Annotated in this window: 51 protein-coding genes and 2 pseudogenes (1 of these 53 running past the window's edge); 41 read left to right on the forward strand and 12 right to left on the reverse strand. The window is 43.9% G+C overall.

Annotated elements, in window-relative coordinates; genetic code table 11:
- Nucleotides 1-309 precede the first annotated feature (309 nt).
- The 6 genes from AC58UU_RS34075 (at nucleotide 310) to AC58UU_RS34100 (ending at nucleotide 5,193) form a co-directional block, all read left to right on the forward strand.
- On the forward strand, nucleotides 310-792 hold the full coding sequence (locus AC58UU_RS34075) for an NUDIX hydrolase (RefSeq protein WP_497321962.1): 483 nt from the start codon (nucleotides 310-312) through the stop codon (nucleotides 790-792).
- Between the two features lie 148 nt (nucleotides 793-940).
- The gene (locus tag AC58UU_RS34080) at nucleotides 941-1,573 is read left to right on the forward strand and encodes a hypothetical protein (protein WP_497321963.1); all 633 of its coding nucleotides are present in this window, start codon (nucleotides 941-943) and stop codon (nucleotides 1,571-1,573) included.
- A gap of 83 nt (nucleotides 1,574-1,656) precedes the next feature.
- Nucleotides 1,657-2,643 (forward strand): hypothetical protein, encoded by a 987-nt coding sequence (locus AC58UU_RS34085; protein WP_497321964.1) that lies wholly within the window; start codon nucleotides 1,657-1,659, stop codon nucleotides 2,641-2,643.
- A 496-nt stretch (nucleotides 2,644-3,139) separates the two neighbouring features.
- Complete coding sequence (locus AC58UU_RS34090) at nucleotides 3,140-3,286, forward strand: ATP-binding protein (protein WP_497321965.1); 147 nt, start codon at nucleotides 3,140-3,142, stop codon at nucleotides 3,284-3,286.
- 66 nt (nucleotides 3,287-3,352) lie between these two features.
- A complete protein-coding gene (locus AC58UU_RS34095) occupies nucleotides 3,353-4,480 on the forward strand; it encodes an ABC transporter permease (RefSeq protein WP_497321966.1) in 1,128 nt (375 codons plus the stop codon).
- Nucleotides 4,477-5,193: an ABC transporter ATP-binding protein gene (locus AC58UU_RS34100; RefSeq protein ID WP_497321967.1), complete on the forward strand. Its 717-nt coding sequence runs from the start codon at nucleotides 4,477-4,479 to the stop codon at nucleotides 5,191-5,193. The genes AC58UU_RS34095 and AC58UU_RS34100 overlap by 4 nt, the downstream gene beginning before the upstream one ends.
- A 147-nt stretch (nucleotides 5,194-5,340) precedes the next feature.
- On the opposite strand, the gene AC58UU_RS34105 is transcribed toward AC58UU_RS34100, so the two are convergent.
- Complete coding sequence (locus AC58UU_RS34105) at nucleotides 5,341-5,775, reverse strand: hypothetical protein (protein WP_497321968.1); 435 nt, start codon at nucleotides 5,773-5,775, stop codon at nucleotides 5,341-5,343.
- Entirely contained in the window at nucleotides 5,756-6,229 is a 474-nt protein-coding gene (locus AC58UU_RS34110; RefSeq protein WP_497321969.1) for a MerR family transcriptional regulator, read from the reverse strand. The genes AC58UU_RS34105 and AC58UU_RS34110 overlap by 20 nt, the downstream gene beginning before the upstream one ends.
- Before the next feature lie 298 nt (nucleotides 6,230-6,527).
- Between AC58UU_RS34110 and AC58UU_RS34115 the strand changes: the two genes are divergently transcribed.
- The 4 genes from AC58UU_RS34115 to AC58UU_RS34130 all read left to right on the forward strand — a co-directional run bounded on the left by AC58UU_RS34115 (nucleotide 6,528) and on the right by AC58UU_RS34130 (nucleotide 15,190).
- A complete protein-coding gene (locus tag AC58UU_RS34115; RefSeq protein WP_497321970.1) occupies nucleotides 6,528-6,941 on the forward strand; it encodes a GNAT family N-acetyltransferase in 414 nt (137 codons plus the stop codon).
- Between the two features lie 1,453 nt (nucleotides 6,942-8,394).
- A complete protein-coding gene (locus AC58UU_RS34120) occupies nucleotides 8,395-12,018 on the forward strand; it encodes a DUF4855 domain-containing protein (RefSeq protein ID WP_497321971.1) in 3,624 nt (1,207 codons plus the stop codon).
- Between the two features lie 394 nt (nucleotides 12,019-12,412).
- Nucleotides 12,413-13,735 carry a PASTA domain-containing protein gene (locus tag AC58UU_RS34125; RefSeq protein ID WP_497321972.1) on the forward strand — a complete coding sequence of 441 codons (1,323 nt, stop codon included), beginning with the start codon at nucleotides 12,413-12,415 and terminating at the stop codon, nucleotides 13,733-13,735.
- 381 nt (nucleotides 13,736-14,116) lie between these two features.
- Nucleotides 14,117-15,190 carry a YncE family protein gene (locus AC58UU_RS34130; RefSeq protein ID WP_497321973.1) on the forward strand — a complete coding sequence of 358 codons (1,074 nt, stop codon included), beginning with the start codon at nucleotides 14,117-14,119 and terminating at the stop codon, nucleotides 15,188-15,190.
- Nucleotides 15,191-15,415: 225 nt separating this feature from the next.
- Here AC58UU_RS34130 and AC58UU_RS34135 read toward each other — a convergent pair whose 3' ends face one another.
- Together AC58UU_RS34135 and AC58UU_RS34140 are read right to left on the reverse strand one after the other, a co-directional pair.
- On the reverse strand, nucleotides 15,416-15,775 hold the full coding sequence (locus tag AC58UU_RS34135) for a lamin tail domain-containing protein (RefSeq protein ID WP_497322030.1): 360 nt from the start codon (nucleotides 15,773-15,775) through the stop codon (nucleotides 15,416-15,418).
- Nucleotides 15,770-16,432, reverse strand: a pseudogene (locus tag AC58UU_RS34140) (DUF2278 family protein); the annotation flags it as partial. The gene AC58UU_RS34135 and the pseudogene AC58UU_RS34140, both read right to left, overlap by 6 nt.
- 414 nt (nucleotides 16,433-16,846) lie before the next feature.
- Between AC58UU_RS34140 and AC58UU_RS34145 the strand changes: the two are divergent.
- The 3 genes from AC58UU_RS34145 to AC58UU_RS34155 all read left to right on the forward strand — a co-directional run bounded on the left by AC58UU_RS34145 (nucleotide 16,847) and on the right by AC58UU_RS34155 (nucleotide 18,818).
- The gene (locus tag AC58UU_RS34145) at nucleotides 16,847-17,278 is read left to right on the forward strand and encodes a hypothetical protein (RefSeq protein WP_497321974.1); all 432 of its coding nucleotides are present in this window, start codon (nucleotides 16,847-16,849) and stop codon (nucleotides 17,276-17,278) included.
- 164 nt (nucleotides 17,279-17,442) lie between these two features.
- Entirely contained in the window at nucleotides 17,443-17,922 is a 480-nt protein-coding gene (locus AC58UU_RS34150) for a MerR family transcriptional regulator (RefSeq protein ID WP_497321975.1), read from the forward strand.
- 23 nt (nucleotides 17,923-17,945) lie between these two features.
- On the forward strand, nucleotides 17,946-18,818 hold the full coding sequence (locus AC58UU_RS34155) for an SRPBCC family protein (RefSeq protein ID WP_497321976.1): 873 nt from the start codon (nucleotides 17,946-17,948) through the stop codon (nucleotides 18,816-18,818).
- A gap of 891 nt (nucleotides 18,819-19,709) precedes the next feature.
- On the opposite strand, the gene AC58UU_RS34160 is transcribed toward AC58UU_RS34155, so the two are convergent.
- On the reverse strand, nucleotides 19,710-20,249 hold the full coding sequence (locus tag AC58UU_RS34160; protein ID WP_497321977.1) for a hypothetical protein: 540 nt from the start codon (nucleotides 20,247-20,249) through the stop codon (nucleotides 19,710-19,712).
- Nucleotides 20,250-20,387: 138 nt separating this feature from the next.
- Here AC58UU_RS34160 and AC58UU_RS34165 point away from each other — a divergent pair, with 138 nt between their 5' ends.
- Together AC58UU_RS34165 and AC58UU_RS34170 are read left to right on the forward strand one after the other, a co-directional pair.
- On the forward strand, nucleotides 20,388-20,897 hold the full coding sequence (locus AC58UU_RS34165; RefSeq protein WP_497321978.1) for a MarR family winged helix-turn-helix transcriptional regulator: 510 nt from the start codon (nucleotides 20,388-20,390) through the stop codon (nucleotides 20,895-20,897).
- Nucleotides 20,898-20,951: 54 nt separating this feature from the next.
- Complete coding sequence (locus tag AC58UU_RS34170; RefSeq protein ID WP_497321979.1) at nucleotides 20,952-21,773, forward strand: alpha/beta fold hydrolase; 822 nt, start codon at nucleotides 20,952-20,954, stop codon at nucleotides 21,771-21,773.
- Nucleotides 21,774-21,940: 167 nt separating this feature from the next.
- Here the strand turns inward: AC58UU_RS34170 and AC58UU_RS34175 are convergent, their stop codons facing one another.
- Together AC58UU_RS34175 and AC58UU_RS34180 are read right to left on the reverse strand one after the other, a co-directional pair.
- Entirely contained in the window at nucleotides 21,941-22,849 is a 909-nt protein-coding gene (locus AC58UU_RS34175; protein ID WP_497321980.1) for a DMT family transporter, read from the reverse strand.
- 104 nt (nucleotides 22,850-22,953) lie between these two features.
- Complete coding sequence (locus AC58UU_RS34180; protein WP_497321981.1) at nucleotides 22,954-24,411, reverse strand: aminotransferase-like domain-containing protein; 1,458 nt, start codon at nucleotides 24,409-24,411, stop codon at nucleotides 22,954-22,956.
- 535 nt (nucleotides 24,412-24,946) lie between these two features.
- On the opposite strand from AC58UU_RS34180, the gene AC58UU_RS34185 reads away from it, so the two are divergent.
- The 17 genes from AC58UU_RS34185 (at nucleotide 24,947) to murQ (ending at nucleotide 44,905) form a co-directional block, all read left to right on the forward strand.
- The gene (locus AC58UU_RS34185) at nucleotides 24,947-25,585 is read left to right on the forward strand and encodes a cell wall hydrolase (protein WP_497321982.1); all 639 of its coding nucleotides are present in this window, start codon (nucleotides 24,947-24,949) and stop codon (nucleotides 25,583-25,585) included.
- A 170-nt stretch (nucleotides 25,586-25,755) separates the two neighbouring features.
- The gene (locus tag AC58UU_RS34190; protein ID WP_497321983.1) at nucleotides 25,756-25,911 is read left to right on the forward strand and encodes a hypothetical protein; all 156 of its coding nucleotides are present in this window, start codon (nucleotides 25,756-25,758) and stop codon (nucleotides 25,909-25,911) included.
- Nucleotides 25,912-25,949: 38 nt separating this feature from the next.
- Complete coding sequence (locus AC58UU_RS34195; RefSeq protein WP_497321984.1) at nucleotides 25,950-28,199, forward strand: cache domain-containing protein; 2,250 nt, start codon at nucleotides 25,950-25,952, stop codon at nucleotides 28,197-28,199.
- Nucleotides 28,200-28,373: 174 nt separating this feature from the next.
- Nucleotides 28,374-29,306 (forward strand): ABC transporter permease, encoded by a 933-nt coding sequence (locus AC58UU_RS34200; protein ID WP_497322031.1) that lies wholly within the window; start codon nucleotides 28,374-28,376, stop codon nucleotides 29,304-29,306.
- A gap of 7 nt (nucleotides 29,307-29,313) precedes the next feature.
- Nucleotides 29,314-30,174, forward strand: coding sequence for a carbohydrate ABC transporter permease (locus tag AC58UU_RS34205; protein WP_497321985.1), 861 nt, complete (start codon nucleotides 29,314-29,316; stop codon nucleotides 30,172-30,174).
- A 38-nt stretch (nucleotides 30,175-30,212) separates the two neighbouring features.
- The gene (locus AC58UU_RS34210; RefSeq protein WP_497321986.1) at nucleotides 30,213-31,757 is read left to right on the forward strand and encodes a type 2 periplasmic-binding domain-containing protein; all 1,545 of its coding nucleotides are present in this window, start codon (nucleotides 30,213-30,215) and stop codon (nucleotides 31,755-31,757) included.
- Between the two features lie 84 nt (nucleotides 31,758-31,841).
- On the forward strand, nucleotides 31,842-33,299 hold the full coding sequence (locus AC58UU_RS34215) for an arylsulfatase (protein ID WP_497321987.1): 1,458 nt from the start codon (nucleotides 31,842-31,844) through the stop codon (nucleotides 33,297-33,299).
- A 901-nt stretch (nucleotides 33,300-34,200) separates the two neighbouring features.
- Nucleotides 34,201-35,382 carry an MFS transporter gene (locus tag AC58UU_RS34220; protein WP_497321988.1) on the forward strand — a complete coding sequence of 394 codons (1,182 nt, stop codon included), beginning with the start codon at nucleotides 34,201-34,203 and terminating at the stop codon, nucleotides 35,380-35,382.
- Complete coding sequence (locus tag AC58UU_RS34225) at nucleotides 35,372-36,601, forward strand: anhydro-N-acetylmuramic acid kinase (RefSeq protein WP_497321989.1); 1,230 nt, start codon at nucleotides 35,372-35,374, stop codon at nucleotides 36,599-36,601. The genes AC58UU_RS34220 and AC58UU_RS34225 overlap by 11 nt, the downstream gene beginning before the upstream one ends.
- Nucleotides 36,602-36,619: 18 nt before the next feature.
- Complete coding sequence (locus tag AC58UU_RS34230) at nucleotides 36,620-38,185, forward strand: ABC transporter substrate-binding protein (protein WP_497321990.1); 1,566 nt, start codon at nucleotides 36,620-36,622, stop codon at nucleotides 38,183-38,185.
- Between the two features lie 56 nt (nucleotides 38,186-38,241).
- The gene (locus AC58UU_RS34235) at nucleotides 38,242-39,183 is read left to right on the forward strand and encodes an ABC transporter permease (RefSeq protein WP_497321991.1); all 942 of its coding nucleotides are present in this window, start codon (nucleotides 38,242-38,244) and stop codon (nucleotides 39,181-39,183) included.
- A 15-nt stretch (nucleotides 39,184-39,198) separates the two neighbouring features.
- The gene (locus tag AC58UU_RS34240; RefSeq protein ID WP_497321992.1) at nucleotides 39,199-40,032 is read left to right on the forward strand and encodes an ABC transporter permease; all 834 of its coding nucleotides are present in this window, start codon (nucleotides 39,199-39,201) and stop codon (nucleotides 40,030-40,032) included.
- Nucleotides 40,033-40,063: 31 nt separating this feature from the next.
- Nucleotides 40,064-41,176, forward strand: a complete 1,113-nt coding sequence (locus tag AC58UU_RS34245) for a serine hydrolase domain-containing protein (RefSeq protein WP_497321993.1) — start codon at nucleotides 40,064-40,066, stop codon at nucleotides 41,174-41,176.
- A 16-nt stretch (nucleotides 41,177-41,192) separates the two neighbouring features.
- On the forward strand, nucleotides 41,193-42,164 hold the full coding sequence (locus AC58UU_RS34250) for an ABC transporter ATP-binding protein (protein ID WP_497321994.1): 972 nt from the start codon (nucleotides 41,193-41,195) through the stop codon (nucleotides 42,162-42,164).
- A complete protein-coding gene (locus tag AC58UU_RS34255; protein ID WP_497321995.1) occupies nucleotides 42,161-43,159 on the forward strand; it encodes an ABC transporter ATP-binding protein in 999 nt (332 codons plus the stop codon). Before AC58UU_RS34250 ends, AC58UU_RS34255 begins: the two co-directional genes overlap by 4 nt.
- A complete protein-coding gene (locus AC58UU_RS34260; RefSeq protein WP_497321996.1) occupies nucleotides 43,113-43,985 on the forward strand; it encodes a MurR/RpiR family transcriptional regulator in 873 nt (290 codons plus the stop codon). Before AC58UU_RS34255 ends, AC58UU_RS34260 begins: the two co-directional genes overlap by 47 nt.
- 26 nt (nucleotides 43,986-44,011) lie before the next feature.
- The gene (gene murQ / locus AC58UU_RS34265; RefSeq protein WP_497321997.1) at nucleotides 44,012-44,905 is read left to right on the forward strand and encodes an N-acetylmuramic acid 6-phosphate etherase; all 894 of its coding nucleotides are present in this window, start codon (nucleotides 44,012-44,014) and stop codon (nucleotides 44,903-44,905) included.
- A 65-nt stretch (nucleotides 44,906-44,970) separates the two neighbouring features.
- Here murQ and AC58UU_RS34270 read toward each other — a convergent pair whose 3' ends face one another.
- Nucleotides 44,971-46,059 (reverse strand): Gfo/Idh/MocA family protein, encoded by a 1,089-nt coding sequence (locus AC58UU_RS34270; protein ID WP_497321998.1) that lies wholly within the window; start codon nucleotides 46,057-46,059, stop codon nucleotides 44,971-44,973.
- A 203-nt stretch (nucleotides 46,060-46,262) separates the two neighbouring features.
- On the opposite strand from AC58UU_RS34270, the gene AC58UU_RS34275 reads away from it, so the two are divergent.
- Nucleotides 46,263-46,838 carry a DUF4871 domain-containing protein gene (locus AC58UU_RS34275; protein ID WP_497321999.1) on the forward strand — a complete coding sequence of 192 codons (576 nt, stop codon included), beginning with the start codon at nucleotides 46,263-46,265 and terminating at the stop codon, nucleotides 46,836-46,838.
- A 593-nt stretch (nucleotides 46,839-47,431) separates the two neighbouring features.
- Nucleotides 47,432-48,337: a hypothetical protein gene (locus AC58UU_RS34280; protein ID WP_497322000.1), complete on the forward strand. Its 906-nt coding sequence runs from the start codon at nucleotides 47,432-47,434 to the stop codon at nucleotides 48,335-48,337.
- 832 nt (nucleotides 48,338-49,169) lie between these two features.
- On the opposite strand, the gene AC58UU_RS34285 is transcribed toward AC58UU_RS34280, so the two are convergent.
- Nucleotides 49,170-50,234, reverse strand: coding sequence for an LLM class flavin-dependent oxidoreductase (locus tag AC58UU_RS34285; RefSeq protein WP_497322001.1), 1,065 nt, complete (start codon nucleotides 50,232-50,234; stop codon nucleotides 49,170-49,172).
- Between the two features lie 201 nt (nucleotides 50,235-50,435).
- A pseudogene (locus AC58UU_RS34290) lies at nucleotides 50,436-50,514 on the reverse strand (NucA/NucB deoxyribonuclease domain-containing protein); the annotation flags it as partial.
- A gap of 115 nt (nucleotides 50,515-50,629) precedes the next feature.
- On the opposite strand from AC58UU_RS34290, the gene AC58UU_RS34295 reads away from it, so the two are divergent.
- From AC58UU_RS34295 to AC58UU_RS34320, 6 genes are all read left to right on the forward strand, one after another.
- On the forward strand, nucleotides 50,630-51,226 hold the full coding sequence (locus AC58UU_RS34295) for a TetR/AcrR family transcriptional regulator (protein WP_497322002.1): 597 nt from the start codon (nucleotides 50,630-50,632) through the stop codon (nucleotides 51,224-51,226).
- A 219-nt stretch (nucleotides 51,227-51,445) separates the two neighbouring features.
- Complete coding sequence (locus tag AC58UU_RS34300; RefSeq protein ID WP_497322003.1) at nucleotides 51,446-51,787, forward strand: hypothetical protein; 342 nt, start codon at nucleotides 51,446-51,448, stop codon at nucleotides 51,785-51,787.
- A gap of 180 nt (nucleotides 51,788-51,967) precedes the next feature.
- On the forward strand, nucleotides 51,968-53,221 hold the full coding sequence (locus AC58UU_RS34305; RefSeq protein ID WP_497322004.1) for a serpin family protein: 1,254 nt from the start codon (nucleotides 51,968-51,970) through the stop codon (nucleotides 53,219-53,221).
- 127 nt (nucleotides 53,222-53,348) lie between these two features.
- Nucleotides 53,349-53,948: an NUDIX hydrolase gene (locus tag AC58UU_RS34310; RefSeq protein WP_497322005.1), complete on the forward strand. Its 600-nt coding sequence runs from the start codon at nucleotides 53,349-53,351 to the stop codon at nucleotides 53,946-53,948.
- Nucleotides 53,949-55,358: 1,410 nt separating this feature from the next.
- Nucleotides 55,359-55,529 (forward strand): hypothetical protein, encoded by a 171-nt coding sequence (locus AC58UU_RS34315; protein WP_497322006.1) that lies wholly within the window; start codon nucleotides 55,359-55,361, stop codon nucleotides 55,527-55,529.
- Nucleotides 55,530-55,787: 258 nt separating this feature from the next.
- Nucleotides 55,788-55,976 (forward strand): hypothetical protein, encoded by a 189-nt coding sequence (locus AC58UU_RS34320; RefSeq protein ID WP_497322007.1) that lies wholly within the window; start codon nucleotides 55,788-55,790, stop codon nucleotides 55,974-55,976.
- Between the two features lie 118 nt (nucleotides 55,977-56,094).
- Here the strand turns inward: AC58UU_RS34320 and AC58UU_RS34325 are convergent, their stop codons facing one another.
- Together AC58UU_RS34325 and AC58UU_RS34330 are read right to left on the reverse strand one after the other, a co-directional pair.
- On the reverse strand, nucleotides 56,095-56,304 hold the full coding sequence (locus AC58UU_RS34325) for an alpha/beta-type small acid-soluble spore protein (RefSeq protein WP_497322008.1): 210 nt from the start codon (nucleotides 56,302-56,304) through the stop codon (nucleotides 56,095-56,097).
- Nucleotides 56,305-56,852: 548 nt separating this feature from the next.
- On the reverse strand, nucleotides 56,853-57,431 hold the full coding sequence (locus AC58UU_RS34330; protein ID WP_497322009.1) for a TetR/AcrR family transcriptional regulator: 579 nt from the start codon (nucleotides 57,429-57,431) through the stop codon (nucleotides 56,853-56,855).
- A gap of 239 nt (nucleotides 57,432-57,670) precedes the next feature.
- On the opposite strand from AC58UU_RS34330, the gene AC58UU_RS34335 reads away from it, so the two are divergent.
- Nucleotide 57,671, forward strand: partial view of an MFS transporter gene (locus AC58UU_RS34335; RefSeq protein WP_497322010.1) — a 1-nt sliver only. Its footprint extends 1,175 nt past the window's final position; only 1 of the gene's 1,176 nt is visible here; the start codon is cut by the window's right edge — 1 of its three bases falls inside, at nucleotide 57,671; its stop codon lies off the right edge, out of view.

Consider the following 57,671-nt stretch of genomic DNA (forward strand, 5'->3'; position numbering starts at 1 on the left):
GGGATGGTGAACCCCAAGGTAAGTGTGGAGTGTTACGTGCAGAAGAATATCCCTTGGAGAAATGTTCCAACACTTCTTCTGTTCCCGCATGCCCAAAATGGGAATAGCTACATCTGATGAGCGCTCTCCTGAACAACATCTGCAAACCAAGGTGTCAAAATCCTGCGAATGAGTGAGTATATGTGAGATAAACCCTTAAAACCGAGGGACGGGCAGTAGAGTTCACATGAAAAAGGCTTTCGTGATACAATTTGAAGTGGAATAATTATCCAAAATACGGTGCTATATTAAAATTTGGAGGTCATGAACATGGCAATGCCAACCCATATTGTAGCTGTAGGCGGTATCGTAGAAAATGAACTAGGACATGTTCTTTTAGTGAAGACACAGCATGGTGGGTGGGTATTTCCTGGTGGGCAAGTGGAAGTAGGTGAAAACCTAATGGATGCTTTGATAAGAGAAATAAAAGAGGAAAGTGGAATAGACGTGATTGTTTCTAACTTAATAGGAGTTTACTCAAATACAGGAATTTATAAATGGCATGACGGTGTAACTGATGTTCCAACTAAAGTTATGCTAGACTTTATATGCAAGCCCGTTGGTGGAGAATTGCGTACATCCGAGGAAACATCAGAAGTTCTATGGTTCGAGAAAGATAAAGTGCTCGATGTAGTCATAGCTCCAGCTATACGTACTCGCTATCAAGCCTTCTTGGATTTTGGCGGGAGTTCGTGTTATATGGAATATGTAACCAAACCTAATTTTGAAATAAAATTAAAACAGATTGTATAGTTTATTTAACATTCCATGTACCTACCGGAAAACATTATTGTAGTAGCTTGCATTGAAACAGCTCCTTTTTTTGATTTCATTGAACCAACGGGCAGGGTAGTTATAACTTAAATTGCGTGGTGAAAAACGCGAAACAAGGAGGGGGTTTATGGGTTCTCGGTTAATGCATTTAATAATTGGTGAGATGGTCGCTTCTAGCCTTGATGTAAAAAACAAGAGAGATTTTTTTATTGGTTCAATTGCTCCTGATGCTGCTTTCTCGTTTGAAAGGAAAGTTATTACTCATTATTTCGAAGGAGATGTAGACAAGAGAACTAGGCAGGTAAACTATCAAAGATACATTGATACATACTTATCAGGTGTAAAGGATGATTACTCATTAGGATATTTGATACATTTAATTTCCGATAACGTGTGGATGGAGTATATCTATTACCCATATGAATTGAAGCAGAAGCAAGACTTAGACCCGACATTTTTATCAAGATGGCATTCAGATTTTAGAAAAATGAATACAAAATTACTTTGCCATTATGATATGGGATACCTAAAAGATTGGTTAGAGATTGATGCTCTCCCGAGAGAAATAGATGATGTAACTCTAGACGACTTACAAAAATTTATTGAAGAGATGTACGGAGATTTTGAAATTATAGAAAAAAATAAGGATTGCGAGCTTGAAGTATATAATTTTGATGACATTATCGAGTACATAAACTTTTCGAAATCAAAAGCTATTGCTGTCATTGAAGAAATTACTTCTGATTCCACACACGATTAAGCTAATGAGAAACGATAGAACAATAACGACTGCTCCAATTTCGTCAAATTAAAAGGTTATCAGCTAAGGAGGTAATGATTAAATTGAATATGAAACGAAGCAAGCATGTGTATGCCTTTGTATTTGTATTTATGCTGGTAAATTTCATCGTTAGTTTACCGGCAAATGCTGCTCTGCTCGGTCCTATCATCCGCAAATTTAACCCACCCACACTTCCACCGGTAATCACATTGTTTGAACAGACGCCGCTTTACTCCACTCCCGACGATTCGCTTCATCCAACTGCGGAACTCAGTCCTCAAGATGTTGTTACGGTCGATGCAGAGCAGTCATGGTATGCCAAGCAACGCGGGGAAAAAGTATGGATAAAAATCAATACCACGTGGGCAGGTGATCTTTGGATGCACCTTGACTCCGACAAAATTGGCGTCGTAAAGATTGTCGATACCAACATTGCTCTCCTCTGGTCTGCATCTCTTTATACACAACCGTCTTTATCAACGATGACGGATGTCGTGCTTGCTCCGCAAACGGTTCATGCTAATGCCATATTCGAATCACCTGTAACTTATCTGGCTACCTCATATCGAATCGAGACATCGTGGCTAGGGGATATGTGGATTGTCTCCAATCTTCATATTCTGACGGATATGGAGGTCTTAAATCAGGACATGGACCTGCAAACAAAAACCCTATACATGGAGGAATATGATACAGCTAATCGCTTGCAGCGTCCCTCGGATGCCAAGCTGATTCCACCGCAAAAAGTATGTGCCTTGGAGAAAACGGAAAATGGTATCTATCATGTTCGGTCGCAAGATGGCAGTACGTTCTGGATCAATCCGGATTATGCGCAGCCATTAGGTGCGGAGAAATTCAATGAGAGCCTCAATCTTAAGAAAGAAACGATCCTCCATCTGTTTCCAACGATGCCTTTCCCAACTTTCGGCGTCCTCACTCCTCAAACAGTAACTGCCTTTGAAAAATGGACCGATCCGCAAGGAAAACGGTGGTATCATATTCATACTTGGGCTGGAGATATGTGGGTTCAAATTGACGAGCAGGAATAAATCAGGTTCTATTTGTGTTGCTGTTGAGATCGTTTCATTCGATAAGGCAAAGGTTGTTTGTTGAAGTAACGAAGAACTATAGTGCGGAGCTGCATTGAAGTAGCTCCTTTTTTAATTTCAATGAAGTAACTGGAGGGTAGTTGAGATTACATGCTTAGATCCCTATGAATATAGCTTCGGAGTGTATTTAGATTACTCGGATCCTTTGCAGCCAAAACTTATAGACCTATCTCAATTTCTGAGGCTTGGGAATAGTGCTCTTTTTACTAAATAGTGAGGTAACCGCGGAATCGGTGCTGCTATTGGCTTCCTATCACGTACTTTGAATCTACCAAATAGAAATCAAGTTTTTTTAAAACAAGCTCATCCTAAGGGTAAGCTTGTTTTCGTGTACTTTCATGTTTAAATCTAACTTTGACCATTCGGATTTAATACGGATACGGGCAATGGTATTGCCTTAGAGCATTTACCATTCTTGTTTGACTGATTCTATCGGGTGGATCGTTCACGTGAGCGTTCTTCCGGTCGAACAGGACTTGGACTAGCAATAGTAAAGAAAATTGTTGAAATCCATGGTGGTAACATCGAGGAGATCAGTTCGTCTGACGGAACACTCTTCACCGTGACGCTACCTCAACTGTAACCTGTTATTCATTTTCCGTTCATATTCGCTTCCTATACTTTAGTCATTACGAAGGAGGGAATCACAATGTATCTAGCAATTAGAGAAATGAGGTTTGCTAAGGCACGGTATTCGTTAATCGCTACGATTATGGTGCTTGTTGCATTTCTTGTTCTGTTTGTCACCGGGCTTGCACAGGGGCTTGCGTATGACAACGCTGCTTCTGTTAAGAATATGGCTGCAACACATTTTGTCTTAGGACAGGACTCTAATCACCGTTTCACCCGATCCCAGGTCGATCAGAATCAGTTTGAAAAGGCTGGCTTACTAGTAGGGAAAGAGAATGCAGAGCCACTTGGTCTGAAAATGACAACGGTTGTTCCATCAGGAGATACTGGGAAGATTGATGTTGCTTTGCTGGCCGTTAATCTCGAAAGCTGGCTGGCGCCAACAGTAACAGAAGGTTCACCCATCTCGGATCAGACAAAAGGACATGTTCTTGTTGATCAAAAGCTGTCTAATTCTGGAGTCAAAATTGGCTCAATCATTGTAGATCAAGCTTCGGGAACAAAATGGACTGTAAGTGGTTTTGTGAAAAATGAGTCATTCAGTCATGCTCCGGCTGTCTTTCTAAATAAGCAGGACTGGCTTAATCTTCAAGCGCAGACACTTACACGTCAAGGAACTGAATCAGTAGCAGACAGTAAAGTTTACAATGCAATCGCCATTAAAGCCTCAAAAGAAAAAGTTAAGGAGCTTCAGTCCGCGCTGCCCAATACGGAAGTGATAACGAAGTCTGAGGCAGTATCTGGGATTCCTGGTTACAAAGAAGAGCAAGGCTCGCTTATGATGATGATTGTATTCTTATTTGTAATCTCTGCCTTTGTACTGGCTGTATTCTTTTATGTCATCACGATTCAGAAAACTAGTCAATTTGGTATATTGAAAGCCATCGGTACACGTACTGCCTATCTAGCTAGAAGTGTGACGCTGCAGGTGTTGGTCTTATCGGTCGGCAGTTTGGTCCTTAGCGTCCTGTTGGTTCAATTGTTTGAGGCCGTATTGCCAAGTTCCATGCCATTTCAATTAGGCTTTTCCACTTTGGCACTTACTTGCCTGTCCTTTATAACAATGTCTTTGGCCGGTTCGCTATTTTCGGTGTGGAAAGTCGCCAAAATTGATGCTTTGGATGCGATTGGGAGGACAGCAGCATGAAAAACAGACTTGTATTACAGGAGATTACACGGACTTTTGAGGATGGCGGTATGGAAAGAACGATTTTGGATAAGTTAAACCTTGAGGTGGCCGAAGGTGAACTAGTCGCGGTAATGGGCCCTTCAGGCTCGGGCAAAAGTACATTTCTGTCCATAGCAGGAGCACTTCTTGAACCTACGAGTGGGCATGTTCTACTCGATGGAGAATCCATTATCGGTAAAGACAAGCAAGCACTTTCTGATCTACGACTTCAAAAAATCGGATTTATTTTTCAAAGTGCCAACTTGATTCCGTACTTGAAAGTTGAAGAACAACTGGTTTTGGTAACCAAGCTTGCAGGGATGGAAAAGGCGAAGGCAACCAAACGAGCAAAAGAGTTACTCGATAAGATGGGATTGTCTCATCGACGAACCGCATATCCTGAGAAACTCTCAGGAGGGGAGCGTCAACGGGTAGCTATCGCAAGAGCCTTAATGAATGACCCAGCTGTCCTATTCGCAGATGAACCAACAGCAAGCTTAGATGCCTCACGAGGGCACGATATAGTGAGTATGATCGCGAAGCAAGTAAAGGATCAGCGAAAGAGCGCGGTTATGGTTACGCATGATGAACGAGTACTGCCGCTTTGTGATCGAGTGCTTTTTCTTGAGAATGGAAAACTAATCGAAAAACAAAAAATAAGTGCCCCAAATCCACATTTCAGTGTAGTTTGACGAGTGGTGGTAGTACAATAATAGCAGCGGTAGTCTAAGACTTATTTTTGAGTCCTAGTCCGCCGCTGTTTCTTTTGTGGGGTCCAGATTGCTTAGAGTAAGGAAAAAACCAATCCAGACATGATCAATGCTTAGCGTATATCTCTGTTACTGTGGTTGCTGACCATCGTATTGCTTTTTCTTCATTCTTGTGCCTAGTATGATGAGGGCGACATAGATCACGATAGCAATCGAATCTATAAGCGTATTCGTAAGCCCCGATACGTCAAGCAATGCCGTTACACCAAGAATAACTATCAGTCGGACGATCAGGATCGCCGCGATCAGCCATGCTGCAAACCGGAACTTTGATCGTTCGATTTGGAATGACATGAAAATGAAAGCGATGCCGAAGACCAGATTTTCCGCCGTGATGATGTGCCAGACATACGTGAATACTGTCCGGGTACCCACGGATATCGCCTCAATGTTGAGCGTCGGCAGCACAGAGGATTGCCCGTTCCATGCGTGCGTGACGGCAAACAGCATCGCAAGGACGCCTGCAATCAGATAATAAAAATTCCTAACCTTGATGTTTACCACAACCTTCCTTGGAAATTCCTGGTTCCTTCTTTTGGATATCCTTGTAAATCTCTCCGACGATCTCTGCTAGATGTTGGTCACTTTCGTTATTAAAGTCCCTTAGCGTTTCGGCTGCGACGTCGAGCAGCAAACTGACCTTTTCCAGATGAGCAATCTTTTTGCGCGTTTCTGCGTTCTTGGCATCGAGGAACGCGGCGACCTCTTCGCAGTAAGCGGGGTCGATTTTTTCCATCTTGCGGAAACCAAACTTCCCCCTAATTTCGTCAAGAGAAAAGTCTGCGTACTGCATAATCTGAATATTCATCAAGTCGATGAGGTCGTCATTTGAATACCTGCGGTACCGATTGTCTTCTCGGGACGGCGAGACGATCCCTATCCGGTCATAATACCGAAGAGTATCCTTCGGCATCCCAAGTATCCGCGAAACCTCTTGTATTGAATAACGTTTTTCCATGAAATCAGAATATCATTAGAGTTGACTCCAATGTCAAGTTATATTTCGTTTTTTTCGCAAAAAAGTTTATGAAACGAATTCTAAGAAGACAGCCGTCAGTGCAAAGTCTGTTTGCACACAACAGTGACAACCTGAAGCGCTATTTACAAACGGTGATCGGACATCTAAGGCCCCAGAGTAACGGAAAACGATAGTTAAACATCAGAAGGGATGCTGTGTAGCAGTCTTTCACTCTATTAACTGGCAGTTCACAAAAGATGGATTAGTTGATTACTGTGCCATCAAGGGAGGGGATAAGATGAAGATAGATGTTGCAACTGATTCAGACTATGGATACATACGAGAACGTGACCATCATATTTTAGAGAACTTAATATTGCCAAAAATAAAGAAAAATGAAATATATATACTACGGAACCAAGATGAAAGTAATATTGGATGGATGAGGTACGGATATTTCTGGGATAACACACCCTTCATGAATATGATTTGGGTCGACGAACAATATCGAGGCAAGGGTATAGGCAAGCAAGTTGTCCTCTTATGGGAAGATGAAATGAAACGAAATGGCTTTAAATTGGTTATGACGTCTACTCAGGCTAGTGAAGAGGCACAGCACTTCTACAGAAATTTAGGATATCGGGATGCGGGATGTTTATTACTTGAAAATGAGCCGATGGAAATCATTCTGACAAAAAAATTAATTTCGTAATTTAAGTGACCTAGAAGCGGATGAAGCTGAACGAGTTCTCAATAATATCCGTCTGCAAAAGAAAGGATTCGCTAGTAAACGCTCTATGGATTATCTTGCAGTTTCTCGAAATAATGGCTAGGGAATTGTTTATATTAAAAGGTGGGAATCCAACGCGAAATTATCCCCATTAAGCCGTATCGAGGTCAGGTCTACACCATGGATGAGATCTATCATGTAATAAATGAATACGGATTACCACAAGAGTGGAATTCAGAGGGAAATAAAGGACCAGAGCGATATTTCGGATGACAATCCTTTGAAGGGTTATTGTACAAACGAGAAACTATAGTGCAGAGGAGCTTGCTTTGAAGCAGCTCCCTTTTGATTGCATTGAAGTAAAGGGTAGGATTGCTTAATAAACAGGGAAATTAAACTGAATGAAATATCCATATAAAACACCAAATATGGAAAATTAATGAATATTTATGTTATCCTAAATTAATAACCGAATAAACTGCAAAGGAGATGCTTTTATCTTTACAAATCCATATAAAAATAGGAACCGCGTTCTTCTTGGTTTAGAGCTCCTTATATCCTTATTTACTGTTATATATGTAATTGTTTCTTCAACTGGAATCAGAGAGTTTAACTTCTCTTGGTTTTTCTTGTTAACTGCAACGATTTTCCTTGTAAGGTTGATTGATACAAAAGATAAAAGCAACATTATCAATGTTACTATCTATGTAGTAGGTGCCATTTTCATCATTTTAAAAAAATAAAATCGGAGACTCTTCATTAAAGGAGCTTGCCTTATCAGCTCCTATTCTATTTTTTAATAATAGGAATTTTTTGAACAAATGTCCTTCTAGCATTGAGCTAACGAAGAACGATAATTGAATTAGCAGTCATATTAGCGGCAGTCTAGGACATTATTTTCATGTCCTAGTCCGTCGCTTTTTCTTTTTTTCGGGTTAGTCTAAAACTATATTTTCATAGAACATTAGTATACAAAAAAGGTACCCACAGCCCAAACCTTTTTTAAAAGATACACTTTACAGATAAGCCCGGTAATTATTTTATACCCGCAGCATGTATGACGGATGTTATTTATGATACGAAGCGAAGCTTCCCCCTGGAAATCGGGTTCGGGCTCCTACAAGAAGTAGAAGCCTTAGGTAGCGATCGAAAGTTGTATGAGAGAAGCCGTGTACCCGTCGGCTTTTTCTGACGTGTGGCGATGGTAAGAGCTGCTTATTCAAAGGGGCAATGTAAACAAATGTATACGACAAGTAATAACTAGTCTCTTTGCATCACGAGACAAGTTTCTTAATGTAATAGGTACAGACACTGCTATTAGCTTATACTGTGATTTTGTTACGGAAAGGAGGAAGGTTCACCGTAATAAGTTTAAAACGAACAACTAGTTAATGAGGTTTAATGGTTATTTACTCATGAAGGGAGCAAGGATAATATGAGGATAAAAAAGAAATGGGCAGCCTTGACCGTCTTAGCGGCTATGTTATTGTCCGTGGTACCGGTAGCACAAGCGGAACAAGGACAGCCCGCACCTGTAATTCGGAATCTTGCGCTGGGTCTGGATTATAAGTGGTCGGAAGAGCCGGAATCAATCCATCCTGATGGCAGCAAAAAGCTTACGGATGGAATCCATGGTCTACTAAATATGTCAGATCCGGCATGGGTAGGACATGTGAAGAAAATGACCCGCGAAGTTGTTTTCGACCTGGGCGAGCCTAAATCGATTTCGAAAATCAATGCACGGTTTATGCAGGACTGGCCAACGAATGAGGCTCTTGTTCCTTTAACGGTTTCGATGTACGTCTCTGACGATAATGTGAATTGGGGATTGCTTTCACACAATGCAACGCAGCTTTTGTGGGGAGACGGACCGCCAAGAGACGAGACGTATACGTGGGATGGCAGCAGTGACGGCATTAAAAGCAAACCGGGCGCACAGTTGGCTTATGCACGGTTTGTGAAAGTGACCTTCTCCATGCACACAAGAGCGTGGACGTTGATTGATGAGGTCGAGATCATGGGTGCGGATGGAAAGCTTGCCGGAGCGGAAGTTGTTCCTGCTGAACCCGTGGGTTATTTACAGGCTGGAGAAGCAACAGGAGGAATTCGCAATCTCGGATTGTTCTATAACGGTCATTATCCAGGAGGAAAAGGCGACTGGAGCAAAGAAAAAATTATTCCTAACATTAGCTACGTAAACAAGTCCGGCGAGCCTGTGGATTGGCTGTTTGACGGTGTTCTTTATTTGGGATTGAGTACGCCGGAAGGTCATGGCTTTAATGGAAGCGCTAACATGAGTGACTGGACCTGGTATTTGAACAAGACTTTTGCAACCAATGGCGATATGGATCAGTTGAATGCCGCAACGCTTGAGGTTGGCACGAAATTAAATCAGACTGGGCATAAAACCAAAGTCGTCCTGATGATTCCGGATCCAGGAGAGTATATGAACAACTTTGGTGATGTTGATGGCAATGGCGTAGTTGAAAATTTTAGCGTTTCGGATGTAGGAAGAGATAAAGCGCTTGAGAACAGAGCAAAGGCTGTACAGTGGTATGTAGATCAGGCGCAGCAAAAATGGGCAGCAAAAAATTATTCAAACCTTGAACTCGCCGGCATGTACTGGTTAGAGGAGCAGATCAGCACATCCTCTACTGGTCCTGATACTGTTAAGCTGGCTAGTGATATTGTTCATGCCAAAAATTTGAAGTTCTTTTGGATTCCGCACTCTCTGGCTTACAAAGCCTATATGTGGAAGGATGTAGGGTTTGATGCTGTAGCGTTCCAGCCTAACTATTTCTTCGAGGAGTTGGGGTACGACAAGCTTAAAGACGCTTCCAATATTGCCAAACGATACGGAATGACGAATGAGCTTGAATTCGATGATCGTATGGTGAACGATGGCGTATTCCGCGAACGCTTTGTTGATTATTTGAACAGCGGTGTTGAGACGGGGCTTATGCAACCGAGCATTTTTAAAGCGTATTACCAAGGAAACAATGCTGTATATGATACTGCAGTTAGCACGACTCCTTCAACGCGTGTGATGTACGACTGGCTGTATCAGTTTGTAAAAGGCACTTATCAAGTCCATAACGAGGCTCCGCCTGAGGTTGAAGTCAAAATGAACGGACAAGCGCTGAAAAGCGGTGTCGTTGTACCGGATACGGAGAAAGTTCAATTCACATGGGCTATCAAGAATGATAATGGAAGCGGTCTCGCTCAAGTAACAGCTAAATTCGACGGCAAGCCATATACGGCAGGAACGGAGATTGGCCTTGCAGGCAAAGCAGGCAAGCATGAGCTAGCAATCACTGTAGCTGCAGCCAAAACAAAGACGACTACTTATGTGATCCAAGCAGGCATGAATGCTTCCAGCATGATCAAGCTAGTTCAAGATTTCAAGGCAAATAATCAAATCTCGAACGCTGATGGCGCTCGCGCACTGAACAATCATTTGGAAATGATGAAGCGCTTTGAAGGAAAAGATGCAGCCGAAGTAACGAAATATCTCAAAGGCTTCAATGCAACGCTGGACCTTCTCAAGAAAGATCAAGGCATTTCGGTCGGGGCCTACAATACGCTGAAGGAAGGCGTATACTTCCTGGTTGGAAGTCTGGCACAGGACAAGGCCGCCGAAGCATCCTCGGTAGAAGGCAGCAGTTCGAATTTAGCCCCAGGCAAAGCTGTTGACGGTTTCCCTGCCACACGCTGGGCGAGTAATACGGTTGATGATACATGGTTCCAGGTCGATCTTGGCGAAGTGACCGAGATGGATACGGTAAGAATCGACTGGGAATACGCTCGTGCAAAAACCTACAAGCTGCTTGTATCCGACGATAAGCAAAATTGGAAGAGCGTTATCCGAGAGAATAACGGGATCATCACAGCGCAGGACGGCAAAAATACGATTCTATTTGAGCCGGTTAAGGCAAGATATATCAAGTTCCAAGGCATCAAAAGAGAGACTGACTATGGATATTCCTTCTATGAATTCGGCGTATACAATCTTGCGAAGAAAGTAACGATCCAAACCATTGATGGACTTAAAGCGGCGGTAGATGTACCAACCAAAAAAGTAACCATTCAAGGATTGGCTATGAATGGTAAACTTACGGATGTGAATGTGAAAGTACTTGATCCTCATGGCAAGGTTCAATACGAAGGCAAGACAACCGTTACGGAGGCGGGCGACTTACAGATTGCATTTACGCTTACCGGCAATGTTGAAGGAATCTATGAAGCTCAGCTGGCAACGAACGCTATGATCGAACCGGTAAAAGTTGCGTTCGAGTACAAGAAAGCGCCTGGCGGTGACCAAACTCCTCCGGTCACAATGGCTATTGTCTCTCCGGAACAGCCGAACGGACAGAATGGCTGGTATAAGCAGCCGGTAACGGTAAGTTTAACGGCTCAGGATGTGGCGTCAAGCGTAACGGAAACAGTATACAGCCTAGATGGTGGAACGGCATGGAGGGTATATACGGCACCTATCATCTTTGATAAGGACGGCAAGTACAGCGTTAGCTACAGATCGACAGATCGTGAAGGAAATGCGGAAGTGCCCAAAATGATTAGCTTTAACATCGACGGTACCGCTCCCGTCATTGCTGTTGCCGCACCGAACGAAGGAAAGTACTCAAGCGCTGAGGATTTAACACCGCAGTTTACGGCGATCGACATTATATCAGGTATTGACGCAACAAAAACAGTTGCGATGTTGGACGGGAAGCTGGTGCAGACTGGAAGGGCGATTGACTTGTACGCATTGGAACTCGGAACACATGAATTTACGGTTACGGCCAGCGATTTGGCAGGCAACAAGACAAGTAGAACGGTTCGGTTTCAAACCGCTGCAAGCCTTGAGAGCTTAAAGCTACTTGTGAAACGGTTCAAAATCAGCGGTTGGATCTACAATAAAGGGATAGAAACAAGCTTGCTTAAAAAGCTCGATGCAGGAAACGTAAAAAGCTTCATTCATGAAGTGGAGGCGCAAGCTGGTAAGCATATATCGAACGAGGCAGCAAAAGTTCTGCTTCGCGATGCCCAGACACTGTAAAAAGCATATAACTTGACTGAAAAGCAGGCCTACTTCAAACTAAGGGGTCTGCTTTTCAACCTGTGTCGTTCATCGATCGATATTCAAACATAATTTGAAATTCTACTGGATGCATTTTTATAGGAAATAAAGGATAGAAATTCAAGATGGTTTTAAGGAGGAGAAAATGAAAAGGAAATCTTCTTTTTCAAGGGGACGTCCCCTTTTCCATAGATTAGGTCTAACGCTGAGATATCCAAAGCTATCAAACACCTCATTGCATGACAAACCAAGAATTTGAAGGAAAATGGAGTAAAATAAAGAAATACACTGCCGTTTTTTGGGAATTACAACCAGTAGTGACGTAAAATTTGGATGATAAGCGAATAACTATGCGTATAAGGGGGGGACGCCCATGGGTATCATTGGAAACCGCTATATGCTCAATCAACCGATCAAGAGGATGGCGAACGGGTTGTGGTTAAGAGGGATGGATCTGACCTTCAAACGCGATGTTCTTTTATATACTTGCCAAGAGACAGACGAATCAGCGCATCAGGAAACCTTGCGATGGATGAGAAAAGCATCCCAGATGTCCGACGAGCATTTCATGCATATGCTGGACGCAGGTTCAGAAGACGGAACGTTGTTTGCTATTCTTCAAGCGTTAACGGGAAGTCCATTGTCCGATCGACTGAGCGATTTGGAGATAACGGGTCATAAGGCGCTCACGTATGTGTACGAGCTGGCCAAGGGCATTCGAGAAACTCGCCTCAATCGACTGCTGGAATGTTCGGTTGACGCGGAAAATCTATGGATTGAAGATAATGGCCGGTTGCGGATCATGAATTATTGGACGGAAGGGAAGAACGGAAGACGCGGTGTGCCGGGGCTGGCTCTACTTCTGTACCAGCTGTGTGCCAAAACGGATATCCCGACATCCTCTATTAGTGCATACTCATTCGATCTGAATCGGTCGTTTGCGGATTTCTCGGATGTAACTCGGGAACGTGCCGTAGATTTGGCCTGCAAGGCGTATGAAGGGACATGCACGCTTGCTGATTTTCAACAGGAACTGGAAGTACTGCTCGGAATCAATGGCGAGAGGAAGACGCAACTTCTTACATCTGCATTACCGGCTAACGATATGAAGTCGTCAAGCGAACGGAAGCGGAAATCCGCCAAGCTCAGGGAGCTTCAGGCGCGCATAAGTACGGCTACTGACCGCAAAATGACGGAACTCAGCGAGCTGTTCCGCGAATCGTTCCAGCTGCGCAAGTGGCGTCTGCTTTCTACGGCCGTCTTCGGTGTGCTCGTTCTACTGCTCTGGCTGTCACTGCGTCCGCACCCGGACCTTGTGAACGGTTCTAAGCCGCAGACAATTCCGACGCCCGCTTCTACAGAGGTATCAATGAATCGTAACGAGACATCTAAGCCTGGAGCATCGGCATCCGGGATGCCGGCTCAAACGGGCGCGCCGACTCAGACGCCTATTGGCGCCGATGTTCAGCCGGCAGTCGATGGCGAGGTACAATCTAAGGCAGGCGTCGTTCCTGATTTGGTCACTCATACAAGGGAGGATGCCGAGAAGATGGCAATTGCCTCCGGGCTTCGATACCAGTTTTTCCTGGAGTCGAATGTCGCCGTTAAGGGGGTCGTGTTTAAGCAAGACCTAACGCCCGGAAATGCCGTCAAAAATGGCGACCGCATCACGTTTTGGGTGAGCAAAGGGAATTAAATAGGAGGCGGTTGTAGTTTCTTCGAGTGTTGCTCCTAAACGAAGAAAGTTGGTAGCAAAATTATCTCTAAATTGACTAATTCAAAAGAATAAATTACAGCCTTCTTTCTTCATCTCCGAGCACTGAGGAAGTTGCCGCCGCATCGGATGAATTATCCAACATCTCCAATCATTCTGCGGAACGTATTTTTTATAACATTGCCGTCTCGATGAAAGAGCAGCAGTAATATTAAAGTCCATTCCTCCACGAAACAAGAACTCGAAATTTGGGCGGACTTTCGTGTGCCTCGGACTTCTTGTGGATACGTTGCTATACAGTTCCCTTTCAGAACAGTATGAATATACTGAGTGAAGTATCGGCCTACTGGAAGGGGAAACAGCATGAAGCGAAAATCTTGGCATGTCTTGAAGCCTCGAGTCAATACGCAAATACCCCGCATAATTGCAACTATTCCTGTAAAAAGCCCAGTCTCCAACATCGTCATTAATCCGGTGACGAACCGCGTGTACTTTTTACAAGGCGACAACGATTTGAGTGTTCTGGATGGTAACACAAACAAAATCATAGCAACATTGAAAACGGGACAATTGCCTTACCAAATGGCAGTCAATACGAGAACGAACCGTATTTATCTTGTTAACTTCTTTGATGGTACCGTTTCTGTTATTAACGGCCGCACGAACCGGATCATCACAACTGTTAAAGTGGGAGAACGCTGCGATGAAATCGCACTTAATTCCCGAACGAATCTGATCTATATAGCGACAATATCCTTATCGTCTAACAAGGCCAATGTTGCTGTTCTGAACGGGAGTACCAACAAGATCCAACAGAGAATCCCTTTTATTGGACGTCCCTCACAAATTTCAATTGATGAAAGAACGAACCGAATTTATGTGACGAACACCAGTAAAGATACAGTATCAGTTATTGACGGAAGTACGAATAACATTCTGACATCTGTCAAAGTGGGGCGAAATCCAGTCATAACTCCGGCCTTAAATACGAGGAAAAACCGACTTTATATTGCTAACAACCTAAGCAGATTCTGTTCCGTATTGGACCTGCGAACGAATCAAATTCACAATATTCAGCTCGGCAGACTTCAAAGTGAAATTACACTTAACCCTGTGACGAACCGAATCTATGTCTCAAGCGCACAAATATCAATAAAGGGGCGGATGTTTGTCATTGATGGCAGATTGGATCGTGTGATCAGAACGTTAACTATTCCTTCTTCAACAAATATGCTGATCAACCCGCGTACGAACCATTTATTCATTTCGGAGTTTCGGGAGACCGGAGCAGCTCCACTTAATGTCTATAACGGCAGCGCTCTGAATCGTATCGCAATTCTTCGCCTCACCAAGAGATCAGGTGCCACCGTGCTTAACCCGCGAACAAGCCGAATCTATTCAGGCGGGGAAACTAACATTACCGTCATTCAGGATTAGGTCCATCACTTTTTATTTTGCATGGTCATCATATGGAGAAAGGAATGGATAAATGCATTTGAGTCTCCATGGTCTATATTTGAGAAAGTTTGATTACAAATCAAGTTTCCCGTACAGAGCTATTGCGAACACTCGGTAGCTTTTTATAACAAAAAAATCCACAAAAAAATAAAGAACCGTCTTCCAAACTATTAATTGGAAGGCGGTTCTTCTATTTGTATGAATTCAAAAGAGTATAGTCCAGCCTGGTTTCACTTGCTGCTTCGTATATGAGACTCCGGCGACTTTTAGGCCGCTACGGTTGAGTAGAGTAATAATATCACCATTGTCTCGGAAGAATGCAGGTTCAGCTACTGGGATGGACATAAACTGTCCGGGTTCGATGATGCCATGAATCTTGTACTTTTGCTTAGCCTTGTTTGCGATTACCCACCCTGTCAAGTCTACGGCCCGATTGGAAGCATTTAGCAGCGTGACCGTTTCGTAACTGCCGTCTTCAGTCAGCACGACGACTCCTGCGATTCGAATGCTGCCGCCTTCCACCTGAACCGGCGTTGTGTCGGTATTAGGTACTGGTTCCTCCACGGGGCTAGTGATTGCGTGTCCCGAATTATCGTCCGTGTGCCATGACTGGGACTGAAAGGCGAGGAATACGGCGATCCACCGATCTTCCGACGGGAAGTGAATTAGCAGACCCCCGTCCTGGTAGACACCGTCGTCTTTCGTAAATGTGCCGCTGTTACCTTGATTCATATGAATATCGTGAATGCCATTGCCGGGTTTGAATCCAAAAATTTTGTCGGGCTTGCCTTGTTCAGGACCCCATCTTTCGCCAAAAGCGTACAGCACGGCATCCTCTGTTTCCATGGCGCGTCTGATGTAGAAGTCAAGCTTCTCGTTCAGATCGTTGTCTCTTCCCGGTATGTTGAAGGCAAGCGGTACCATGTCGCGCCGATCGAACAGATTGCTACGAATATAATCGAGTGCCTGTCCGTCAGGCTTGCTTGCCAATGGCGAAAAACCAAATGGCATAGCAGACAAATCGGCCGTCGTGACATGCTGAAAATGTTCAATCGTACAGTACAACAACTCGGACGGGCTCATCTGCGATTTGACATTAATCGCTATGCGGAAGTGCTCGTTATTTGCGATAGCGTGCACCTGGTAATGCGGGTTCTCGTTTGTGCCGAGACGCCGGTCGTGTGCTTTGCATTTGAGCAATCCGTAGGGATGGATGGGCATAATATTCCTCCTTCAATCCGGACTCGAAAATGTCCGTTGTTCACTCAATTAACCTTTCCACATAAGGGGAATAATTCCTCTTTCTATCGTTGTAACTTTTTGTAAACCAGAGGATCTTGGTCGGTTCTTATGGTTATCCTTTAGCCGGTGGCATGTGCCGAGTGATAAGTATAGGGAGTACCGGGAGCTTTTTCTGTCAACTTACATAAAGGGAATGAGACATGCAGGGTGGCATGGTGACGAGACGCTTCCTCGTTTCGGCTGTCTGGCCTCCTTTGCCTTACGTTGTGTGTGGGAAGTACCGAAACTACTACAAACCTGAGCGATTGCTGATAAACTTGAAGTAAACGCGCAACCATTTTTAAATAAATCCGTTTAATTTTTATACAGGTTTTGGAATTAGAGGGGAGAAAAATGCGTCTTACAATAAGTTCACTTTTTGTTTTTTTAATTTCGTTTAATTTATTGATCGGTATTGTCTCCGCTGACTGGGCAAATATGTTTGTTGTCAACAACGGACAAATATACGTTATTTCAGAAGAATATATAGATTCAAAACAAATTGGTAAGAAAATAGGCAAGGTAACAAAATATTACGATAGGGAAGGCACCTACTCTGGAAACTTTTCCAATCGATATCCTGAGGGAACGGAATACTACGAAATAAATGGGATTAATAATGCAATTGCCATTAAAGATGACCAGGGCGTGTATATCAAAGCAACTTTTGGCGGTAAATATGCAGGGAACAGGTATAATTTGAGAGACTATTTACCGTATGTTTTCGGTGTTATCCTAGTGTTTATTACTGGTTATTTTATAAAAAAGAAAATTATCAGTAACTAGTTTCACTAAACACTTATAATGCAGAAAAATGCCCAAAAGACCCATTACGCTACGCAGAACGATAAAATGTAAATGTTTCCTTTTAAACCTCTTGCACCTTACGTAACGTTACGTTTTATACTAAAGATACCGGTAACAGCTAGCGCCAAAGAAAGGAGTGGATTATGCAACAAAATTGGAAAGTGGGGGATCTTGCCAAATTGACCGGACTTACAGTCCGTACTTTGCGGTTTTACGATCAGATTGGCTTATTTTCTCCCTCAGGATATTCTAAAACCGGTCATCGGTTGTATAACGAAGCCGATATTAGACGGCTGCAACAAATCTTGTCTCTTAAAGAGTTGGGCTTATCACTTGAAGAAATTCAGGCGGTGCTGAAAGGTCATACGTATAGCCCCTCCGACATCGTGGCTATTCAGATTGAACGGATCCGGAAAAATATTAAAACCCAACAGAAGCTTCTGGCCGAACTCGAACGCGTGACCGAACGAATGAAACATCAGGTGCCGCCTTCAATTGATGCATTTATTTCAGTTCTAGAAACGATGAAGATGAGCCACGAAAAGTATATCATTGAACATCGGTTGAACTGGGAACGCAGTTTCGATCAACTTGGCGATTTTCTAAATGATAATTTGACATGATTTCTCTAGAGGAGGATTTACTTATGAACCAACGATTTACGACTCACTCTACATTCAAAATTGAGCGCATTTACCGTACCTCTCAGGAACGGTTGTTTGCAGCATGGTCGGACCGGAGCGCCAAAGCACGCTGGTTCCAGGCTGCCGAGGTATTCGACTTCCGTGTCGGTGGACGAGAATTGAGCAGTGGTGGCCCCCCAGGAGGTCCTGTGTATACATTTGAGGCCTTTTATCAGGAAATCGTGCCCAATGAACGTCTGGTATACACATATAGTTTGGACAAAGGAGAAGCCCGGATATCGGTTTCCATCGCGACCATTGAATTAAAGCCGACCAGCGATGGCATTAAACTGATATTTACAGAACAGGGTACGTTTTTTGACGGCCACGATACGCCGGAACAACGTGAGCAAGGAACTAAGGAAATGCTGGACCTTCTCGGAAAATCCCTTGGGGAAAGTAACGCAGACAACTTCGAAATCGTATCTCGTCGCAAGTTGGATGCCCCTAGAAATTTGGTGTACCGGGCTTGGACGGAGCCGGAACTCCTAGCCCAGTGGTGGGGACCTAATGGTTTCACGAATTCTTTCCACACTTTCGATTTAAGACCCGGAGGCGTCTGGGAATATACAATGCATGGCCCTAACGGAACCGACTATCCGAACCGAAGCGTTTTTCATGAAATCGGGCCCGAATGTATTGTGCTGAGGCACGAAACCAGACCTAACTTTATTCTGACTGCTAAATTCGAGGACGCTGACGGTGGAACAGAGATCACTTTCCGGCAGACTTTCGAAACTGAGGATGAATACACCAAGCTCAAACCGATTTGCGAAGAAGCGAATGAACAAAATTTAGACAGGCTCAGATCGATTATGAAGAGGATTTCAGAATAGGTTTGAGAAACTCCCATACATCTGATGCTCCTACCTGCCCATCATTCTAACTGAGAACTGTAGCTAAAAAGGATGCGGCTGCCGGCATTAACGGTGGCCGCGTTACGCTAACGGAAACTATAGTTGAATAACAAAAGGTCAGTTTGCTTCAGCAGACTGACCTTTTATTATTACGTTTATTCTTCTTAGTGATAACTATATTCTATGTTTATGAGTATGGTATTGGAATTATCTTTTACTAAGAAATTGACAATTTGCCTTAACGTACCTTTCTCCAATGGTGCTTAATACATATTCTTCATCATGAGATTGAATTATTACATTCTCACCTATAAGTTCACCTTGTAAAAAGATCGAGATTGGCTGTTGAAATACACGCATATGTTCAAAGTCTGAAGGTTCTATTAGTTGACGTTGGGATTCAAATATATAAAACAGGAAATCAACCTGTTTGGAAGAAATGGTCTGAATTTACTCCAACAATCAAAGATTATTTTATTGAAGAAGCATTACATTCAATAATAAATGAATTAGTAGTTAGTACGGAGTGTACAAATATCAAAATCTGATCAATATCAAAAATCACATCAGAGTCGGCAGTGGGTTTTTTTCTTTTCCAAAAAAAGGGGGAATGGAGTCGACATTTTATCGGAACATTTTCTTGACACTCGAATACTGTCGGAGAACAAGAACATATATCTATTACTGTAGATTTGAAGACGAACGTAGTCAATTGCCGAACTCCTAGTGTCTCTCCGGCCTAGCTTCATTTGACGGACGACTGTGGGGCAGTGCGCAAGCCAGCACTCACTGCTATGATTATGCTATTTGATGATGTAAAACCTTGTCTAACTTTATGGGGTCACTTCAAATAGGAGTGGCTTTTTTATATCACAGGGCTATAGTGAATATGGCGTTATATCTCGCCCCGTTGGGCAGCTGAACGACGGCAGCGAACCCGAATTGGTCTATGATCACAGAAATGAACTTCGAGGATTTGGACACGCTGCGGAGGGCACGAAGGATAGCGGCTTCATTATTCTGGCGAAACAGAGACAGGATTCGGAGGCGAAACGATTGGCATGAACGGAGCTTCGCAATAATAGGCAGCATGGTCTTGGCTACCTGGCGGACTTCGTTCGTACGCAGCACTTTTCCGGGGCGGAAGATACCGAAACCGAAAATTTGCGCCGGGTTGCTGAAATTGAAGTCCGATCCGAACCCTGAACCGATGCTTACAGCCGCCCCTGGCACCACACGGCGAATCAGCTTTACGGCTAAGTCCATATTACGTGATTCAATAGCTTGAACCAATCGGGTTGCATAGATGGGATTGGTTACGATTCTATAAAATAAAGGGAAATTTCGTTTTGCGGACAGCCCAAGCCTCTTCTCGCTAACCCCATTGTTTTGAGAACGACGTTTTTGCAAGGTAGATTCCTCCAATATAAGTATGATCTCTATATTATATTAAGGCTGGAATCATTTGCGCCGGATAGAAGCCTGTTTTCCTGTAAAGTACAATAGTAGTCTATGGGGGCGGCAAACTTTTAAGTGAATGGGCTGAAAATGGCGATGGTTTTTCATCAGTATCCCACCGCGGGAAGCGTACAAAGTACGTTTGACATTAGTTTGATATCAAACTATAATGTGATTATGCAAAGTAGAGATGCCATTTCATTAATTTCCAAAATTAGAGAGAAAGTTAATCGGTTTATTGTAGCAGAGATGGTGAAGTATGGGATAGACGGTATTGGCACTTCGCATGGTGATATCATCTATGAGCTATTTAAGAAGACCAGACTCACTATGGCGGACATTTCTAAAGGAATTAATAAAGATAAATCTACAGTCACAGCACTTGTTGACAAGTTGGTCCGGCTTGGATATGTGACAAAGGAAAGGGACAGAGAGGATACGAGGGTTGTTTATGTTGCTTTAACCCATAAGGGGAGTGAACTGAAACCGATCTTTGAATCAATATCTAAAGAAATGTTAGACGTGTTTTACTTAAACATCTCTGAAAAAGAAAAAGAAGATCTGCTTAACGTTTTAAAAAAGATTTATAACAACTTTTAAATTTTTTTAAATAAATAGTTTGATATCAAATTAAATGATGAGGAGGAAATAATCGTGAAAGATTTTACGAAAGAATTGCCCGATCATACGGAGAAATACATTGGGGAAAACGATTTATTTTTAGAGATATTCGAGGGGGAAAACCTCCCGAAAGCAACTAAAAAAAAGCCTCCTTTGCTTTTTGTACACGGTAGCTACTCAGGAAGTTGGATGTGGAGCAAATACATTCCTCACTTTATCAGTGAAGGGTGGGAATGCTATGTCATGAACTTGAGAAGTCACTACAAAAGCAGGCTGCTGGATATGACTAAAATAACTTTCGAGGATTATTTGGAGGATATTAAAGAGGTTATCGCTGAATGTGGTGTTTCGCCGATTCTTATCGGATTTAGCATGGGAGGGATCTTGAGCCAGAAGTTGGCTGAAACCGTCGAGATCGCAGGGTTGGTGTTGATTGATTCAGTAATAAGCAGAGAAGTTCATGAAGTAGTACCATACAAACAATTAGCCCAGATGGCACCTGGTATCATATTGCCTGCCCCAGCCCGTGAAGAGCTTTCAAGCATAGATGAAACGGCAGATGACATTGAATTTCAAAGAAAGTATCTGACAATGGAGTCATCAAATGCATTTAGCGCTTTTTCTTTTTCAATCGAAACAAAGGGTATATCAATAGACAGCAGTTTAATTTCTTGCCCGTGCTTGGTTATCAAAGCAGTAAACTGTGATGATGACGACCGTCGGGGTAGGGTGACAGCGGAGCACCTCCGTGCTGCATATAAAGGGCTTTGGAACACAACTCATACCGGCGTGCTCGTAGGACAGAGATATATGGAAACAGTAGATACAATCATGGACTGGTTAAAAAGATTTTAAAATAGACGCCAGGCTATAGTGGAGGAGCTGCTTTGAAGCGGCTCCTTTTTGATTTCGTTGAAGTAAACGGGCAGTTTAACGCAAATAACTGTAATGAATGACTGATACAATAGGAAATAATTCGATGACAATGGAAAATATACTGGTTAGTGTAACATTTCATAAATTCACTTATTATAGCTCTGCGATATCGGAGTTGACGGTGAAAACTTTTTTGCTGCAAACCGCCGTGCGATCGCCACGCACAGTACGACGGCGATATTCACTGCAACGATAGTCCAACTGACTGACTCGTGCAGAACGAGAGACGCAAGCAGCAGGCCGAAAAAAGGCTGGAGGAGTTGTAACTGTCCGACCGCCGCTATGCCGCCCTGGGCAAGACCACGATACCAGAACACAAAGCCGATGAGCATGCTGAAAAGGGAGACATAAGCAAGGCTGAAGAGAGCGGAACGACCGATACCCGCCCACGAGTCCGGCATGTAATAAAACGAGAGCAGTGACATAACGGGAAGCGACAGAACGAGCGCCCAGGAGATCACTTGCCAGCCCCCTAGCTTCCGTGAGAGCCGCGCCCCTTCCGCATAACCGAGACCGCACACGATGATAGCAGCCAGCATGAACGCATCGCCGACCGGCGAAGATGTAAATCCCTGGGTTAGGGCGAATCCTGCCACAAGGGAGCTGCCTATAACTGAGAAGATCCAAAAAGTTGGTTGGGGGCGTTCACCATCGCGCAGTACGCCGAAGATCGCCGTCGCAAGCGGCAGAAGTCCAATGAAGATAATGGCATGCGCGGATGTGATATACTGAAGCGCCAAGGCTGTCAGCAGCGGGAAACCCACTACCACGCCGAGTGCTACCACCAGTAGCGGAAATAGGTCGCTTCGGACAGGCCGTTGTTGCCGGAAGACGAGGAGAAGCGCTCCCGCAAGCACGCCTGCGATTGCGGCGCGGCATACGGTGAGGAACAACGGATCAAAATCCACCACAGCCACGCGTGTTGCGGGTAGCGAGCCGCTGAAGATGAGTACGCCTAGGAAACCATTGATCCAGCCGCTTGTCGTTTTTTTCATTACAATCACCTCAAAATATTATTTCATACGAAAATGTACTCGACACTTTAAAGTAACATCGATACGTCTCCCATAATGACGCCAACTTTCATGTGCGCACCTCGTTATCTCATAAGTTGTTTGGCCGTCTGGCCGATAATTTCAAGCCCTTTGCCGATATCATCATCCGGCACTCTCGAGAATCCAAGCCGCATCGTATGCCTTCCTCCACCGTCTGTGTAAAACATATCGCCAGGCGTAAAAATTACCCCTTGGCTGGAACACGCGTTAAGCAATGCCGTCGTATCGAAACACTCATCGAATTCGACAAACAGATGCAGACCTCCGTCTCCCGATAGTCTTTTATAAGGGAGGTGCATTTCGCAGCAATGCTTCGTCCACTCGTATTTTCGTTTATATTCGGCACGGACTTTTTTTAAATATTTCTCCAGATTGCCGTTATGGAGATATTGAAAGAGCACCGATTGATCAAGCGTCGATGTGTGAATGCTACGAGCCCGTTTGATGCTTTCCAGGCAATCGATCAGCCGGCGGTCCGCCAGCACCCAGCCAACCCGGAGGCCAGGGAAGAGCACTTTGGAGAAGCTGCCGATATAAATAACTCCATTGCTCTGTCCGGCCGTTGCGATTAATGGAGACACATGCGAACCTGAATAACGCAATTCTTCGTTGAAGCCGTCTTCGATGACCGGGATTCGGTGACGGGCCATGAGCTGCATGATCGCCAGTCTTTTCTCAGGGGACGTTACGATGCCAGTAGGATTGTGGTAGGACGGGATAAAATATGCGCAATCGTAAGCCTGTTCCGTCAATGCACGTTCTAGCTCGGTCAGATTGATGCCGTCACGCTCCATCGGAATGCCAGTAATGTCGAAGCCGTTTAGTTTCAAGTTTTTGATGGCTGTGTAATGGGTCGGGTTTTCGCAAATGACCGATCCGCCGTCTTTCCTACGAAGGGCGGACATAACGATATCGAACGCTTCCGTGAAGCCGCTCGTTATCAGCATATCTTTCCCGCTAAGATCGACGCCCTTTTGCTCCATATATTTCAGCAAATAATCGATAAGCGGTTTATAACCTTTCGCGTAGCCGTAATTCAGCAGTACGCCCCCCTCCATCGCTATTCGGTCTAGAAAAGCGCGCTTTACATTGACCAGATCGAACAACTTCTCGTCGGGCGCAATGCTGGTAAAGGAAATGACGCTTTTATCTGCGCGAATGCCGCGTTTCATCCGGTCCAGCTCCACTGCTTGCCGCGCATATCCGTTTATACGCGATTGCCAATCGATTTCGCAGGATGGGGCGGCTGCGCCCGGGGGAGCGGAAACTGCAGCAACATAGCTGCCTTTCCCTTGAACTGCATAGACGAAGCCGTCCCCCTCCAGCTCGGCGTAGGCGGAAATAACGGTGTTACGGCTGACGGCGAGCAGTAAGCCGAGCTCGCGGGTGGAGGGAAGCTTCTGATCGGCTTGCAGGGATCCTTTTATAATCAGACGTTTCAAGTAATCTCTCACCTGGATATAGACCGGTCGGTCATCCGTGAGCTTGAAGTCATTAAACATGTTCATCACCCCTATATTCATGATGGCACAGATGGGGAGGGAAAAGAAAGAACCACGCCCCGGTTTTTTTTGTCGGGGTGTGGTTTGAAGGCATACCTTATTTGAGACCTGAAATCCAACTTCTCCATAAAGCAGGTGCTTTGCAAATACGGGAAAAGGATATCAATGATTTCCACAAAATGCTTCCATCACTTCTACCACAAGAAAATACATGGTTGAAATCTGCTTTTAACCGGCAATTTCCAAAGGGTCATGCCTGGGTCAAATTTAAATGAATTATCCAACCTTAACTGGTTCTTGCTCAACTAACGGATAACGATAATGGAGGAGGTAGCCTTATTGGCAGAGCTCCTTTTTGTGATTTGCGACCCTTAATAGGTGTTTCTCCCGAAGGTTATAGGGACAGCCTGGTGCTGTTCCCTATTGTTCGAGCGTGTAAGGCGACATCTTGAGTCGGATCAACACCCCTAAATTTGTAATGCTGCATGTCGTTGCCTATGCGGCGCGTAAAAGGAAGAGGAGGTTATCTTAAAACATGAAGAAGAAACTACAGGCTCTTATCTGCGTCTGTTCCCTTGGTGTAATGGGGATGGCCGCACCGGTCGGTGCGCAATCGTTAGGTCAGGGCACACAAAGTGACCAAGTACTGGATTTACAAGAACGATTAAACGCATTGGGTTACTTTAATACAGGAATTACCGGTTATTACGGTAACCAGACTAAGAATGCGGTAAAGAAATTTCAAGCCAGTTATGGCTTGTCAGTTGATGGTGAAGCCGATTCCCTAACTCTGTCTAAACTAAATAAAGCGATTTCACCCAAACAGTCGGTGCTGGATGAATTGGCGCGAATAATTCATTCCGAAGCCCGAGGGGAGTCCTTTATGGGACAAGTTGCCGTGGGAGCTGTCGTTCTTAATCGAGTTCAGTCCGAAAAATTTCCTGATTCCATCACTGAGGTTATCCATCAGCCAGGTCAATTTTCAGCCGTTGATGATGGCCAGTTTAACCTTAAACCAAATTTGTCAGCCTATAGCGCGGCAAAAGCCGCTTTGAATGGTTTGGATCCAACAACTGGGGCCCTTTATTTTTACAATCCTGATATTGCCCAGGCATCTTGGAGCAAAAAAAGAACCGCCAAGATTACCATTGGTAATCACGTATTTACCCTATAAGAGTTAGATACAAAGACAAAAGTCGCGTAAATCGCGGCTTTTTTTGTGAAAGATAATCTTAATTTTGTGAAAGGGATACTACAACGTACAGGTTGGAAGTGATGTGTATTTAAAGTTTGTGTCATTACACTGAATGAATGGCACGATGAAATGATGCTTTCCATGAAATCATGAAGCATAAGAAGGATTTAACCGGCTTATCGATAAGCCGGATGTACAGAAAGAGCAGCCGGTTATCAGGTTGCTCTTTCTGTACGTTCGTTGAAGTAAGTCGGTTAAGCGTTGAGATTGCTGCGTGCGACTTCCTTTTGAGCATGATATTATAGACAAAAGGTTTAGAAGCAAGTAGTAAGGAGGAAGTAGTTTGAAGTGGAAACCGAAGAAACTGTTTCGCAAAGCTGCCTTTCGCAAGCATCTCATTTTGTTCTTTGTTACGATACTCATTCCGGCAGTTCTATTCCTTTCCTTCAACTTATATAGGTCATCGAATCAGCTGACGAGTGAAATCGAGAACGCATCTGCTAATCGACTAGACCGGATCGGACGCCATATAGACAGTATGAGTGACAATATGAATCAACTTGCGACACAGCTTTCCTTGACACCTTCGATTTATGATCTGTTAAACCGTCCGTATGACCTTTCGGTTTACGACTATTCGATTATTAAAGAACAACTTCGAGGATGGACAACCTCCAATTCGATCTTTTATTCACTTGCACTGTATATTTACCAGAACGACAAGGTGCTGACGACAAATGAAGGGCTGTACAAAATAGCTGATTATTATGACAGCGCTTTTATTACGAGCCTAAGACAAGAATCGAAAGAACGGCACACCTCATGGACGGGCGTCCGTACGGTAAAAGGGATCTCAGGTACGCCAGATGTGGAGATGCTCACGTTTGCCCGATCAATTCCGGCTACGATGCAAACGCCGCTAGGGATGCTCGTCATTGACATTCAAAAGGATAGCTTTATGCAAACGTTGCTTAACCTGCCAACAGATGCAGCGGGGCCTACGTTGGTGCTTGATCCTCAGAACGGGCTCATCTCCCATTCGATCGAAGGGCTGGATGCCGAAGGACTGGCTCAGCATCTAGCGCTGGGGGAGCTGCGGACAGATGTCATGACGCTTGCTGGTGGTCGGTATTTTGTAACGGCACATAAAGGTCAGACTTATGGTTGGACCACGTTGCAGCTAACACCCTATAGTGTGTACAGCGATCAGATGAAGGTGGATGTGGGCCGTGCGCTGCTTATTTTGCTTCTGATTATGCTTGCGGGGTTAGGCGTTTCCTACTTGTTCGCCTCGATTCTTTATGATCCGTGGCGAAGGATGGCCGAGCAGCTGAGAGAATTCGTGATCCGGCCGTTCGATACAGGCAAGACGGATGATTTCCATATCGTGGACGATGCCATTGGTAACTTGATTTCAACCGTAAGGCAAAATGTGCCGATCATCCGGGATCATTTGGTACAGGAGCTGCTGCATCATCATCTGCCCAACGACAACGATGTCCTTGAACGATTCGCGCAGACAGGCCTTCGTTTCGAACATCCGAATTTCCTTGTCCTCCTCATAGCCGCAGAAACGCCTATCAGGGAAGATGAGCAGGGGAATAGTGTTTACTTATACAGCTTAGCAGAGGGTATTTTGACCTCCCACTTCTCAGTAGCAGGGACTATTTTGGACAGAAACATGTTTGGCTTCATCCTCAACTTGCCTTCGACGGAGCTTCAGGCTGAGGAACAAGAGCGTTTGGTGCAGTGCTACCGCCAAATGATGAGCGAGGCGCAAGAGCGTTGGTCTGTTTGGCTCCATGCTGTTGTCGGAGGTGTTCGATCGTTGGAAATGGTACATGAAGCCTATGAGCTGGCTCGCCGGGCTGTTACCTACAAAGCATTTTTAGTTAGCTCGGATATAGTGTATGCAGATGCAACTCGGGAAGAGTTGAAGTTCGACTATCCGGTGTCGTACCAGAAGCTGTTTCTGAACACGATTTTGGCGGGAGACCGACAAGCAGCTGAAGATTTGGTGTGGCAGCTATTCGAGAAATATATTCATCAGAATCGCTATTCGCTGCCTAAGCTGCAGCAGATGATTGTGATGCTAATGAGCCATACGTTGGGCTCGCTCGTCCAGGAAGGTTACGATATTGGGGAGCTTATGGATGAAGTAAGCTTGCTGAATTTACAGAAATACCGAAACAGCACCGAGCTGCAATCCTATATTCATGCCACCCTCGACTTAATGATGGATTACGTCCACGAAGTACGAAACGAGCGGAGTTTTCCGCCTTATATCCGAGAAGCTTTGATGTACATGGAACAGCATTATGAACGCAATATCGCCATATCTGATGTTGCTGAAGCTGTAGGAATCAGCAGCGGACATTTAGGGCGACTGTTCAAGGCGGAAACAGGCAAAGCCCCGTTGGAATATTTAACAGAATACCGTCTGGAGCAGGGCATGAGGCTGTTAGGGGATTCAAGTAAATCGCTGCAAAGCATTAGCGAGGCGATTGGTTATAACGACGTGCATACGTTCATCCGGTTTTTCAAAAAATACGAGGGTATTACCCCAGGCGAGTACCGTAAAAAGATGATGTAGCCTTTTGGATACCAATGTACACTTTTGAACATAGTCTGATATAAAGCGGAAATTCCCCATTCAGATCGTAGAGTGGGGATTTACTGTTTTTTTGGAAGCGGTTACGCTAAAGGTGCAATCACGTGATGTAACTACCATAACGACATATGAAAAGGAGGTTGGAATGTGAACGGAATGTCTTCGGTCCCTGCAACTAGTTCAAAGCCAGTAACCAAACTAGGGCGGCTTTGGAGAGAATGGAGCAAGCACAAATACTACTTTGTTCTTCTACTGCCGGGTCTTGCGTACTTCGCTTTATTTCATTATTGGCCGATGGCTGGCATTACAGTCGCGTTCAAAGATTTTCGCTTGCTGGAGGGGATCATGGGAAGCCCTTGGGTTGGCCTGAAATGGTTCCGCATCTTATTCGAGGCTCCGGATTTCTGGACCGCTATGAAGAACACGATCATTATCAGCTTCTATAAGCTCATTTTTAATTTTCCAGCTCCAATCCTTCTCGCCTTGTTGTTGAATGAAGTATATAATTCGACCTTCAAACGCTGGGTGCAGACGATCGTTTACTTCCCGCATTTCTTGTCATGGGTTATCTTAGGGGGTATCTTGTTTTCGTTATTCTCATCGGGCTCCGGCTTGACCAGCTTCTTGGGTATGAAGACATCACCGTTGATGGATCCTGGTTCGTTCCGTAGTTTTCTCGTACTCAGTGAGATGTGGAAGGAGATGGGGTGGGGGACGATTATTTATTTGGCCGCCATCTCGGGAATTAATCCAGAGTTGTACGAAGCAGCACGAATGGATGGAGCTAATCGCTTTCATTTGGTACGACATATCACGCTGCCTTCGATTACCAACACAATCGTCATTCTGCTTATCTTGCGTACCGGGCAGATCCTTCATGTTGGCTTCGAGCAAATTTTCATCTTATATAATCCGCTCGTCTTCGACGTGTCCGACGTTTTGGACACATATGTATATCGACTTGGCTTAACGATGGGAAGATATTCCTTCGCAACAGCCGCCGGGTTATTCCAATCTTTCGTAGGCTTACTGCTGCTGCTCGTCACCAATGGTGTGGCTAGACGTATGGGTGAGCGCGGAATATGGTGAGGTGCCTATGAGAAAACGATTTTCATCCAAACTTTTTGATGTTGGGAACAGCCTGTTCCTCCTGCTACTGAGCGCCATTACACTGTATCCATTATGGCACGAAATATCGCTATCTCTAAGCTCGAAGGCGGAGGCGCTACGAGGAGGCTTCTTCTTATGGCCACGTGGATTAACGATGCAGGCTTATACAAGTGTATTGTCCTCGGACTATATTTGGATCGCCTATGGAAATACCATTTTCATTACCGTCGTGGGTACGGTATTATCCTTATTCGTCACGTCGAGTATGGCATATCCGCTCGCCAAGCGAACGTTGCCATTGAAGAACGTGTGGTTGAGCTTGATCGTCTTTACAATGATATTCAGCGGCGGCATGATACCCGTATACTTGGTCGTGAAGCAGCTTGGTTTGCTAAATTCCTTGTGGGCGCTAATTCTTCCTAACTTGGTAACCGCTTTCAATGTTATTATTGTCATTAACTTTATTCGCGGGATTCCGGAAGAGGTTGAGGAGTCGGCTGTGATGGACGGCGCCAATCCGATCCGAATTTATCTCTACATCATCGTACCGTTATGCAAGCCTGTTTTGGCTACACTGGCGCTTTGGATTGCGGTAGGGCTGTGGAACAATTTCTTCCAGGCACTCATTTACTTGAACGACAAGTCGCTTACGACACTACCTTTGCTGATTAGGCAAATTATTTCAGGTCAGCAGCTTGCTGAGCAGACGGGGCAATTGGCGGACTCCTCTACGGAATCGGTTATTGCTGCTACGATTATTCTTTCTATTATTCCGATTTTAGCGATTTATCCGTTTCTGCAGCGATATTTTGTGAAGGGCGTTATGCTCGGCTCCGTCAAATCTTAAGGTAGATTAAATTTAGAAATGACTAGGGAGGTCTTGGTATGAAAAAGAAATGGAAAATGTCAGCAGCGTTAGCAGGTGCAGCGATTCTAGCTGTAACAACGGTTGGATGCGGAGATTCCGTGAAGAAAACGAAGGAAGATGCGAAGCAGTCGAGTGACGATAAACCGGTCACTTATAAGTTCCTGCGCAGTAGCGGAATTGCAGAATACCCAGCCGATGGCGGGGAAGCGAGAAAAGTACTGACAGAAGCCGCTGCCAAAGCCGGTGTGAAAGGCGTGGACTATGTGGCGCAGCAAGCTCCTGGGGACGATTATCAGACGAAGCTCAACTTACTGGCCTCCTCGAATGATCTTCCAGACTTTTTTGATATCGACTCTAAGACGTTGAGCAGGTTTGTAGAGCAGGGCCTGGTGCAACCGATCGACGAATATTTGAAAAAAGCACCGCACCTGATGAAGCTGATTCCTCAGTATTATTGGGATCAAGTGACATTTAACGGTAAAATATATGCCCTTCCTAACGGTATGAGATCCGAAATATTCAACAGCCCGAACGTAACGTCGGTTCTAGTGCGTGAAGATTGGCTGGATGCGGTCGGAATGAAGGCTCCTACGACGGTGAATGAGCTGCATGATGTTCTGCAAGCATTCGTTACGAAAGATCCAGATAAGAATGGGAAGAACGATACCCTAGGTTTAAGTGGGACCAAGCTATCGCGCTACAATTCGATCTTCGGGGCTTACGGCGTGATCCCACACTTCTGGACGGAGCGCGACGGTCAGATCAAGAAAGGCTTTACCCTGCCGGAAACGAAGCAAGCGCTCGCTTTGCTTCAGCAATGGTACAAGGAAGGTTTGATTGACCCCGACTTCCCAGTGATGGAAACAAAACAGCTGAACGAGAAGATTATCAATTCGAAGGTCGGTTTGTTCGAGAATGATGCCTACCTGGTAGACCCTAAAGCGAATCCGACTTCGGAGGCATTAAAAAAGACAACCCCAGCCTCTAAGCTTAGCCTCATTGCACCTCCCAAAGGGCCGGATGGCAAGTTGGGCAATCCAGAGACGAATGCGGTAGCTGCTGCTCCGCTGCGCGCCTTGTCTGTGAAAGCGCAAAATCCGGAGAAGCTGTTCCGCTTCCTGGATTGGCTGGTGGATGACAGCGAAGGCGGAGGTTTCAACCTAGGGCTGTACGGTGTTGAAGGAACGGATTATACGTATGACAAGGCGATGAACCTGATTAAGCAATCGACGAGTTATGCCGATCTATACAAGAAAGGCTACAACAACCCGATCCGGATGGCATTCGTTGTAGACAGACGTTGGACGACGCAGGAAGTTCGCAACGGTATCGAAACGGCATCGAAAAATATTATACCGAACGCGTTCTGGAAGACGGTTCCGGCTGAGTTGGATTACCCGGATCTCGAAACGAAGCTGTGGGCAGAATACTTCGTTAAGATTGTAACAGGTGTTTGGACCATCGATAAGTTTGACGAGTTCGTACAGAAGTACAATCAACAGGGTGGATCGCAAATTGAAAAGCAGGCCAACGATGAGTGGAAAAAATTGAAGAAGAAATAAGCGTAATAACTGAAGAGAATGAAGCTGGGGGATACAGTTCAATGGGTTTCCCCCAGCTTCATGCTTTAACGGGAGGCATATCGAATGAAACCGAATATATTGTTCATTACAGTGGATCAAATGCGGGGAGACTGCTTAAGCGCACTCGGTCATCCGATCGTACAGACGCCGAATCTAGACAAATTGTCGGAAGACGGTGTGTTGTTTCGGAACGCATATTCCGCAACGCCGACCTGCATTCCGGCGCGGGCGGCACTCTTAACGGGCATGAGCCAACGCTCACATGGACGAGTAGGATACGAGGAGCATGTCCCATGGACGTACGAGCACACCTTGCCCGGTGAATTGGCGAATGCTGGCTATCACACGCAATGTGTTGGCAAGATGCACGTATACCCGACCCGCAACTTATGCGGCTTCCACAACGTGGTGCTTCACGATGGCTACATGCACTACAACCGGGACAACAGTAGAACGTCACATGCGGAACATTTCAACGAATGCGATGATTATTTGAATTGGATACGGAATACGGAGCCGGGTACCTATGATCTGATGGACAACGGTCTCGATTGTAATGCATCAACGGTTGCGCTGCCATGGCATCTCCCAGAGCGGCTGCATCCGACGAATTGGGCGGTCACCCAATCGATCGATTTCCTACGAAGACGCGACCCTACTAAGCCGTTTTTCCTGTGGACGTCCTTCGTGCGTCCGCATCCGCCTTTCGATCCGCCTCAGGCCTACTTCGACATGTACCTCAATGAGGACATGCCGGAGCCGCCGGTAGGCGACTGGGTAGATTTGCAGAACGCCGAGAATGGATCGGACCATCCGACTACCGGCATAAGCAAGCTGACGAAGAAACGTCTGGATCGGGCCAAGGCGGCTTACTATGCTCTTATTACGCATCTGGACTTTCAGATCGGACGTCTGCTGAATGCACTCAGTGAGTACGGCGTGCTGCGCAATACGGTCGTGGTGTTCACCTCCGATCATGGAGAAATGCTGGGCGACCACCATTTCTTCCGCAAAGCGCTCGCCTACGAAGGGAGTGCGAAAGTGCCTTTAATTGTCGCCGATTATACAGGCCGACTGGGGTTGAACCGTGGTGCTGATGAGGAGCGGATAACCGAGCTGCGCGACATCATGCCTACGCTGTTGGATGCAGCCGGTGTGGCTGTGCCAGACTCGGTCGAAGGCGAGAGCTTGTTACCGCTATGCCGTGAAGGTGCGGTTGTTGCATGGCGCGAGTACGTGCACGGGGAGCATGCCTATGGGGCCTTGTCCCACCACTACGTGACAAACGGTCGGGAGAAATACATCTGGTATTCGCAATCTGGCGAAGAGCAGCTATTCGACCTTAGTTGCGACCCGGAGGAGCTGACCAATAAGGCGGGAGATCCAGCCTGGCAGCTGAGTTTACAAGGCTGGAGAGAGCGGCTGGTTCGGGAGTTGGTCGGACGTGAAGAAGGTTATGAACGCGATGGGGCGCTCGTCAGTGGTCAGAAACCGAGGGCCGTGCTCAGTCATCTAAAATAATAAAGGAGCGCCTTATTATGATGGGTTGTCGATAGCACAATTGACTATTTTCCCCGGCATGATCGATCCGTGCGGCTGTCAGGTCGGTTATTCCCATGATTGATTGTTATCGAATGCTGCAGAAAATTCCCTATGTAGAAAAAAACCTCATCATAGGATGGGGTTTTTACAAGTTATCAGAATGGTTTGAATGGAAAAAAAGGCCTTGTATCTAAAAGCAAAATAGCTAATAGATCAAACAGAACTAGTGGTATGATAAAAGGAAGAAACGAGACTTGCGCATGCTTTCCATTTCTCGTCGTTTTTAAATAGACCTTATTCCTGTCGACTTTTACAATGGTTCCTTTGTAAGTGCCATGTGCCGTTTTTATCAGAACATCTCGATTGAGGTACTTTTTACAAATCATATACTGATCAGATCGTTTCAAAATGAATACCTCCTTTCTAACTATACTAATCTAGTATATGATCGTCCAATAGAACAAGTGTGTGTGAAAACAGCTATTAATTAAATAAGCATGTAATTGTTTTTGATATTGACCTCTTCACGGGCATGGAAAACGGAAAATATCAATGATGACGCCACTTGGAATTCGAATCGTTATAAATAATCAGGTTGCCTAGTGCAGCCTTTTTTGCAAGTGGCAGTTAATAAGGGGAAAAGAGTTACCTAATCATCTTTTCACGATAGGGAATACAATTTTAAAGGCTAAGGTTACCCTTCACGGCAACAAAACAATTGTACTCAAGCAGTGACATTCTACTCGGACAGATCAGTCTAGGAAATTTGCCGGACTATTTTTTGAGTGATTAAATTACTTGTTCTATAAGTAATAATATTTTGTTCAAAACTATTGACAAGAAGAATAATATTACCTTAGACTAAGTCAAGTGGTTAAATATGGTACTTGCGAGGGGAGCGGTATACATTCATGGTTTTATCGTAATACTTGTTTTGTTTCTCACTGTTGGAGCTTTTGACTCAGTGAGGGGAATTCAGACGAATCATATAGGCGCTTTTTATTCTTTGGACCTGCCACAGATTGGTACATTGCTAGCTGCAACTCCGTTAGGTTATCTTTTTTCAGGTCCCATTGTGGGTTGGCTTGTCGACAAAATTGGTTCTAAACGATCTCTTCAAGCAGCTATTATCATTCTTTTCTTGGCCATATTCGGAATGGTGACCATTCCAAATTATTTGATGTTAATTGGTTTGTTTTTTGTAAGCGGTTTCTCCAAGGGGGCATTAGAAACTTCGCTCAATTATGTTACATCATCATGGTTTTCCCGGTTTCGAGCTCGTTTTCTTGGTTTTGTACATGCCGGGTACGGTCTTGGAGCGTTTCTTTTTCCAATGCTCACTGGCTTCCTATTCTTAGAGGGAGTAAAATGGCAAGGAATTTATTGGATATTCCTAATTATCTTAGTAACATCTTTGATCACGCTATCTTTACTTAAGGTTGATAGAACCGAACGTGTCCGAGTTGAAACTTCAAAGGTCAAAGAATTGCTGGAAAGTAAGCGATTTCAGGGCTTGGTGATTGCAACTCTCTTTTATGTGGGGGCTGAAGTAGGATTCTTGGGTTGGCTTCCTTATTTTCTTTCCAAAGTAAAAGGCGTAAGCGATACTACTGTTCCATATTACATAAGCGCCTTTTTTGTTTTGATGATGGCTGGACGATTGCTTGGTGGTTTTATTGCAGACCGCATTGGTTATGAGTTATCAATTATTCTCGGTGTCAGTTTGGGTGGCATATTGATGATTATCGCTCAACTGGGACCATCCGGCTGGGGATGGATGTTTTCTTTAATTGGTTTGTTTTTCTCACTTGTATTTCCAACTTTCGTTGCCATGGCTTCACGGGATTTTGACAAATTATCAGGTACGGTTATTGGTTATTTGACTTCGGCTGCGGGTATTGGTGCTACGGTTACATTGTGGTTTATGGGGATTTTGGGCAAGTGGTATGGCTTTCAATTTGCTTTTATTATGCCTGCTGCTTTTACGGCAGTTCTCATCTTCATTATGGGTTGGCTTTATTCTAATAATCGTAAAACAAGGGGGATAAGTCTTGGAAACTAGTAGTTTTACTATGTGGGAAGCCTATCGAAAAAAGAAGCAGCACACTATCATCGGTATCATGTCCGGTACTTCCTTGGATGGTGTTGATGCCGCAATGGTTCAAATTGACACGACCCCGACAGGTGAGATTGAAAAAGTAGAGCTTAAGGGATTTGAATATATTCCTTATTCAACTGAATTAAAGGAAAAGTTGATTTCACTCTGTTCGGTTGAGCAAGCTAAATTGGACGAATTGGTAATCGCCAATTATGGAATATCCGAATGGTACATTTCAGCCGTGGAACGACTACTGCAAACAACAGAGCTTGATAGTTCAGCCGTGGACGCCATCAGCATGCACGGTCAAACCGTATGGCATGCTCCCGATGAAGTTCAGTTTCCTGGGCCGGATGGTGTCAGACTGGTAAAAGCCACTTTGCAGATCGGTGAAACAGCCCTGGTTCGCGAAAGAACGGGCATACCCGTTATCGGAAATCTTAGAGCCCGTGATATGGCGGCTGGTGGTGAAGGTGCTCCACTGGCACCATACCTGGATCTGATCGCTTTCCGAAGTCCAAATGTGGGCCGCATCGTGCAGAACATCGGTGGAATTGGAAACGTAACCATAATTCCTGCTGGAGCAACAACTGAGGATTGTTATGCATTCGATACAGGTCCTGGGAACATGGTCATGGATACACTTGTAAGGGAACAAAGCGGTGGAGACATGCAGTATGATCAGGGAGGCGATATCGCTGCAAAAGGGCGCGTTGACTATGACTTGGTGGAATCCTTCTACAAGAATGATTCTTACTATGAGAGGGTTCCGCCTAAGAGCACCGGTCGCGAAGTGTATGGATCCGCATTCGCCGAACGATTCCGAAAAGAGGGAATGGAACGTGGATTATCGTTCGAAGATATGGTGGCATCGGCAACTGCATTGACGGCATTGACTATCGTCCGATCCTATAAGAATTTCGTTTTTCCAATCCATGAAATCGGGGATGTCATAGTGGCCGGTGGTGGAACGCATAACAAAACGCTGTTATCCATGATCCGGGAAGCCCTGCCGGATACCTGTAACCTTCATACAAGTCAGGAATTCGGTATTCCGGATGATGCCAGGGAAGCAATTGCATTTGCCGTAATGGGCCATCAGTCTTTAATGGGCAGGACAAGCAATCTGCCAGCTGTCACCGGAGCCAAACACGCAGTTATTCTTGGTCATATCACTTTATAAAATTTAGGGGGAATTCAAGTGAAAACCAAACGTATTATTGCAGCCTGTATCCTGAGCATCGGCCTTATTCTGACAGGATGCTCGAAAGAAACAAAACCTCAAGCAAATGGATCAACGCCTGCGGCCTCATCCTCAGCGGCACCGGCTAAATCCAATCAACCCACCGAGCTAAATATTGCTATGGATCAAGACCCTGTTGGATTTGATCCGCACAAAGTACCAGCTGCCTCCAGCTTAAGAATATACAGTCTCGTCTATGATACTTTAACTCGTTTGGATGCGGATATGAAGATTATACCGAGTTTGGCATCGAAGTGGACGATATCACCGGATGGAAAGACGGTCACATTCGAATTGCAAAAGGGCGTTAAATTCCATAATGGTCGAGAAATGACTTCCGCCGACGTGAAATTCAGTTTCGACCGGATTCTCGATGCGAATACCGGGGCGTTGGCTAAATCATATTTCACAAGTATAGAATCTATCGAAACACCGGACCCGAATCAAATTGTGTTCAAGCTGAAAAATGTTGATTCAGCCCTGCTTGCTAATGTTGCCAGCATTTACACGGCTATCGTGCCGAAAGAAGTGACAGACCTCAATAAAGAAATGGTCGGTACTGGACCATTTAAGATGGGTGCCGTTGAATCAGGACAATCCGTGACCTTGACCAAAAATTCGAACTATTTTGTAAAAGATATGCCGAAGGTGGATTCTATCAAATTCCGAATCATGAAGGATGAAGCCGAAAGAATGGCAGCGGTCCGGACGGGGAAAGTGGATTTGACTACCGTGTCAGCGGATTCGGCCAAACTTTTGGAAAGCACCAAGGGAGTCTCCATACAAAGTTATCAGACAATGGAATACGGATACCTTGGGATTAACGTGAAGAAAAAACCTTTTGATGATGTGCGCGTTCGCCAGGCAATTAGTTATGCGGTGGATCGCAGCGAAATTGTTAAAACAGTATGGAAAGACCAGGGACAGGTGACGGGACCCATTTCTCCGGCGCAAAAGACATATGCGCTAAGCTCTGGAGATTTACCGAAAAAAGATCTGGAAAAGGCGAAGCAGCTCTTGAAAGAAGCGGGATATGAGAAGGGATTTGACACCGTAATTCAATCTGCCTCAACTTACCCGGATTATATAGAGTCGGCACAGGTCATCCAGCAACAGCTGAAAGCGATCGGCATTAATGCGAAGATCGAACAATTAGAGTGGGCGAAATATATTGAAACCTGGAAATCCAAGGATGCAACGCTGCTTGTGGGCCGTAATACAGCTGGTACAGATCCTGATCGTTCCCTACGTTTCTTCTTCTCGACTACCGGCGGTGCCAACGTTTGGAATTATTCGAATAAAGATTTCGATGCATTAGTGCAAAAAGCCTTGGAAACGAATGATGTTGAACAGCGTAAGCAGCTTTATACAGATGCACAAAAAATAGTTCTAAACGAAGCTCCTAACTTGTTTCTCGCTTCGCCAAAGTATTTCTATGCAATAAGCGAACGGGTGGACGGATTCGTGCCAAATGCGGCAAGTGAGGCATTCGCCATCCTGAAAACAGCAATTAAAAGTAAATAAATAATACCGGGGAAGGCGGTACGGATACTGCCTTCCTAAATTCCGGGGGTGCGAACTTGGGCAACTATATCTTCAAAAGGCTCGCCGGATTGGTGCCGATTTTATTCGGAATTTCCGTTCTGGTGTTTTTGATTCTCCATCTTGTGCCGGGAGATCCTGTATTGATCATGCTTGGAACGAACGCAACCGATGAGTCGGTTCGGGTGCTAAAGGAACAGCTTGGATTGGACCATCCGCTTGTCACGCAGTACCTGCATTGGATTTTCCTAGTCTTGCAGGGTGATTTTGGACATTCCGTACACACGGGGAATGCCATTTTGCCGGAAATCATTAAACGCTTCGGGATTACACTGCAACTCACGTTATTGGCTTCACTTATCGGATGGATTGTGGCCATTCCGATCGGAATGTTGTCAGCTCTAAAGTCAGGGTCTGTTACCGACATCACGGGACGGATTATAGCTCTGCTTGGGATTTCCGTTCCTAATTTTGCCGTGGGAACACTGCTGCTGCTTGTCTTTTCCTTATATATCGGCTGGTTTCCACCTATGGATTTCGTAAATCTGTGGGAGGATCCGTTGGAATCCATTAAAAAATTAATTTTACCTGCAATTACAATGGGTATTGTCATGGCGGCGGGTGTTATGCGCATGACTCGCTCTACATTTCTTGAAACACTGGATAAAGATTTCATTCGAACGGCAAGAGCGAAAGGGACCCCCGAGTGGAAAATCCTGTTCGGGCACGCCTTTCGAAATTCTGCCATCCCGATAGTTACAATTGCCGGCATGCAATTTGGATATTTGCTTGGCGGCTCGGTCGTGATTGAACAGCTTTTTTCTATTCCTGGCTTGGGACAGTATATCTTAGACGGCATTCACCAAAGGGATTACCCAGTCGTCCAAGGCGGTGTTTTATTCATCGCTGTGATTTTCGTGCTGATCAATTTAACGGTGGATCTTGTATATTCAATTATTGACCCCAGGATCAAGTATTAAAAAAGGGGACCAACGATGCTGACACTCAGAAAAAGATTTTGGAAAAACAAAACAGCCGTCATAAGCGGTTTGGTACTTATTTTAATATGTGTCTGTGCTGTGTTGGCACCTTTTTTGGCGCCAAAAGATCCGACGCAAATGGACAACGCATTCAGGTTAAAAGGAAGCAGCGCTGACTATCTTCTCGGTACGGATCAATTCGGCAGGGATTTACTTAGCAGAGTTATTTATGGTGCAAAAATCTCACTCACTGTAGGGATTTGTTCTGTCGCAATTAGTGCATTTTTTGGAGTTGTATTTGGATTATTGGCTGGATATTTCGGACGGTGGGTCGATTCCATCATTATGAGAACAATGGATGTTTTATTTGCATTCCCAGAGATTTTACTCGCATTGGCAATTGTCGCAGCTCTTGGACCCGGTATTTCCAAAACGATCCTTGCTATAGGCATTGTCAACATACCCGTGTTTACACGGACAATCCGCGGAGCTGTTTTATCTGTGAAAGGTTTGGAGTACGTGGAGAGCGCAAGAGCGATTGGTCAAAAAACATCACGAATCCTTTTGTTTGAAATCTTTCCGAACATTCAGGCGCCGCTTCTCGTACAATCCTCCATCGCCATTTCCGGAGCGATTCTCACGGAATCCATGCTTAGTTTCTTGGGCTTAGGCGTGCAGCCTCCCAATCCATCATGGGGTGGAATGATTGCAGAGTCCAGAAGATACATGGAACTAGCCCCAAGCATGATCGTTTGGCCGTGCGTGGCTATGACGGTGACCATTCTGGCTTTTAATCTTTTCGGGGATGCCCTGCGGGATTTACTGGATCCAAGACAACGCTCCCGATAAACCGCACTACAAACCAGACGGGGTGAAACGGATGGATATTCATGATCAGCTCTACAGATGTTTAGAACACAGCTTGGATTTGGGTGTCGCCAATGGAATTTTTCCAAGTGCTGTCGCTGGAATTCGCATCGGGGATCAAGAACCCATGATTTTTGCAAGAAATCAAGCGCAGAACGCCGTTTTCGACTTGGCTTCATTGACCAAAGTTACAGCAACCTTACCAGCAGTTTTACTTGCGGTTCAATCAGGCAAGGCAAAACTCAGTGACCCGGTAATCAAATGGATTCCAGAGTTTTCAAGTTCCCTTGATCAACGAAGAAAACAAGTTACTTTATTGCATTTATTGACCCACACATCAGGACTGCCGGGGTGGAGACCCTATTTTATTCGTTTAAAAGGTAAACAGGAGTATTTGTCTGCGATTTGTCATGAGCCGTTAGCCTATTCACCGGATTCTGGGATGATCTACAGCGATTTAGGCTTTATGCTTCTTGGTTTTATTCTGGAAATAATCTGGGAAATGGATCTACAGCAAATTGTTTCTTCACTTATTTTAAATGAGCTCGGTTTACATCGAACTTGTTACTTGCCTGATAACGAAAACTGGCAGATCGTTCCGACCGAGAAGGGAAATCAATTCGAAAAAGATATGGCTCTCAGCTATACAGAGGACTACGCAAACGAAAAATTGCCCGGAGGAGCATTTGGACTATCTACAGCAGATGTCGTAAAATTCCAATGGCGTGATGGATTGATTAGAGGAAGTGTACATGATTGCAATGCGCACTATGGACTTGGCGGTGTCAGTGGACATGCAGGTTTGTTTTCGGATATTAAGGATATGTTCAGGTATATGGAGATTTGGGCAAATGGGTCTGTGGAATTTATATCGGCTCAATTGAAAAACGAGGCGAAGCAGGCTCTTGCCGTGTCGTCCGGTTTGCCGAGAGGAATCGGTTGGGAAATCTATTCAGCAGACATATTTGGCCATACAGGCTTCACTGGGACATCCGTATGGCATAACGCTTCAAATCAGGTCACTTGTCTCATTTTGACTAATCGGGTTCATCCTGATGTTAAAACAGGTATTCAGGAATGGCGGCATCAAACTAGGGATCAGTTAACATCTTTACACATTTCATAATATAAGGGGTATGTTCATGAAATCGTTATTGGACATCCGTAATTTAAACATAAAATTTGGCGGAAACCAGGAAAAGGTTAATGTCGTTTATGACATCAGTCTTCAAGTGAATCCAGGGGAAGTTGTTGGAATTGTCGGCGAGTCGGGATGCGGCAAAAGCGTCACAAGTATGTCAATTTTGCGGTTACTAGGTAGGAATGCGGAAGTGCAGGGCGAAATCAACTTTAATGGAAAAAACATCCTGAACATTCCTGAGAAGGAAATGCGGAAACTCCGTGGAAATGGTATTTCTATCATTTTTCAGGAGCCCATGACATCACTTAATCCGTTGCATACCATCGGAAAGCAAATCGCAGAACCTTTGGTTAGACATAAAAACATGTCAAAGTCGGAGATTAAGCAGCGGGTCCTTACACTTTTAAACGAAGTGGGATTGCCCAGAGCGGAAGAGATTTATGATGAATATCCACATCAATTATCTGGCGGTATGCGGCAGCGTGTAATGATCGCTATGGCTATTGCCTGTGATCCAGCTTTGGTTATCGCTGACGAGCCCACGACTGCTCTGGACGTCACCATTCAAGCGCAGATTCTGGAGTTGATGAAGACGATCTGTCGCGAACGTAAAACCTCCATTTTATTTATAACCCACGATCTTGGCGTTGTAGCCGAAATGTGTGATCGAGTCGTAGTGATGTATGCCGGTCAAATTGTTGAGCACTCTGGGGTTGAGGTTTTGTTCGATAATCCAAAACATCCTTATACGGTTGGACTTTTAAATTCCATACCGGATATGGCAGGAGAGCAGGAACGATTGCTTCCCATCAAAGGAAATGTTCCATCCATTCGTGATATGCCAAATGGATGCAGGTTTGCGCCCCGCTGCGATCATGTCATGGACATTTGTAATCAGATGCCCCCTTTATTTGCTGACGAAGCGCATGAATGCAGATGTTGGTTGTATGCGAATAAGGAGGGACATGGATGAAGGCTTTACTGGAAGTAAGAGGTCTGAAAAAGCATTTTCCAGTCGGAAAGGGTTTTGCTAAAAAAGAATACGTTAAAGCGGTGGATGGTGTTGATCTTACGGTATACGAAGGGGAAACGCTCAGCATTGTCGGGGAGTCCGGCTGCGGAAAATCTACGACTGGTCGCTGCCTACTCCGCTTGATAGACCCGACATCGGGACAAATTATTTTTCAAGGCCATGATCTTATGAAGCTTTCTCCGAAAGACATGCGACGTCAAAGAAGAGAAATGCAGCTTATATTTCAGGATCCATTCGCTTCACTCAATCCGAGAAAAACCGTTCGACAAATTTTAATGGACCCGCTAATTGCCCACAACATCGGCACTGCGTTGGAAAGAAGGGCAAAGGTCGAATGGATGATAGAAAAAGTGGGTCTATCGCCTGATTATTTAGATCGTTATCCGCACGAGTTTTCCGGGGGCCAACGGCAGAGAATAGGTATTGCCCGTGCGCTCATACTTCAGCCGAAGTTAATAGTCGCCGATGAACCTGTATCGGCTTTGGACGTCTCGATCCAGGCACAGATTCTTAACTTACTGCATGATCTTCAACAAGAATTTAAATTAACCTATATTTTTATCTCGCATGACTTAAGTGTTGTGAAACATATCTCGGATCGAGTTGCCGTCATGTACCTAGGAAAGATTGTTGAGATCGCTGACAAATCTAAGCTTTACCAGTCTCCACAACATCCCTATACCAAAGCACTGCTATCATCGGTCCCTGTTCCGGATCCCACAGCAAAAAAAAATAGAATATTGTTACAGGGAGATTTGCCTAGTCCATCTAACCCACCATCAGGATGTTCGTTTCATCCTCGTTGCCCATATGCTGTTGATTCCTGCAAAAGCGTTGCTCCAATACTTGAAGAAAAGGCGCAACACCATTACATTTCATGTCATTTAGTTGAAAGAAGGGATTATGATGTTGAACGGAGGAATCCTGAGTATTAAAGCTATTCTGGCACAGCTTCATCCTTCAGAACGGAAAGCAGCTGAATTTATTTTGGAACATCCACGTGATGTGGTGCAATACTCCATACAAAAGTTGGCAGAACTCAGCGATGTTTCAGTAGCTACGGTTATGCGGCTTTGTCAGAAGCTAAACATGAAGGGATATCAGGAATTAAAGCTTCGTATTGCAGGCGATCTTTCTTCCCATCAGAGTTTTTCTGGAGGTTACGAAGAAATCAGGATGGGGGAATCGGTTGAGAACATTGTTCAAGCTGTCAGCAACAACAATAAACAATCCATCGACGATACTGTTGCCGTTTTATCCATTGAAGATGTAAGCAAAGTTGTCGATTCGCTCTCCAAGGCGCGAAGGATCAACATTATGGGAGTGGGCGCTTCTCATCTCATTGCCTTAGATTTAAAGCACAAGTTAATACGGATCGGGCGCTGGTGCGAGGCTTACCCGGATTTTCACGACCAGTTAACATCAGCAGTAACGATGGGACCGGAGGATGTTGCAATTGGGATCTCCTACTCAGGAAAGACAATAGAAGTTATTGAGTCCTTGAACGAAGCAAAAAAACAGGGTGCCTTAACTATAACCTTGACCAAATACGGAAAGTCACCCGTGTCGGAACTAGCGGATATTCGTTTGTTTACAAATTCGGTGGAACAAAATATCCGAAGCGGAGCGACGGCATCACGTATAGCTCAATTGAACGTTATTGATATCTTGTTTACCTGTTATGCAAGCCGCCAAAATGAGCAAGTAATCCCGATTCTCGAAAAATCGAGAATCGCAATTAATCGATTGAGAAGGAATTAAGAGATACCGATGGGAGTTGTGAGTTCATGTCATTAAAGAAATTGGAAACTGAACAAAGAAATGAACAAACCCCAATGCTTGATCACCTCTCCTCTGGTGAAGTCGTTCGATTGATGAACAAAGAGGATAAAACTGTAGCATATGCGGTGGAACAGGAACTTGAATCTATTACAAAGGCTGTTGATTGCATTGTGAAGGCCATGGAAAACGGTGGGCGCCTTTTTTACTATGGAGCAGGCACTAGCGGCCGACTGGGTATTTTAGATGCCTCCGAATGTCCTCCAACCTTCGGTACTTCCCATGACCTTGTACAAGGAATTATCGCCGGCGGCGATCAAGCCATCGTCAATGCGATTGAAGGGGCAGAGGACGATGAAGAACAAGGGGCTCGAGATGTTATTCGAAGCCAAGTGTGTTCCGAAGATGTCGTTGTGGGCATTGCTGCGAGTGGCAGAACTCCGTATGTAATTGGCGCACTAATTGAAGCGAAAAAACGTGGAGCATCTACAATTTCACTGTCATGTAATTCAGCTGCAGAAATAAATCGAAATGCCGACATTTCAATAAATGTTGTGGTAGGCCCTGAGATTCTTACAGGTTCTACAAGGTTGAAGGCGGGGACCGCACAGAAAATGGTTTTAAATATGCTTACAACAGCATCCATGATCCGATTAGGTAAGGTATATAAAAATTATATGGTGAATGTGAAAGCAAGCAATTATAAACTGCGGGAAAGAGTAAAAGGAATAATCATGGAGATTACTCAAGTAAACTATGAGGATGCAGAAAGACTGGTGGAACAATCGGAAGGTGATGCAAAGGTTGCCATCATCATGAAATTGAAAGGACTAACTCCCAAGAAGGCCCTCGAAGAGTTGGAAAAAGCTGAAGGGAGAATTAGAGACGTTATAGAAAATTAGGATTAATCATATAAAAATTATAAAGTTTTAAATTTAATGGCACCCGAATGGGGTGCCATTATTTATCATTCGTTATCAGCCCATGGTTGTCGAGTCGACACTACTGTCTCCCCGGATTTAATAGCCTGCTCAATCAGCATACCGATATAGTGGTCCTGAGAAGCTTCCGGAAGACCATAAAATCCGGGTCCACCCTCAGCATAAACCGCCATCTTCTTCAAACAGACTGCAATAGCAATTTCATCGTCATATAGCCTAGCAGGTATGTAGGGGTTTTCATATACCCATCGTTCTCCCGCCATAATTCCTTTAAGGAAATAGCCTTCCGCGTTCTCATACTCACCTTTATTGATGCGCTTTAATTCCATTTGAATCTGTGTGCAGGAAGGATCTTGTATGCTAATCCGATTATCGAATATTTCCCCTCGTTCTCCCCTAACACATAAATGGTTTGAACGGGTCCATGAACGATGTTGATCCTTGGTGAAATCGTAAATCCCCAGCTTTCCGCCAAAATCCAACCAAGCTAAATCTCTCTCTGACTTGATTAATTTATCTTCTGTAGGCGGACCACTTCGGTTCGGCCCAGCGACCCAATCGGATTCAAATCTCATTCCCTTAATACTGACCCCTTCAAAGCGCACTCCTAACATTTTCCGTATTAAGCTTACTGCATGATATAACTGAGATATGGATACTGTCACTTGATTAACATTGCCTAACTGTCCTGACATAATAATCTTATGCCGGGCTTCTTGTATAGGATGAAACTGGTATTGTTCAGCAATTTGAATTCGCGCGCCTTGACGGGTAAGCTTGTCGTGCAGCTTCAGCAAACCATCCAGATTAGGTGCAGGAGGTGTTTCTGTAAGTACAGGAATTCCTCGTTCCGCCAGCTGCAGAATATAATCGATAGCTGCCGATGCATTGATTGATAGTACAACAAAGTCCGGTTGTTCATTTACCAAGAGCTGATCCAGTGTCCGATAAGTAGTCACTTGCCATAAGTCTTCCATCGCCTTGCCCTTGGATTCGTCACGAATTACCATTCCGCTAACACAAAATTGCTGTGGTAGAGCCTGTGCAATTCTTAGAAAATATTGTGCGCGAAAGCCTCCACCGCCTATGATGCTAAATGTTATAGGTTTCCCCATCAATTACACCGCCTTCTTCAGTCGTAGCTTCGTTTTATCAAATATAAATTCCATAGTCAAGTTTTAGAATCAGTATAATTCTATTGAATCTACAATAGTTTCTCTTTATTCAAAAAAGTAATTGAAATTTTATTGTAAAATAAAAAAAGGAACAAATTGTAATTTATAAGCGTCTAATCAGTTAAGAATCATTTCGGAGGTGTATGATGAAAAAAAATTGTTCATTTGATTTCATTTCCCTTTTGATATTGGCATTAGTCCTAACAAGTTGTTCAACTCAGACAGGGGTAGAAAAAGAAATGAATGTTCAAGAAGAAAATAAATCATCTTTAAAAGTAGACACCAATGCAAAAGGATGGGAGGTAAGTCCAACATTTAATATTCCAGTTACATTTAGTGATGGAACAAAAGGCGAATATATTTTGATTGGAAAAGAAGGAAAGTTAGGTTTCCTCACTGGCGGAATTCCTATTATTGCAGAAAAATCTAATAAATATATGTGGCACTTTTGGGGGAGTACGCTAGAAGAGACGCAACAATTATTCGGAAAGAAAATGGAAATTAGAGGAGTCAGCAAGCAAACGGGAGAAGAAATTAGTGTTTTTAAGGGTGGAATTGGCATTCCAAATCCTAATGTTCAACCACCTATTCCAGATAACGATAAAGTTGCTAAAGGACATACTATGATGTCATTACCCTCTGCTGGGCTTTGGAGATTAGATGCGTACATCGAAGAGAAGCTTTTTGGTAGTGTTTTTGCTCAAGTGCATGACAAATAGTTAATTCCATTAGACAGAGAATAGAGGTCCTAACGGGATTCAAATTGCTGGTCGTTCCGCTAACGAAGAACGTTAGCTCCATAAGATTGTACTATTTAGGCTGTCGGTGAAAGAATTTATTACGCTCAGCTCACGGCGGTAAATGGGTTGAGGGAAAAAAATCTTTTGAGGTCAAGTAGCCTTAAAAAGAACGGTAATGTATTTCATACATGGAATTTAACTGCTGACGTAAAATAGCCCCGTCTATGTAGATCGTTCAACTAACGAGTTAAAAAAAGAGAAGTTTCATCAAGGCACAATCCAAGCGGTTGTGCTTTTCTTATGTCCATGAGAGTGTATATGATGGCTTGGATGCTTAGATAAAGGGTCAGATAAAAAGCGGAAAAATTAAACAGACTACTATATCCATTGATATTTTATAATTTAGTACTGATGCAAACAAACGACATCATATGATGATGGAGAAAAGTAAATTCGAATCATACCTGGCATAATTGAATTACATAAAACGGAAACCAGAGTAACTACAGTGAAATCGCACACATTTATTTATATATCTAAATACTATTATTGCTGGTATCGGAGGTCGTGAATTGTATAACTATTTTATAAGTTTAAATCCAACTATGCAAACTGCAATTGTGTCAGCTATCGTAGCACTAATTACAAGCATTCTAGGAACACTTTTCAGCAGCTCTTTGAAATCTTTCTTCGACAACAGATCTCTCTCCTATAAACTAAAGAAAGAGTATAGTTATGAGCAAAAGAAGAAATTACGTGAGTTAATCGGTAGTTATCAGGGAAGGGTTTTAGAAGCAGCAACTGAACTGCATTATCGTTTATTAAATTTATATGAAAATGAAGAAAAGGGGTGGTTGGCTAATGAATCATACTATCATAAATCAACAATGTACCGCTTCCTTCGTGTATTAACAATTGTTCGAATGTTTGAAAATGAAGCTATATACATCGACTCACAGATCGGAAACAGAAAAGACATTGAGTTCTTAATGTTTCTAAAAGCCCTGCATTGGATTTGCACGGATGTCAGATTATTTGACGGTGTTCCCTACAATAGTAAGTATGATCATTTTTATAGTGATCATTTACGTAGTATGTGTGATAGATTCGTAGATGATGGGAAAGTTATTACGTTGGAAGATTTTGATGCCAGGTTGAAAGATTTCTCTTCCCTTTCTGAATTTTTCAATGGTATGAATCGAGTTGAAGACAGATTGCGTTGGGATCGTATTGTGGTACTTCATCTGATTTTAATAGCATTTATCAACACTATAGGGTATGACTTTCAGAAATGTGGGTCGGGGAAGGTATTAGAAGTCATTCAAAATGTGCGTCATTTTGGAATTTTAGAAAACATACCCGAAGTGATCAAAACATTAGTGAAACAGAAAGAAACCAAGAATGTCATCCGTTTAACTGTAAAATTTTTAAAGAAAAATTCTATACCTCTAAACTCTAAAACTCCTCTTTCACTTTAAATTTTAAAATTGCAACATTAAGTGAACGTTTTATCTTTTTTATGGGGGACTAAACCCTTCATAAAGTATCAAGGTTGAACTAACGCAGAACAGATAGTTCAAGTCTAAAAGAGAGAGGCCATCCGACAAAAGATGGCCTTAAAAACTTGCCGTTAGAGATAGCTCAGAGAACCGTATCATATATAAAAGTTAGATCATTGCGCTAACGGAGAACGTTAGTTCAATTAAAATCAGAAGATGGCTGCCGACATCATAAGATCAGCATCCATCTTTTTTATTTCCATCCCACATCTTACAGGTTGTACCAGAGCAACTCGAATCAATGTTAGCTAGAATTCGTGTAGTATTGGATGATCATCAAAACTTTGAGGAAATTGTCCCCATCTGGTTTAACTCGTAAGTTAACATGAAACGATTACTTACAAACAAGGAGCAATTGAACTAACGCAGAACATTAGTTGAACAATACAAGGAGTAGATGAAATCGGAAAAAGTATTTATGGTTCAACAGTCGATTCTGATCGGAAAGTGGTTGAACGTGTTGCGGAAATAGCTGCATTACTGATGCCTCAAATCGCACTTGCATGGTTGCTTCAAAAGGTACCGGTAACAGCAACGTAGCCATATTCGTCTTCATGGATGTTCTGCGCAATACGATCAGTGGGACGCCAATCCAGTTCTCCACGGCTAAGAAAAAGTGACGGTTGGGGTAAAAAAGTGTCCGAGCCAGGGTTTTGCACCTTGGTTCGGACCCATTGCTGTGTGATGGACCGCATTGCTGGTCCTGTGAACACTTCGTGAATGTCGATAAAATCGGCATCCACAGCCAAGCTCACCCCTGCGCGGCCCCGCGAGCAAGTTCCTTGTGGACGATCGGCGCGACCTTCGTGCCGAGCAGTTCGATGGTACGCAGCAATTCATGGTGCGGCATCGTGCTGACGTCCACGTGCAGAAGGAAGCGCGTTAGACCTAGATTCTTGCGCAGCAGCACGATCTTCTCCGCGACATACTCGGGATCGCCGACGTAGAGCGCTCCGCGAAGGCTGCGGGCGGCGTCGAACGATTCGCGGGTGTATGGAGGCCATCCGCGCTCGCGCCCAATGGTGTTCATCTGGGCTGCTGTCGACGGGTAGAACAAGTCGGCAGCCTTCTCGGTCGTATCCGAGATGAAGCCGTGTGAATGCGTCGCGATCTGCAGCTTGCTTACGTCGTGTCCGGCCTTCGCGGCCGCTTCCTTATAGAGATTGACTAGAGAAGCGAACCTCTCCGGCATGCCGCCGATGATCGCAAAGACGACCGGCAATCCTAGCATGCCGGCGCGAATCGCGGACTCCGGATTTCCGCCGGTTCCAATCCATACGGGCAACGGCTCCTGTACGGATCGCGGATAGACGCCCAGGTTGTCGATGGCGGGGCGATGGCCGCCGCGCCAGCTTACTTTCTCCGATTCGCGGATCGCGAGCAGAAGCTCCAGCTTCTCCTCGAATAGTCCGTCGTAGTGGTTCAAGTCGTATCCGAACAACGGGAAAGATTCGATAAACGAGCCTCGGCCCGCCATAATTTCCGCCCGTCCATTGGACAGGCCGTCCAAGGTGGAGAAAGCTTGGTACACGCGAACCGGATCGTCCGAAGACAACACGGTCACGGCGCTCGAGAGCCGGATTCGTTTGGTCGTGGAAGCGGCAGCGGCCAGAATAACGGCTGGCGCCGAGCTCGCGTAATCCGCGCGATGATGTTCGCCGATCGCATAGACGTCCAGACCGACTTGCTCGGCCAGATTAATCTCCTCTACCGCTTGTCGGAGCCGTTCGGCCTGCGTGACGCCGCCGGCTCTCGGAGCAGCCTCGAGGAATGTGCTTAGTCCTATTTCGAATGAAGAAGTTGTAAGATCGGACATAATGATTCGCTCCCTTCTAGATAAGTTTATTATACTTTATATTTTAATGTAACTCAACAAAAGTAAGTGAAAAAAACAACCCGCCACGCAGCTACATTGCTGGTAAATCAAGCCATCGTCTCAGCTAACCGGTGAAATTTACATTCAAAAATTTTATTTCACGATTATCTCGACTCTGGTTCCATCAGGGTACTTCTCTAGTTAATGAGAGATCCAGGAAACCCGCGCCTCGGTTATCAGCTGGTGTGACGTACATAATATTGGCACCGGAGCCACTTTCTTAACAAAGATTAAGCAGGTGAGTTTCATGGATGGATTGTTTGTTAAACCTCACCTCACTCATCCTGAAGATCTTTTCCACCATATAACTGAATTTTTGGAGGATTGACTCAGCTGTGCCACGTACCCAGGAAGAGAATGAGCGGATTCGACAAGCTGCTAAAGATAAAATCGAAGCCGCAGCGATGACGATTTTTATAAAGAAAGGCTACCATACCACCTCAATCGATGATGTAGCCAAACAGGCACAGATATCCAAGGGCTTGCTTTACAATTATTACAAAGGCAAAGAAGAGCTTCTCGCGGCTTTGGTTCGATTAAGAATCGGAGAAGTAGTGGAAGTGATTAAGACTGCCGCTGCGCTGAAGACTCCGGTAGACCAGCTTCGTTATATCGTGGAGGGCGCATTAGATACCGTATGCCGCCGCCCAGACGTATATCGATTTTACTTGAATTTGCAAACACAGCCAGAAGACGATCGTGTCCTTGCGGTCTATGGAGATCAACTTAACGAGGAGTCCCGCATACAGTTTGAACTGCAGTGCAAGATGTTCGAGAATCTTGGGGTGAGGGAACCAAGGTTGAGATCACTTCACTTCTCGGCAACTCTTCATGGTGCGATGCTGATGTTGACTACTTACCCTAAAGGATTTCCGGTCAAAGAGATTAAGGGACAGATCATTCAGGAATATTGCATCTACTCAGCAGAATAATAGTATTCGAAAATTGCATTGAGCTAACGGGAACCATAGCACAACAATCATCAAAGTGGAGGCTGCCAGCAAGATCGGTAGCCTCCATTACGTTAACGGGCAGTAGAGCGAGGTGGTAGCTCGCTGTTTTTGTTGAACTATTGGTCATGTACCAGCAACAAATATTGAATAAACACGTCATATTTATGGGGATTATTGTTAAAAAGGGAGTGTGGAATTATGAGTAAAATAAATATTAATAAAATTGCTTTATATTTTGGATTTATTGCTTCGGCTATTACGATTGTTTTGTTTATTGTCATTAGGATTCAAAATGGGTCAGACATAGGAGGACTTGCAGCAATTTTGATTCCTGCGGGCTTACTGTCAATAATCTCATCAGTAACTCAAAAGGCAATTTTTATGTATCTTAGTCTGCTTCTGAGTTTACCTCTTGTTTCTTTATGGCAGCCAAACATGGGAAGTATAGGATCTCTTGCGATAATTCCAATGTTTATTTTACTTGCAGCATTATTAATGACTTATGAATTTATTCAAAACAGAATTCAAAAACCACGATAAATATTCTGATTTTTTACTTCGTTCGATCAACTAACGAACAACGATAGCTTCATTACGGCATCCGGTGGAGTCCTCTAGCCGTTAAGGCTTTTCTATATAAGCACAAATCAAATCGGCTGCACGGAACATTATGTAAAGATTCCTCGTCTAATAAGCATATGAATGACAGGGGGGTCCGAAATGAATGATTATTTTAGAAAAAGTAAACTTCTTGCGGCTGGCATACTGCTGGTACTGATTGTGACTGCGTGTGCCAATCCTTCTGGAAATTCGATTTCATTGGAAAAACGACAAGTCGCGGCGGCCGGAGTTGATGTGCGTATCGTCAAAGCAAGCAACGAGTTCGGCATGAAGCTCCATCGGCATCTGGTCCAAACGGAGCAGAATAAGAAGAAAAACATATTCATTTCGCCGACCAGCATTTCTTTGGCGCTCGCCATGACTTACAACGGAAGTAGGGGGGAAACACAAGTCTCAATGGCCAAGACGTTGGGCTGGCAAGGCATGTCCCTGGATGAAATGAATCGGGGAAACGAGACGCTTATCTCCCTTTTGCAGCAGCCGGGCAGTGACGTTCAAGTGCGCATTGCCAACTCGCTTTGGTCCCGTAAAGGAATATCGTTTCACAGTGATTTTACGAAAACCAATCAGGCGTTTTACGACGCCAAAGTAACTGAGCTCGATTTCAACAGTCCCAAAGCTCCTGACACGATCAATGACTGGGTAAACAAGAATACCAACGGAAAAATTCCCAGGATGATCGAATCCATCGATCCCATGGAAGTTTTGATCCTGATGAATGCGGTCTATTTCAATGGCGGGTGGAAAAAGGAATTCCAACCTTCTGCAACGAAAGAAGAAAGCTTCAGACTGCAGGACGGTTCCACCAAGCAAGTGCAGATGATGACGCAGTCAGGCTCCTACGAATATTTGAAGGAAGAGGGATTTCAAGCAATCCGCTTGCCGTACGGAGAGGGGCAGATGGACATGCTGGTCATTCTTCCAGATGAATCTTCTTCACTGGATGCTCTCCATGACAAGCTTTGGGCCGATCCCAACCGCTGGCACGAGTCGTTCCGGTCGAGCCGGGGTGAAATCAAGCTTCCCCGTTTGAAGATCGAATACAGCGAAAAGTTGAAAGAACCGCTCAAGACCATGGGCATGACGCTGCCCTTTGACGAAGTCCATGCAGATTTTTCCGGCATGGCCCCTGTTCCGCCCAACCTGTTCATCAGTGCGGTAACACATAAAACGTTCATCGAGGTCAATGAAAAAGGAACGGAGGCAGCTGCGATCACTTCGGTACATATGTCAGGGGCTTCCGCACCAATCGATGAACCGTTCCAGGTGACGATAGACCGGCCGTTCTTCTTCGCGATTGAAGACCGCCAGACCGACGCATGGCTTTTTGTAGGGTCCGTGGTCGAACCATAAACGCCCGTACTTAAACTGCAACGTGTTACTCCACATCAACAGATGGGCAGGATAACGGAGCAACGTTCACCTAAATTATGGTAGAATGGAGCATAGGGTTGTGAAATGTTAAGAAAGGCGTGGTAGGGTGAACGATCAAGTTGTTTTGAAAGCTGGAGCGTTTGTACTAACCAATAAAAGAATGGCGTTTATGATGGGACCGACTGTGGATCAATCTGCACTTGCTATTGTCAGACTTGGTGGGCATAGAGAGGGAGCCGAAACAGCTTGGGAATGTGCCCAACGTGAGGTTTTTGAAGAGTCTCAGATGCGAATTACTCCTTTAATGCCTTCAATGACTTTTTATTGTCCCAATACTAGGTTTGACATTGAAATAGAATTGGGACCAATTACGAAATTTCAAAATACAAGAATTGAACCACGTCCTTTGATTGTGGGACATCAGAATTCAGTACAAAGCATAACGCCGATTTTCCTCGCATCATCAGACGACGAACCAGTACCCAGCATGGAGACTAAAGCATTAATGTTCTTAACTCGCAAAGATGTTATTCGTCTATGTTCCGAAACAATAACTTTAGATGAATTCCAAACTTTAGGTGGTAGAGTCCTGCTTGGACAACACATTGATGGGAATTTACCGTTGAAACCATTTGGACATCTACTTATGCTTTCAATTATTCTAGAGCAATATCCTAATGTGATTTCAACCTCAATATTTCGATAAAAGCTAAGCTAACAAAGAACTATAGTTCAATACAAATAAGGGCCGCCACTAGGTGGCCCTTTGCTCACCTAACGGGACGCGCAAAACATTAAATTAACTAAAAAAGAAAATCAGACCTACACCGTTTTAAGGTTGTAAGTCCGATTTTCCTTATATTATAGGGGGTCTGTTTATATAATAACCATGATTTATTAATCGAAGATTAAAACTAAATAACGATTGTGTTAAAAACATGGGTGGTAAGAAACAGCGATTACTTCGTTAACTGGCAGGAGAGCGTGGTGGGAACTTGCTGCTGTTGTTGAATTATTTGGAAGGATAGTTTAGCAATAAGTAATCTTTACCAGCTATGACCTTTAACGGTTTAATATAATTATACTTGGTAGGGCGTTGTACCAAATATCTATTATGGAGACAAGTGATGAACTCAAATACTCATTCCACTTCGGAAGAAAACGTTTTTACGAATGAGTGTAAGGATATTATTTTAAGAGAATATATAATTGATGATTTAGATGAGTTTCATTCACTAACCTGGCAACCTGAAATATATGAATACTTGCCAGAGAGCTGAAGAATGGTTAAAATGCTTCAGGCAGCTCCTCTTTTGGTTTATTGAAGTAATCATGTGACGAAAGAAATTTTCATAAAGTAACAATAGTATTATTTAACTTGTAAGAAGTGCTTGAAATTTTATAAAGAAGTATTAAATGGTGAAATTGAACAAGAACGTGGTCAGTACAATAGGTGATGAAAGGGCTAATTTTATCAGTAGAAAGCAAGGAGGGCTGTATTTGAGAAACATACTCAACTTACTGATTACATTTCTTGTTTTTTGGTTTGGGAGTCATTACTTCAATCAGTATATATCCATATCGGATACAAAAACATTGATACTTGCAACAGTGCTCATGTTTGTTATCAGTTTCATTTACGGTTTTTTATTAACAGTTTCAATGATTTCCATGGTAATTGGGATTGGTTGTTTAACTACTCCATTGTTAGTGGTAGCTTCACTTGTGTTGACACCAATAAAGTTATGGCTTCTTGATAAGTATTTAACGGGATTTGAAATTCACGGATTTTGGACATATGTGATTCTTACCATTATATTGAGCATCTTTACTGTAAAAGTAAAAAGGAAAAAGGAATGAAGGGTTAAGATTTTATCAGGAGAACCAAACAGGCTAACATAGAGCAATAGGTAAAATGCAATCTGACTTACTACGCTAACGGAAAACTATAGTTAAATACCAGAAGGGCATCAGCCCTTAAATCAGCTATTGGCCGGATATTAGAGTATGAATCACTGAATTTGACGTCCATATCTTGGTATAATTTCAGGTCCAAAAGCAAAAACTATATTGGATTTGAAGAATAAACCATACCTTAAAAATGGAGGGATTTTATATGAGTAACAGCTTAGATGCAATTAAAGCCGATCAAGCAAACTTTCTGGACAAAACTGAGGATGAAGTAAAAAAGGTTGCTGCCACAACCGATGTGAATGAAGCGGTAGAAGCCATCACGGCCCATATTAATAAATACGATGAGCAGGAAGAAGATGAGACAATTCACTAAGACTATTGATATCTCGGTCTAATGACTTCAGGGCTTTATTGTTGATTGGCTGCTAGGAGATCCAACAGCATACTTAGTTAAACTAACGATAAACTTTTGCTCAATAAACATACCTCAAAGGCTGCCGGGATAATGGGCAGCCTTTGCTCACCTATCGGGAGAACGTGAAATATAGATTTCAATGCTTCTAAACCTCTTCTTGTATAAAGGAGGTTTTTTGTTTAGAATTTATGACATGCTCCATCGGAGGTGTATGTAGTGATTGAAAAATACCCATTGCTTAAAGAAACTGACAAAACAATGTTTATTTTCGAAAAGAATGGAAAGTTTTATGGACATATTGTTAAAAATAAGACTGAAAAATCAGTCGCGAAGATAATGTTTGAAACAGGGAAGTACGATTCAGTAGAGCAGTTAAAGTCTGAATACCCAGCTCTGGAAATATAAATAGTATGAAAATCAATATACATTATTTCACAACATAAAAAAGACTACAATTCACCTGAGGAGAAAAAGGGATTGTAGTCTTTTTCGTGCTTGCTTGCTCCTACATCAATGCAATGGATTAGCGTTGAAAGCTGGAAAGTTGTTGCTCAGCTATTTGCACTAATCTTTTTGTAATATTGCCACCTATGGCACCTGCATCGCGTGTGGCGAGGTTTCCGTTATATGCATTTGGTTGGAATGGAATTCCAAGCTCTTGAGCTATTTCAACCTTCAACTGATTTAAAGCAGCCTTTGCTTGTGGAACTAATAGTGTGTTGTTATTAGCCATTTATGCAACTCCTTCTCTAGGTGTAATATTAGGATGTGGAATGTAAAGAAATCTTATACATTTAAATTTACTGAAGTTAAATTTCTAGCTCTGTTCATGATATTGAGAAATGTTTGAATATCATCTGCTCCAAATTGGTCATTAGTTTTTGTTGTATTAGAAGTTTAGTTTTCTTTTTAGATTTCAATTCATATGGAACGGCAGCCTTCTCAAATAACGGGTAGTATAGTTGCAATCGATGTTTTCATGTAGACGCTAGGCGAAGCGTTAATTGGTTCAAGTTGCAAAAGCCGCTGTTAAGGCGGCTTTTTAATATAATAATGGAAACTATGGGTGGAAGGGGGTATTCAGAATCAGGTCTATTGAACCAATTGGCATAGAGCGGTCAAGGAGCCTCTTATTAAATTGTATAATTAATGTATTTTAGGAAAATTTAAATATGATGGGGGGGTCACATACATAAACAGTTGGTGTTGAAAGTGAGAGAAATAGTATTGGAAAAAGCAGCACAACCATTGCTAGAGGACCAAAGGGTGAAGTGTCTATATCTATTCATCGACCTCAGTTAGCTGAGCTTGAATCAGCAGAATCGCCGCGTTATAAAAATTGTCACTATCCGAATCAGGTTTATGGAGATAGGTTTCCACGAATGCGCCACTGTACAGCATTTCCAATTGGGCAGCTAATGCTTCTGGATTTCTGGCACCAGCTTGGCGGGCAATTTGTGCGATTGTATCTTCTTTCTCTATTCGGCATTTCAAAGCTGCCTGGTGACCGAGATGCGCGGCATCGGGGAACTCAAGCAGCGTATTCGTAAAGGGACATCCGCGGTAATCAGGTTTCCGTATGCGCTCCGACAACCTTTTTACCAAATGATATAACTGCTTGACTGGCTCATCGGGATATTGATTCTTTGTTTCCTCCAGTTTTGCGAGGTTTCTCAGATGACGGAGTTCCAGAAAGGCAACCACAAGCTCATCCTTTGTTGCGAAACTTCGGTAAAAGCTGGCTTTGGCAACCTCCGACTCGGCGATAATCCGGTCTATTCCTACAGCACGTATTCCCTCGGAGTAAAATAATTTGGAAGCTACTCGTAGAATTCGTTCCTTAGCTGTTTCTTTTTGCATGTTAGTAACCCACTTCCTTTCGTTTAGGACACCAATTGACATGAGACAGACCTGTCTGTATTATATAAGTGTAAATGAGACAGACCTGTCTCTTGATTGTAATGCAGAGTCTAAAGGCTGTCAATTTTGTAACAAACGTTGATGGAGGGAGTTGCACAGCATGATCTTTTAGCTTAAAGGAAATGTAGACGAGGATTATTATTCCTATTAGAAGGTAATTCTATAAAAGGAGAACATATA

This window comes from Paenibacillus sp. JT22N1, from assembly GCF_059692155.1.

What these genes read in the sequence shown, in the direction of transcription:
- AC58UU_RS34150 (WP_497321975.1), top strand. Translation starts at nt 17,443, where the DNA reads ATGCAACAAAATTGGAAAGTGGGGGATCTTGCCAAATTGACCGGACTT.
- AC58UU_RS34315 (WP_497322006.1), top strand. Translation starts at nt 55,359, where the DNA reads ATGAGTAACAGCTTAGATGCAATTAAAGCCGATCAAGCAAACTTTCTG.
- AC58UU_RS34245 (WP_497321993.1), top strand. Translation starts at nt 40,064, where the DNA reads ATGGATATTCATGATCAGCTCTACAGATGTTTAGAACACAGCTTGGAT.
- AC58UU_RS34330 (WP_497322009.1), bottom strand. Translation starts at nt 57,431, where the DNA reads ATGCAAAAAGAAACAGCTAAGGAACGAATTCTACGAGTAGCTTCCAAA.
- AC58UU_RS34240 (WP_497321992.1), top strand. Translation starts at nt 39,199, where the DNA reads ATGCTGACACTCAGAAAAAGATTTTGGAAAAACAAAACAGCCGTCATA.
- AC58UU_RS34325 (WP_497322008.1), bottom strand. Translation starts at nt 56,304, where the DNA reads ATGGCTAATAACAACACACTATTAGTTCCACAAGCAAAGGCTGCTTTA.
- AC58UU_RS34145 (WP_497321974.1), top strand. Translation starts at nt 16,847, where the DNA reads ATGCGTCTTACAATAAGTTCACTTTTTGTTTTTTTAATTTCGTTTAAT.
- AC58UU_RS34110 (WP_497321969.1), bottom strand. Translation starts at nt 6,229, where the DNA reads ATGGAAAAACGTTATTCAATACAAGAGGTTTCGCGGATACTTGGGATG.
- AC58UU_RS34275 (WP_497321999.1), top strand. Translation starts at nt 46,263, where the DNA reads ATGATGAAAAAAAATTGTTCATTTGATTTCATTTCCCTTTTGATATTG.
- AC58UU_RS34180 (WP_497321981.1), bottom strand. Translation starts at nt 24,411, where the DNA reads ATGTTTAATGACTTCAAGCTCACGGATGACCGACCGGTCTATATCCAG.
- AC58UU_RS34185 (WP_497321982.1), top strand. Translation starts at nt 24,947, where the DNA reads ATGAAGAAGAAACTACAGGCTCTTATCTGCGTCTGTTCCCTTGGTGTA.
- AC58UU_RS34300 (WP_497322003.1), top strand. Translation starts at nt 51,446, where the DNA reads ATGAGTAAAATAAATATTAATAAAATTGCTTTATATTTTGGATTTATT.
- AC58UU_RS34200 (WP_497322031.1), top strand. Translation starts at nt 28,374, where the DNA reads ATGTCTTCGGTCCCTGCAACTAGTTCAAAGCCAGTAACCAAACTAGGG.
- AC58UU_RS34305 (WP_497322004.1), top strand. Translation starts at nt 51,968, where the DNA reads ATGAATGATTATTTTAGAAAAAGTAAACTTCTTGCGGCTGGCATACTG.
- AC58UU_RS34125 (WP_497321972.1), top strand. Translation starts at nt 12,413, where the DNA reads ATGGGTATCATTGGAAACCGCTATATGCTCAATCAACCGATCAAGAGG.
- AC58UU_RS34205 (WP_497321985.1), top strand. Translation starts at nt 29,314, where the DNA reads ATGAGAAAACGATTTTCATCCAAACTTTTTGATGTTGGGAACAGCCTG.
- AC58UU_RS34100 (WP_497321967.1), top strand. Translation starts at nt 4,477, where the DNA reads ATGAAAAACAGACTTGTATTACAGGAGATTACACGGACTTTTGAGGAT.
- AC58UU_RS34220 (WP_497321988.1), top strand. Translation starts at nt 34,201, where the DNA reads ATGGTACTTGCGAGGGGAGCGGTATACATTCATGGTTTTATCGTAATA.
- AC58UU_RS34155 (WP_497321976.1), top strand. Translation starts at nt 17,946, where the DNA reads ATGAACCAACGATTTACGACTCACTCTACATTCAAAATTGAGCGCATT.
- AC58UU_RS34080 (WP_497321963.1), top strand. Translation starts at nt 941, where the DNA reads ATGGGTTCTCGGTTAATGCATTTAATAATTGGTGAGATGGTCGCTTCT.
- AC58UU_RS34165 (WP_497321978.1), top strand. Translation starts at nt 20,388, where the DNA reads ATGGCGATGGTTTTTCATCAGTATCCCACCGCGGGAAGCGTACAAAGT.
- AC58UU_RS34210 (WP_497321986.1), top strand. Translation starts at nt 30,213, where the DNA reads ATGAAAAAGAAATGGAAAATGTCAGCAGCGTTAGCAGGTGCAGCGATT.
- AC58UU_RS34075 (WP_497321962.1), top strand. Translation starts at nt 310, where the DNA reads ATGGCAATGCCAACCCATATTGTAGCTGTAGGCGGTATCGTAGAAAAT.
- AC58UU_RS34190 (WP_497321983.1), top strand. Translation starts at nt 25,756, where the DNA reads ATGAAGCATAAGAAGGATTTAACCGGCTTATCGATAAGCCGGATGTAC.
- AC58UU_RS34250 (WP_497321994.1), top strand. Translation starts at nt 41,193, where the DNA reads ATGAAATCGTTATTGGACATCCGTAATTTAAACATAAAATTTGGCGGA.
- AC58UU_RS34215 (WP_497321987.1), top strand. Translation starts at nt 31,842, where the DNA reads ATGAAACCGAATATATTGTTCATTACAGTGGATCAAATGCGGGGAGAC.
- AC58UU_RS34175 (WP_497321980.1), bottom strand. Translation starts at nt 22,849, where the DNA reads ATGAAAAAAACGACAAGCGGCTGGATCAATGGTTTCCTAGGCGTACTC.
- AC58UU_RS34120 (WP_497321971.1), top strand. Translation starts at nt 8,395, where the DNA reads ATGAGGATAAAAAAGAAATGGGCAGCCTTGACCGTCTTAGCGGCTATG.
- AC58UU_RS34115 (WP_497321970.1), top strand. Translation starts at nt 6,528, where the DNA reads ATGAAGATAGATGTTGCAACTGATTCAGACTATGGATACATACGAGAA.
- AC58UU_RS34130 (WP_497321973.1), top strand. Translation starts at nt 14,117, where the DNA reads ATGAAGCGAAAATCTTGGCATGTCTTGAAGCCTCGAGTCAATACGCAA.
- AC58UU_RS34270 (WP_497321998.1), bottom strand. Translation starts at nt 46,059, where the DNA reads ATGGGGAAACCTATAACATTTAGCATCATAGGCGGTGGAGGCTTTCGC.
- murQ (WP_497321997.1), top strand. Translation starts at nt 44,012, where the DNA reads ATGTCATTAAAGAAATTGGAAACTGAACAAAGAAATGAACAAACCCCA.
- AC58UU_RS34285 (WP_497322001.1), bottom strand. Translation starts at nt 50,234, where the DNA reads ATGTCCGATCTTACAACTTCTTCATTCGAAATAGGACTAAGCACATTC.
- AC58UU_RS34255 (WP_497321995.1), top strand. Translation starts at nt 42,161, where the DNA reads ATGAAGGCTTTACTGGAAGTAAGAGGTCTGAAAAAGCATTTTCCAGTC.
- AC58UU_RS34095 (WP_497321966.1), top strand. Translation starts at nt 3,353, where the DNA reads ATGTATCTAGCAATTAGAGAAATGAGGTTTGCTAAGGCACGGTATTCG.